Source organism: Streptomyces sp. NPDC001393 (assembly GCF_053597455.1).
This window is the reverse complement of the sequence record NZ_JBSFIH010000003.1, coordinates 1-56,587: the sequence shown is the minus strand read 5'-3', so window position 1 is coordinate 56,587 and position 56,587 is coordinate 1. Positions and strand designations below refer to the sequence as shown.

At 72.2% G+C, this 56,587-nt stretch carries 51 protein-coding genes, 1 rRNA gene and 1 pseudogene (1 of these 53 cut by a window edge); 13 read left to right on the top strand and 40 right to left on the bottom strand.

Features of this window, described 5'->3' with window-relative positions; all coding sequences use genetic code 11:
- The 6 genes from ACWC2T_RS05320 to ACWC2T_RS05295 all read right to left on the bottom strand — a co-directional run.
- Positions 1–788 carry the 5' portion of a S1 family peptidase gene (locus tag ACWC2T_RS05320; RefSeq protein ID WP_450669120.1) on the bottom strand. It extends 112 nt beyond the left edge of the window, so the window shows 788 of its 900 coding nt (coding positions 1–788); its start codon is at positions 786–788; its stop codon lies off the left edge, out of view.
- A gap of 221 nt (positions 789–1,009) precedes the next feature.
- Complete coding sequence (locus tag ACWC2T_RS05315; protein WP_450669119.1) at positions 1,010–1,792, bottom strand: DUF1684 domain-containing protein; 783 nt, start codon at positions 1,790–1,792, stop codon at positions 1,010–1,012.
- A 133-nt stretch (positions 1,793–1,925) separates the two neighbouring features.
- Complete coding sequence (locus ACWC2T_RS05310; protein WP_450669118.1) at positions 1,926–3,026, bottom strand: LLM class flavin-dependent oxidoreductase; 1,101 nt, start codon at positions 3,024–3,026, stop codon at positions 1,926–1,928.
- Positions 3,027–3,039: 13 nt separating this feature from the next.
- Positions 3,040–3,801, bottom strand: coding sequence for an amino acid ABC transporter ATP-binding protein (locus ACWC2T_RS05305; RefSeq protein ID WP_450669117.1), 762 nt, complete (start codon positions 3,799–3,801; stop codon positions 3,040–3,042).
- Positions 3,798–5,558, bottom strand: coding sequence for an FAD/NAD(P)-binding protein (locus ACWC2T_RS05300; RefSeq protein WP_450669116.1), 1,761 nt, complete (start codon positions 5,556–5,558; stop codon positions 3,798–3,800). Before ACWC2T_RS05300 ends, ACWC2T_RS05305 begins: the two co-directional genes overlap by 4 nt.
- Positions 5,555–6,412 carry an amino acid ABC transporter permease gene (locus ACWC2T_RS05295; protein ID WP_450669115.1) on the bottom strand — a complete coding sequence of 286 codons (858 nt, stop codon included), beginning with the start codon at positions 6,410–6,412 and terminating at the stop codon, positions 5,555–5,557. The genes ACWC2T_RS05300 and ACWC2T_RS05295 overlap by 4 nt, the downstream gene beginning before the upstream one ends.
- A 374-nt stretch (positions 6,413–6,786) precedes the next feature.
- On the opposite strand from ACWC2T_RS05295, the gene ACWC2T_RS05290 reads away from it, so the two are divergent.
- Entirely contained in the window at positions 6,787–7,710 is a 924-nt protein-coding gene (locus ACWC2T_RS05290) for a transporter substrate-binding domain-containing protein (RefSeq protein WP_450669114.1), read from the top strand.
- Between the two features lie 44 nt (positions 7,711–7,754).
- Here the strand turns inward: ACWC2T_RS05290 and ACWC2T_RS05285 are convergent, their stop codons facing one another.
- Positions 7,755–8,936, bottom strand: coding sequence for a DUF5685 family protein (locus ACWC2T_RS05285; protein ID WP_450669113.1), 1,182 nt, complete (start codon positions 8,934–8,936; stop codon positions 7,755–7,757).
- Positions 8,937–9,204: 268 nt separating this feature from the next.
- On the opposite strand from ACWC2T_RS05285, the gene ACWC2T_RS05280 reads away from it, so the two are divergent.
- The gene (locus tag ACWC2T_RS05280) at positions 9,205–9,642 is read left to right on the top strand and encodes a cell division protein SepF (protein WP_055710258.1); all 438 of its coding nucleotides are present in this window, start codon (positions 9,205–9,207) and stop codon (positions 9,640–9,642) included.
- Positions 9,643–9,679: 37 nt separating this feature from the next.
- Here the strand turns inward: ACWC2T_RS05280 and ACWC2T_RS05275 are convergent, their stop codons facing one another.
- Entirely contained in the window at positions 9,680–10,870 is a 1,191-nt protein-coding gene (locus ACWC2T_RS05275) for an acyl-CoA dehydrogenase family protein (RefSeq protein ID WP_450669112.1), read from the bottom strand.
- A 98-nt stretch (positions 10,871–10,968) separates the two neighbouring features.
- The gene (locus tag ACWC2T_RS05270) at positions 10,969–12,585 is read right to left on the bottom strand and encodes an MFS transporter (protein ID WP_450669111.1); all 1,617 of its coding nucleotides are present in this window, start codon (positions 12,583–12,585) and stop codon (positions 10,969–10,971) included.
- 259 nt (positions 12,586–12,844) lie between these two features.
- Here ACWC2T_RS05270 and ACWC2T_RS05265 point away from each other — a divergent pair, with 259 nt between their 5' ends.
- Entirely contained in the window at positions 12,845–14,161 is a 1,317-nt protein-coding gene (locus tag ACWC2T_RS05265; protein WP_450669110.1) for a glycosyltransferase family 39 protein, read from the top strand.
- 237 nt (positions 14,162–14,398) lie between these two features.
- Positions 14,399–15,427: a phosphatase PAP2 family protein gene (locus ACWC2T_RS05260; protein ID WP_450669109.1), complete on the top strand. Its 1,029-nt coding sequence runs from the start codon at positions 14,399–14,401 to the stop codon at positions 15,425–15,427.
- 108 nt (positions 15,428–15,535) lie between these two features.
- Here ACWC2T_RS05260 and ACWC2T_RS05255 read toward each other — a convergent pair whose 3' ends face one another.
- Positions 15,536–15,751, bottom strand: a complete 216-nt coding sequence (locus tag ACWC2T_RS05255; protein ID WP_450669108.1) for an I78 family peptidase inhibitor — start codon at positions 15,749–15,751, stop codon at positions 15,536–15,538.
- Between the two features lie 472 nt (positions 15,752–16,223).
- Positions 16,224–16,895: a transglycosylase family protein gene (locus ACWC2T_RS05250; protein ID WP_450669107.1), complete on the bottom strand. Its 672-nt coding sequence runs from the start codon at positions 16,893–16,895 to the stop codon at positions 16,224–16,226.
- A 539-nt stretch (positions 16,896–17,434) separates the two neighbouring features.
- Between ACWC2T_RS05250 and ACWC2T_RS05245 the strand changes: the two genes are divergently transcribed.
- Together ACWC2T_RS05245 and ACWC2T_RS05240 are read left to right on the top strand one after the other, a co-directional pair.
- The gene (locus ACWC2T_RS05245) at positions 17,435–18,220 is read left to right on the top strand and encodes a hypothetical protein (RefSeq protein WP_450669106.1); all 786 of its coding nucleotides are present in this window, start codon (positions 17,435–17,437) and stop codon (positions 18,218–18,220) included.
- A gap of 89 nt (positions 18,221–18,309) precedes the next feature.
- Entirely contained in the window at positions 18,310–18,708 is a 399-nt protein-coding gene (locus tag ACWC2T_RS05240) for a hypothetical protein (protein ID WP_450669105.1), read from the top strand.
- 65 nt (positions 18,709–18,773) lie between these two features.
- Here ACWC2T_RS05240 and der read toward each other — a convergent pair whose 3' ends face one another.
- The 5 genes from der to aroH form a co-directional block, all read right to left on the bottom strand.
- A complete protein-coding gene (gene der, locus ACWC2T_RS05235; RefSeq protein ID WP_450669104.1) occupies positions 18,774–20,258 on the bottom strand; it encodes a ribosome biogenesis GTPase Der in 1,485 nt (494 codons plus the stop codon).
- A 92-nt stretch (positions 20,259–20,350) separates the two neighbouring features.
- The gene (locus ACWC2T_RS05230) at positions 20,351–21,079 is read right to left on the bottom strand and encodes a lysophospholipid acyltransferase family protein (protein WP_450669103.1); all 729 of its coding nucleotides are present in this window, start codon (positions 21,077–21,079) and stop codon (positions 20,351–20,353) included.
- On the bottom strand, positions 21,037–21,732 hold the full coding sequence (gene cmk / locus ACWC2T_RS05225; protein ID WP_450669102.1) for a (d)CMP kinase: 696 nt from the start codon (positions 21,730–21,732) through the stop codon (positions 21,037–21,039). Before cmk ends, ACWC2T_RS05230 begins: the two co-directional genes overlap by 43 nt.
- 105 nt (positions 21,733–21,837) lie before the next feature.
- Positions 21,838–22,923 carry a prephenate dehydrogenase gene (locus tag ACWC2T_RS05220; RefSeq protein ID WP_450669101.1) on the bottom strand — a complete coding sequence of 362 codons (1,086 nt, stop codon included), beginning with the start codon at positions 22,921–22,923 and terminating at the stop codon, positions 21,838–21,840.
- The gene (gene aroH, locus ACWC2T_RS05215; RefSeq protein ID WP_450669100.1) at positions 22,920–23,282 is read right to left on the bottom strand and encodes a chorismate mutase; all 363 of its coding nucleotides are present in this window, start codon (positions 23,280–23,282) and stop codon (positions 22,920–22,922) included. Before aroH ends, ACWC2T_RS05220 begins: the two co-directional genes overlap by 4 nt.
- A gap of 146 nt (positions 23,283–23,428) precedes the next feature.
- On the opposite strand from aroH, the gene ACWC2T_RS05210 reads away from it, so the two are divergent.
- Both ACWC2T_RS05210 and ACWC2T_RS05205 read left to right on the top strand, forming a co-directional pair.
- Positions 23,429–23,815, top strand: a complete 387-nt coding sequence (locus ACWC2T_RS05210) for a Rieske (2Fe-2S) protein (RefSeq protein WP_450669099.1) — start codon at positions 23,429–23,431, stop codon at positions 23,813–23,815.
- A gap of 22 nt (positions 23,816–23,837) precedes the next feature.
- The gene (locus ACWC2T_RS05205; protein ID WP_450669098.1) at positions 23,838–24,581 is read left to right on the top strand and encodes a nucleotidyltransferase domain-containing protein; all 744 of its coding nucleotides are present in this window, start codon (positions 23,838–23,840) and stop codon (positions 24,579–24,581) included.
- Here the strand turns inward: ACWC2T_RS05205 and ACWC2T_RS05200 are convergent.
- From ACWC2T_RS05200 to ACWC2T_RS05150, 11 genes are all read right to left on the bottom strand, one after another.
- Positions 24,507–25,256 (bottom strand): nucleotidyltransferase domain-containing protein, encoded by a 750-nt coding sequence (locus ACWC2T_RS05200; RefSeq protein ID WP_450669097.1) that lies wholly within the window; start codon positions 25,254–25,256, stop codon positions 24,507–24,509. The two genes, ACWC2T_RS05205 and ACWC2T_RS05200, sit on opposite strands and share 75 nt — an antisense overlap.
- Before the next feature lie 4 nt (positions 25,257–25,260).
- The gene (locus tag ACWC2T_RS05195; protein WP_450669096.1) at positions 25,261–26,268 is read right to left on the bottom strand and encodes an ADP-ribosylglycohydrolase family protein; all 1,008 of its coding nucleotides are present in this window, start codon (positions 26,266–26,268) and stop codon (positions 25,261–25,263) included.
- A 93-nt stretch (positions 26,269–26,361) separates the two neighbouring features.
- Complete coding sequence (locus ACWC2T_RS05190) at positions 26,362–27,423, bottom strand: pseudouridine synthase (protein ID WP_450669095.1); 1,062 nt, start codon at positions 27,421–27,423, stop codon at positions 26,362–26,364.
- Between the two features lie 12 nt (positions 27,424–27,435).
- Positions 27,436–28,083, bottom strand: coding sequence for an SMC-Scp complex subunit ScpB (gene scpB / locus ACWC2T_RS05185; RefSeq protein ID WP_450669094.1), 648 nt, complete (start codon positions 28,081–28,083; stop codon positions 27,436–27,438).
- Positions 28,080–29,207, bottom strand: a complete 1,128-nt coding sequence (locus tag ACWC2T_RS05180; RefSeq protein ID WP_450669093.1) for a segregation and condensation protein A — start codon at positions 29,205–29,207, stop codon at positions 28,080–28,082. The genes scpB and ACWC2T_RS05180 overlap by 4 nt, the downstream gene beginning before the upstream one ends.
- Positions 29,208–29,225: 18 nt before the next feature.
- On the bottom strand, positions 29,226–29,786 hold the full coding sequence (locus ACWC2T_RS05175) for a hypothetical protein (protein ID WP_450669092.1): 561 nt from the start codon (positions 29,784–29,786) through the stop codon (positions 29,226–29,228).
- Positions 29,771–30,904 carry a ParA family protein gene (locus ACWC2T_RS05170; RefSeq protein WP_450669091.1) on the bottom strand — a complete coding sequence of 378 codons (1,134 nt, stop codon included), beginning with the start codon at positions 30,902–30,904 and terminating at the stop codon, positions 29,771–29,773. Before ACWC2T_RS05170 ends, ACWC2T_RS05175 begins: the two co-directional genes overlap by 16 nt.
- A 379-nt stretch (positions 30,905–31,283) precedes the next feature.
- A complete protein-coding gene (ald, locus tag ACWC2T_RS05165) occupies positions 31,284–32,399 on the bottom strand; it encodes an alanine dehydrogenase (RefSeq protein ID WP_450669347.1) in 1,116 nt (371 codons plus the stop codon).
- A 148-nt stretch (positions 32,400–32,547) separates the two neighbouring features.
- A complete protein-coding gene (locus ACWC2T_RS05160) occupies positions 32,548–34,623 on the bottom strand; it encodes a tetratricopeptide repeat protein (protein WP_450669090.1) in 2,076 nt (691 codons plus the stop codon).
- Positions 34,624–34,804: 181 nt separating this feature from the next.
- A complete protein-coding gene (locus ACWC2T_RS05155; protein ID WP_450669089.1) occupies positions 34,805–35,431 on the bottom strand; it encodes an NUDIX domain-containing protein in 627 nt (208 codons plus the stop codon).
- 84 nt (positions 35,432–35,515) lie between these two features.
- Positions 35,516–37,165, bottom strand: a complete 1,650-nt coding sequence (locus tag ACWC2T_RS05150; protein WP_450669088.1) for a CTP synthase — start codon at positions 37,163–37,165, stop codon at positions 35,516–35,518.
- 584 nt (positions 37,166–37,749) lie between these two features.
- Here ACWC2T_RS05150 and ACWC2T_RS05145 point away from each other — a divergent pair.
- From ACWC2T_RS05145 to ACWC2T_RS05135, 3 genes are read left to right on the top strand one after another with little or no spacing between them, the layout of a single operon-like run.
- The gene (locus tag ACWC2T_RS05145; protein WP_450669346.1) at positions 37,750–39,552 is read left to right on the top strand and encodes a glycoside hydrolase family 15 protein; all 1,803 of its coding nucleotides are present in this window, start codon (positions 37,750–37,752) and stop codon (positions 39,550–39,552) included.
- Between the two features lie 49 nt (positions 39,553–39,601).
- Positions 39,602–40,933, top strand: coding sequence for an FAD-binding oxidoreductase (locus ACWC2T_RS05140; RefSeq protein ID WP_450669087.1), 1,332 nt, complete (start codon positions 39,602–39,604; stop codon positions 40,931–40,933).
- Positions 40,934–40,978: 45 nt separating this feature from the next.
- Entirely contained in the window at positions 40,979–42,625 is a 1,647-nt protein-coding gene (locus ACWC2T_RS05135) for a PucR family transcriptional regulator (RefSeq protein ID WP_450669086.1), read from the top strand.
- Between the two features lie 11 nt (positions 42,626–42,636).
- Here ACWC2T_RS05135 and ACWC2T_RS05130 read toward each other — a convergent pair whose 3' ends face one another.
- From ACWC2T_RS05130 to ACWC2T_RS05105, 6 genes are all read right to left on the bottom strand, one after another.
- The gene (locus ACWC2T_RS05130; protein WP_450669085.1) at positions 42,637–43,773 is read right to left on the bottom strand and encodes a glycosyltransferase family 4 protein; all 1,137 of its coding nucleotides are present in this window, start codon (positions 43,771–43,773) and stop codon (positions 42,637–42,639) included.
- Positions 43,774–44,043: 270 nt separating this feature from the next.
- Positions 44,044–44,790: a hypothetical protein gene (locus ACWC2T_RS05125; protein ID WP_450669084.1), complete on the bottom strand. Its 747-nt coding sequence runs from the start codon at positions 44,788–44,790 to the stop codon at positions 44,044–44,046.
- Between the two features lie 204 nt (positions 44,791–44,994).
- Positions 44,995–46,737 (bottom strand): DNA repair protein RecN, encoded by a 1,743-nt coding sequence (recN, locus tag ACWC2T_RS05120; protein ID WP_450669083.1) that lies wholly within the window; start codon positions 46,735–46,737, stop codon positions 44,995–44,997.
- A 39-nt stretch (positions 46,738–46,776) separates the two neighbouring features.
- Entirely contained in the window at positions 46,777–47,682 is a 906-nt protein-coding gene (locus ACWC2T_RS05115) for an NAD kinase (RefSeq protein WP_351206919.1), read from the bottom strand.
- The gene (locus ACWC2T_RS05110; protein WP_450669082.1) at positions 47,679–48,494 is read right to left on the bottom strand and encodes a TlyA family RNA methyltransferase; all 816 of its coding nucleotides are present in this window, start codon (positions 48,492–48,494) and stop codon (positions 47,679–47,681) included. Before ACWC2T_RS05110 ends, ACWC2T_RS05115 begins: the two co-directional genes overlap by 4 nt.
- A gap of 7 nt (positions 48,495–48,501) precedes the next feature.
- A complete protein-coding gene (locus ACWC2T_RS05105; RefSeq protein ID WP_450669081.1) occupies positions 48,502–48,804 on the bottom strand; it encodes a hypothetical protein in 303 nt (100 codons plus the stop codon).
- A gap of 42 nt (positions 48,805–48,846) precedes the next feature.
- On the opposite strand from ACWC2T_RS05105, the gene ACWC2T_RS05100 reads away from it, so the two are divergent.
- Positions 48,847–49,194, top strand: a complete 348-nt coding sequence (locus ACWC2T_RS05100) for a sterol-binding protein (RefSeq protein WP_450669080.1) — start codon at positions 48,847–48,849, stop codon at positions 49,192–49,194.
- Here the strand turns inward: ACWC2T_RS05100 and ACWC2T_RS05095 are convergent.
- From ACWC2T_RS05095 to ACWC2T_RS05080, 4 genes are all read right to left on the bottom strand, one after another.
- Positions 49,178–50,020, bottom strand: coding sequence for an ABC transporter ATP-binding protein (locus tag ACWC2T_RS05095; protein WP_450669079.1), 843 nt, complete (start codon positions 50,018–50,020; stop codon positions 49,178–49,180). The two genes, ACWC2T_RS05100 and ACWC2T_RS05095, sit on opposite strands and share 17 nt — an antisense overlap.
- A complete protein-coding gene (locus ACWC2T_RS05090) occupies positions 50,017–51,048 on the bottom strand; it encodes a FecCD family ABC transporter permease (RefSeq protein WP_450669078.1) in 1,032 nt (343 codons plus the stop codon). The genes ACWC2T_RS05095 and ACWC2T_RS05090 overlap by 4 nt, the downstream gene beginning before the upstream one ends.
- 11 nt (positions 51,049–51,059) lie before the next feature.
- Positions 51,060–52,103, bottom strand: a complete 1,044-nt coding sequence (locus tag ACWC2T_RS05085; protein ID WP_450669077.1) for a FecCD family ABC transporter permease — start codon at positions 52,101–52,103, stop codon at positions 51,060–51,062.
- Positions 52,104–52,176: 73 nt separating this feature from the next.
- On the bottom strand, positions 52,177–53,205 hold the full coding sequence (locus tag ACWC2T_RS05080) for an HAD-IIA family hydrolase (protein WP_450669076.1): 1,029 nt from the start codon (positions 53,203–53,205) through the stop codon (positions 52,177–52,179).
- Positions 53,206–53,298: 93 nt separating this feature from the next.
- Between ACWC2T_RS05080 and ACWC2T_RS05075 the strand changes: the two genes are divergently transcribed.
- Positions 53,299–54,582 carry a DUF1015 domain-containing protein gene (locus ACWC2T_RS05075; RefSeq protein ID WP_450669075.1) on the top strand — a complete coding sequence of 428 codons (1,284 nt, stop codon included), beginning with the start codon at positions 53,299–53,301 and terminating at the stop codon, positions 54,580–54,582.
- Between the two features lie 64 nt (positions 54,583–54,646).
- On the opposite strand, the gene ACWC2T_RS05070 is transcribed toward ACWC2T_RS05075, so the two are convergent.
- The 3 genes and pseudogenes from ACWC2T_RS05070 to rrf form a co-directional block, all read right to left on the bottom strand.
- A complete protein-coding gene (locus tag ACWC2T_RS05070; protein WP_450669345.1) occupies positions 54,647–55,378 on the bottom strand; it encodes a hypothetical protein in 732 nt (243 codons plus the stop codon).
- A gap of 249 nt (positions 55,379–55,627) precedes the next feature.
- Positions 55,628–56,254: pseudogene (locus tag ACWC2T_RS05065) on the bottom strand (tetratricopeptide repeat protein); the annotation flags it as partial.
- Positions 56,255–56,492: 238 nt separating this feature from the next.
- Positions 56,493–56,587: ribosomal RNA gene (gene rrf, locus ACWC2T_RS05060) — 5S ribosomal RNA — on the bottom strand; the annotation flags it as partial.

Genomic DNA, 56,587 nt, shown 5'->3' with positions numbered 1-56,587 from the left:
GAACCCGCGTACAGCGGACCACCGCTGTCGCCGCCCTCGGCGCACACAGTGGTCTGGATCAGCCCGTAGACGATGTCACCGCTGCCGTAGTTGACGGTGGCGTTCAGCGCGGTGACCCGGCCGCTGTGCGTACCGGTGGTGGAGCCACGCCGGTACACGGTCTTGCCCACGGACGGCGTGGCCGCGCTGGTGATGGACTGGCTGCCCACGGCACTCGGGTGCGAGACCGAGGAGTTGGTGTACCGGACCAGGGCGAAGTCGTTGCCCGGGAAGCTGTAGCCGACGTTGGTGCCGAGCACGGTGGTGTGGCTGGAGTTGCTGTACCAGGTGGAGGCCACCTGGCCGCAGTGACCGGCGGTGAGGAAGTAGTACGTACTGCCGCTGTGCACGTTGAAGCCGAGCGAGCAGCGGTACTGGCCGCCGTAGATGGCGTCGCCGCCGCTGATCAGCTTGTTGAACTTACCCGGGGTGTGCTTGATGGTGAGCGCGTCCGCGTTGGTGCCGGCCTGCCGCTTGATCCTGGCGATCTCGGCCTTGGACACGGTGCTGTCGACGGTGAGGAGGACGCGGTCGGTCTTGCTGTCCACCGCCCAGGCCGTACCGGGTACGTCGGCCTTGAGGACGGCGTCGTTGGCCCTGCTGAGCTGGGCTGCGCTGAACGTGTGGTCGTCGCTGGCGTTCGCGGTGGGGGCGGCGAACGCGGCCGCGGCCAGGAGTCCGGCGGCCAGGGCGGTCAGCCGGCTCCGTCTCGCGGTGCCGATGTGGGGAGTGGTGCGCTTGATCCTCACTTTTCGTTCCCTCCCAGGGGAAGTCGGGGGCCCGCGTGGGGTCGGGGCCCGTGAGGCGCAGCCAGGGGGCGCGCCGGGTTGCGAACATGCATGCCCCCTGACAAGCGCTGAGGGGGAGTATTCGGCCGAATGACCGGTCGGCACAAGGGTGCCTTTCGGCCGTTGGCTTTTAAACCACCTTTACGTGGCCTCCCCTGACACCGGATCAGCGCAGGACGGGATCAGCTCACCGCACGCTCCCCCGCCTCGATCGCCACGTCCAGGGTGTTGCCGGGCGGCGGGAACGGGCAGAGGAAGTGGTCGGCGAAGGCGCACGGCGGGAGCTGGACGCGGTTGAAGTCGACGGTGGTACGCCCCTCGGCGTCCGGCGCGGCCGGGTGGAGGAAGCGGAACCGGAAGGTGGTGTCGCCGCTGGTGGTGTCGGCGAACACCGCCCACAGCGCCCCGTCGCCCTGCTGCGCGACCTGCAGCGTCAGCTGCTGCCCGGCCAGAGCGAAGGCGAGCTCCCCGGCGAGGGCGAGCCCGCGCTCACGCCCGTCCGCGTTGCCGACCCGCACGGTGCGGGTGTCGCCGTACGGCGTGAACCGACCCGGCACCGACCAGCGGGCGTCGTACGGGGTGGCCTCGATGCCCCGGAAGGCGCGCCGGGCCGCGGAGTCGGGGTCGTAGACCCGTACCCCCCACACCCCCTCGCGCACCAGTACGACCAGCCGCCTGTCCCCCAGCGCGACCCGCGCCTCCGCCTCCGGACCGCGGTCGGCGTCGAGCCGGACCTCACCGGCGAACGGCCGCCCGTCCACGCTCAGGCCGTCGGCCTCACCGGCGGTGAGCACCACGCCCTCCCCCACGGCCGCCCAGGTCCCGGGGATCTCCGGAAGTCGCCCGTCCGGATAGTCCTCCACCCAGTACGTTCCGGTCAGCGCGAGCGGCCCGAACGGCGCCGAGACCCTCTCGACCCGCGTCTCGTGCCACTGCTTCCACGCATCGGCTGCGTCCGTCGTCATGTCCTCTTCCCTTTCATCCGTGCTCGGCCTTCCTCTGCCGGCTTCCTCTGCCGGGTGCTCCAGCCCGTCACCGGTCGACGGGAGGCGGACCGCCAGGTGCATCCGCGGTCGTACGGTCATGACGTTCCCCCGGTCATGACGTTCCGCCGCCCAGTCCGGCGTACCGGTTGGCGGGCAGGGCCAGGCCCAGGTGCTCGCGCAGGGTGCTGCCCGGGTAGAAGGTGCGGAACAGGCCGCGGTGCTGGAGCAGCGCCACCGTGCCGTTGACCAGCCGCTCCAGGTCACGGCGCGGCTCGACGGGCACGAGGTGGAAGCCGTCGGTGACCCCGTCGGCGTACCAGCCGGCGACCAGTTCGGCCAGGTCGACGGGGCCGCCCCGGTACAGCGGCCCCCGCACGGTCGCCCGCGGACCCCCACCTCCGTGTCCCGGCTCGGCCGCGTGCTCGCCGTCGCCGAGGTCGACCAGCAGGCTCACCAGCACCCGCAGGGTGTCCGGGTGCCGCCCGAACCCGGCGGCACCGGCGCGCAGTTCCTCGCGTACGGCGGCGGCCTGCGCCGGGGTCACGGCGCGGACCAGGGCGACGTCGGCGTGGCGGGCGGCGACGGTACGGGCCTCGCGCTCGGTGGCGTCGACCAGACGGACGGGGTGGCCCTGCGGCGGCCGGGCCACGGTCGAGGGGCCCCGGACCGGGAAGGCGGTGCCGGTGACGTCGACGTGGTGCGGCTTGTCCCGGCCCGGGAAACGGCCGGTCGACGCGTCCCGGACCTCGGCGCCGTCCTCCCGGCTGTCCCACAACCTGGCCACCGCGTCGGCGACTTCGCCCGCCTCGTCCCACAGCTGCCGGACCGACGGCGCGGGCCGGCGGCCGAAGAGCCGGTCCTCGCCCGCACCGGTCGACACCTCGATGCGCCAGCCGGCCCGCCCACCGCTGACCCGGTCCAGCGTCGCCACGGCGGCCTGCACCACCAAGGGCTCGGTGTGGGTGGTGGTGACGGTCGGGACCAGACCGATGCGCCGGGTCGCGGGCGCCGCCCGGGACAGCACGGCGAGCGCGTCGGGCCCGGGCCGGGCGAAGGAGTCGTCCAGCGTCACGAAGTCCAGCCCACCGCGCTCGGCGAGCCGGACCAGCTCGACGTGCGGTTCGGCACCGGAACACTCCGGCAGATCGACGGCGGCGGCGAGATGCAGCAGCCCACGGCCGTACCGCGCGCTCACCTCGGTGTCTCCTGCCATCGCGTGCCCACCCTCACAGCACCTTCGCCAGGAACGCCCGGGTCCGCTCGTGCCGCGGCCGGTCCAGCACCTCACCCGGCGGCCCCTGTTCGACGATCCTGCCGTCGGCCATGAACACCACCGTGTCGGCGACCTCACGGGCGAAGGCGATCTCGTGGGTGACGACGATCATCGTCGTGCCCTGGGCCGCCAGGCCCCGGATGACGTCGAGGACCTCGCCGACCAGTTCGGGATCGAGCGCCGAGGTCGGCTCGTCGAACAGCAGCAGCTTCGGCTCCAGCGCGAGCGCCCGCGCGATGGCCACCCGCTGCTGCTGCCCGCCGGACAGCTGCCGTGGATAGGCGTCGGCCTTGTCGCCGAGCCCCACCCGCTCGAGCAGCCGGCGCGCGCCCTCCACCGCCTCCCTCCGGGGCCGTTTCAGGGCGGACACCGGGGCCTCGACGACGTTGTCGAGGACCGTGAGGTGGGGAAAGAGGTTGAAGTTCTGGAAGACGAACCCGATCCGGGTGCGCTGCCGCAGCACCTCCCGCTCGGGCAGCTCGTACAGCTTGTCCCCGGCGCGCCGGTACCCCATCAGCGAGCCGTCGACGCTGATCTCCCCCCGGTCCACCTTCTCCAGGTGGTTGATGGTGCGCAGCAGCGTGGACTTGCCCGAGCCGGAGGGGCCGAGCACGACGGTCACCTCACCGGCGCGCACCTGCAGATCGATGCCCTTGAGGACGTCGAGCGAGCCGAAGCTCTTGTGCACCGACCTGATGTCGACCATGACGCTCATCGTGCGGGTTCCCTTCTCCGTGAGGTGCTCAGGAAGGCCAGCGCCGCGCGGGCGGTGGCGTCGTTCTGCCGGAACGCGGCCCCTCCGGTGCGCGGCCGGGTGAAGGCGCCGGGGGTGCGGGCGTCGGTGTACGGGCCGAGCGCGAAGCGCCGGGGATGCGGCCGCCCCGCGCCGTCGAGGATCCGGCCGTCGCCGGGGTCGACCCGGAGCAGTCCGTCCGGTGTCTCGGCGGCGCCGTCGATGTGCAGTTGGCGCAGCAGGCGGTCGCGGGCCCGGCCGACGGTGGGCTCGGGCAGCCGGGCCTCGACCAGGGCCCGGGCCTCGACGGAGAAGCCCGGCACGGTGGGACTCGCGGCCCGGAACACCCCGTCCTCGGCGGTGACGGTCATGTCGGCGCCGACGAACCTGAGCAGGCCGGCCCGGGACAGCGCGAGCATCTGCCGCAGCCGGGGTCCGGGCGGCCCGGAGGCCAGGTAGCTGAAGAAGCCGTGCCACCAGGGGCCGGTGTTCCCGAGGCGGACGAGCTGCCCGTAGACGGAGAGCAGCCCGAGGAAGACACCCAGGTCCGCGCTGTGGGAGGGGTCATGACGGCGGTTCAGGTCGGCCTCCACATACCGCCGCATGCCCTCCTGGAAGTCCTCGTGGGAGGCGTACCGCACCCCGTCCAGCGGATGGTCGAGCGCGGTGAGGTCGAGGCGGTCGGCCGGATCCGGCACGGCGGCGGCGACCAGCGCCCGCACCTCGGCGACGTCGCTCGCGGCCGCGTACTTCTCCTCGAAGTCGGCCCAGGCCATGGCCGTGCGCTCGGCGTGGGCGGTGAAGAGGCGGTGGTAGTGGGCGAAGCCCAGCTCCTTCTCCACCAGCGGCCACACATCGCGCCGGAAGTCGAAGCCTCCCGGCCGGGCCAGCAGGGCCTCGACCTCGGCCGGCCCCAGGAAGCGGGGCAGCGGGGGCCGGTCGCCGGTCCAGTCGTAGCCGATCTTGGCGTGGTACGGCACTCCGCGCCGCGAGCCCACGTGGAGCACCGGCTCCCGCCCGGAGGGGAGGTAGGTGTCGCCCTCGTACCGCCCGCCGCGCCCCTCGGTGAGCAGCACCATCAGGTCGACGAAGGCCAGCCCGAAGCCGCGCACGAGCACGGGTTCGCCGGGCAGCAGCGGGGACAGGTCGCTGTCGGCGGTGAAGTCGGGCGGCAGGTGCACCAGTCCGTGCTCGCGGGCGTAGGCGGCCAACTCTTCCTGGTTGTCGTCGAGTTCGGCGTCGAGGTGACCGATCGCGAGGATCACCAGGTCGGCCAGGAGGGGATGCGGCCGGCCCTCCAGCCAGACCCGCTGGCGGCCCTCGCGCGGGCCGCCGATCCGCAGGGCCCGCCGGGGATGGTGGTGGACGGTGACGCCCTCGGGCAGCTCGGCCCGTGCGCGCTCGTACACCCAGCGCAGATAGCGGCCCTGGAGCTGCCGGTCGGCGAAGGTGCCGCCGTCGAGGCCCGCCCACTCGTGCAGCGTGGGGCCCTCGCGCACCGGGCCGTCCATGGTCACCGTCTCGTCGGTGAACATGGTGACGTCCTCGGCGTGGGAGTTCATCCACAGCAGCGGTGACTGCTTCTCGCGCCAGATGCGTCCGCCGCCCGGCGGATACGGGTCGACCAGGTGGATATCGAGTCCCGAACCGGCGTACAGCTCGGGGGCGTTGGCGGCAATACGTTCCAGCAGTCCGGTCCCCCGCGGCCCGGCTCCCACGATCACCAGCTGCGGCCTCATCGGGCGTGCTCCGTGCCGCGCGCGTAGTACTTCTCGATGTAGTGCTGGCCGAGGCCGAGGGCCGAGGTGACGACCGCGTACCAGAGGGTCGCGACCATGAGCAGCGGGATCACCTGATAGGTCTGGTGGTAGATCAGCTGGGCAGAGAACAGCAGGTCGTTGACGGCGATGACACTGACGATCGAGGTGCCCTTGAGGGTGCCGATGAGCATGTTGCCGGCGGGCGGCACGATGGAGCGCATGGCCTGCGGCAGCACGATCCGCCACCAGCGCCGCGACCGGCTCAGGCCGAGCGCCTGGGCGGCCTCGATCTGCCCGCGGTCGACGGAGAGGATGCCGGCCCGGACGACCTCGGCGGCGAAGGCGGCCTCGTGCAGGGTGAGTCCGACGATCGCGACGGCGACCGGGGTGAGCAGGTTGACGGTCCGCACGCCGAGCACCTGCGGGTACAGCGCCCCGATGTTGAACCACAGCAGCAGCTGCACCAGGATCGGGATCGACCGGAACAGCCACACATAGCCCCAACTGACCGCTCGCAGCACGGGGTTGGCGGAGAGCCGGAAGGCGGCGAGCAGGGTGCCGAGGGCGAAGCCGAGGACCATCACGACCGCGGTCAGCCACAGCGTGAGCCAGAGCCCGCGCAGGATGGAGCCGGAGGTGAAGTTGTCGGCGACGACGTCCCACTGGAACGCCTTGTTGCGCAGGACGGAGGTGACGGCGAACCCGAGCAGCACGAGCACGACGACGGCTGCCGTCCACTGGCCGTACCGGCGCTGCGGGACGATCCGCGGGGCGTGGCCGGGCTCGGGTGTCCCGGCCGCGGTGGGGATTTTGGCGAGGGTGTCGGATGACATGCGAAGGCTCCGTGACACGAAAGAGTCGGGTGGCGCCTTCACACGGCCGAGCCCCTCAGCAGGGCCGTCCACCGAGAGTACGTGGGCGTTTCCCGCCGCTGTCAAGGCTGTCCGAACTGTGAGCCGTACGTCTCAAGTCAGTTGACGCGGAACCGGATGCCTGTTCCACTTGGCCCATGCATCCACAGCAGTGGCTGGTCACCCGCTCCCACATCGACTTCGGTCGCGTGTGGTCCTCTTCCTGTTGAGCTGACCCCCTGCATGCGCCTGCCCTCCGGGCGGGCGCACTCGCGTTCTCCCTCTCCCTCGCCTTCACGCGCACTCCCCTCCCCTCGCGCTCCGCCACCCTGTCTGCTCCCAGGAGACCGCACCCGATGCGTACGCGCCTTGTTGTACCTTTTATTGGCATTACGGCCGCCACTCTGCTGCTCACCGCCTGCGGTTCGGGCGGGACAGGCACGTCCGCGGTGGCCGCCAAGTCCGGCCAGGTGCCCACCACCGATGTCGTCTCCGCCGAGAAGAAGGACGACGCGGCGGCGAAGCTGCTGCCCGCCGGCACCACCCGCCTCACCGTCGCCATCAGCGTCGGCGGCACACCGCCCGGCACCACCTATCTGTCCGACGGCAGGACGCTGACCGGCCAGGACGTCGACTTCACCAAGGCGGTCGCCAAGGTGCTCGGCATCGAGCTGAAGGTGGAGCAGGCGGGTTTCGAGGCGATCCTGCCCGCGCTGGACAGCGGCAAGTACGACTTCGGCGCGTCCAACTTCGGCGTCACCGACGAGCGCCGCAGGACCATCGACTTCGTCACCTACGTCAACGACGGCCAGGGCTTCGCCGCCCGCACGGACAGCAAGCTGACGAAGATCACCGATCTGAGGCAGCTCTGCGGGCTGAACGTGGCGACCGGCGCCGGCACGACCTTCGAGGCCACGCTGCAGCAGAGCAGGCACGTCTGCACCGACGCCGGCAAGAAGCCGTACCAGGTGCAGACGTACTCCGAGTCGAGCGCGATCTGGTCCTCCGTCCAGCAGGGCCGCAGCGATGTGGTGATGTCCACCATCAACGGCCTGCGCTACGCCGTGGCCCACCAGCAGGGCCTGAAGTTCCTGAACGAGTACCACCGCCTGGACGTGGGCTTCGCCTTCAAGAAGGGCACCGGGCTGGCGCCCGCCTTCCAGGCGGCGGTGAACAGGCTGATCGCCGACGGCACGTACGAGAAGATCCTCAGGAAGTGGGGCACGACGGGCTCGGCCATCACCAGGTCGCGGATCAGCCCGCCGGAACTGAAGAACTGAGCGGAACGGTTCGGGCGGTCACAACCCGCGGTCACAACCGGCGATCACAACCCGCAGTCACAACCCGAGCAGCACTCACAACACTCACAGCACTCGCAGCACTCGCAGCACGACAGGTCGCAGTCACAGTCGCAGTCGTTGCAGCAGCCCTCGCGCTTCTTCCGCGACCAGGGACCCTCGAACTCGTCGGCGCAGCACACCTTGCAGGTGCAGCACAGGCCGAGGGCGGCCGCGCAGCCGGCCCAGAAGCCGCGCTTGTCCGGGTGCGGCGGCTGGCCGCCGAAGGGGTTGCCGTACGGGTGGCCCGGTGTGTTCGGTGCGTGGTGACCGGGCGGCGGTCCGAAGGAGGCCTCGGGCGCGTGTCCGCACGAGCGGGTGCCGAACGCGCGGTCCACGGAACGCTCCAGCTCGTGCACGAGCAGCCGGTGGACCAGCCTGCCGTCGGCGAACTCGGCCTCCCGCAGGGCGAGCCGGATGCCGTGCACGGCGTCGTCGGCGAGCCGGCGGGCCTCGGTGCGGGAGGTGCCCGTGGCGGTGAGCGGGTTCCAGGCGCCCGACGCGGCGTCGGCCTGCTGGTCCTCCACGGCGTCCAGCAGATGTGCGAGCCGGCCGAAGAGCCGGCCCGCCTCGGCGAGCGGAGTCGCGTTGCCCGGCCGTCCGGCCAGCACCGCGGTGTGGGCGAAGGCGGCGGCGGTCGCGCTCTCGGTCGGCTCGGTGACGGTCAGGACCGGGGTGCCGTACCCGGCGAGGGTCTCCAGGCCCAGCTGCCGGTCGACGGCCTCGACGAGGACGCCGGTGTCGAAGCCGACCGCGGCGCCGCTGTGGGCGCCGGCCCGGCCCCAGCCCGCGGCGACCCGGCGCGCGGCGGCGGCCATGGGCCGGCGGGCCAGCAGCCCGTCCCGGTCGGCGACATGGTCGCGCACCTTCGCCGCGGCGAGCACCAGGGAGACGGCGGCGGCGAGCCGGGCGCCCTCGCCCCGGGCGACGGACGCGGTGCGCATCCCGCGCAGCGCGCAGGGACCGGCCGTGCGGCGGCCGTCGGCGGTCCGTCCCGCCTGAGCCTCCGTCAGGACCGAGACGAGAAGGCCGTCATAGTTTGTCACAATGCGCGCGAGTTGCCCGTGATCGCGGCGCAGGGCGAGACACAGCCCGCACAAGTGCGCCATCCACTCGGCCTTGAGATGCTCACCGAGCCGATGAGAGCACGGTCTGACGATTCCGAACACGACGATCCCCCGTGATGTGGTACGACGTTGACGTTCACCCGGACGCACCGATCATCACCCATCCGCCGACGACTATCATATTTCACTCTCAGTCAGCAGCCGTATGAGTCACGACCCTTGGGGCACAAGGACTCTCGACGGATCGGCTGTGCACCAGTACCGTCACAAACCCCCCGCGCGGCGCCTATCCACTTGGCGCGCCGTCCGCATCATGGATGACCATAGGGACGCGGAAAGCAGAAAAAGACCGCTGTGAGAGGAGGCGTCCATGGGATCGGTACGCAAGGCGAGTGCGTGGCTCGGCCTCGTCGACGACAACGATGACGAGCGTTACTACGACGACGAGTACTCCGAGGGCACCGAGTCCGAGGGCGCCTGGGTCACCGACCCCCGCGTGAAGGTGGCCTCGGACACGGCCGAGGAGAAGGGCCGCCGGATCGGCACGGTCACCCCGGACAGCTTCCGGGACGCCCGCGCCATCGGTGAGCTCTTCCGGGACGGGGTCCCGGTCATCATGAACCTCACCAACATGGAGCCGGGCGACGCCAAGCGGGTCGTGGACTTCGCGGCGGGGCTCATCTTCGGTCTGCGCGGCTCGATCGACCGCGTGTCCAACCGGGTGTTCCTGCTCACGCCGGCCGACACCCAGATCATCAGCGGCGAGGCGTCCGCCCACCGCGAGGACGGCTTCTTCAACCAGAGCTGAGGCAGGGCCGCTCACCGGCCCTGCCTGCCGACTCCGGTCAGCGGAAGGCGTCGAGCCCGGTGAGCGCCTTGCCCAGCACGAGCTGGTGCATCTCGACGGTGCCCTCGTAGGTGAGCACCGACTCGAGGTTGGTCGCGTGCCGCATCACGGGGTATTCCAGGGAGATCCCGTTGGCACCGAGGATCGTCCGCGCCGTACGGCAGATCTCGATCGCCTCGCGGACGTTGTTGAGCTTGCCGAAGCTGACCTGCTCCGGGCGCAGGCGGCCGGCGTCCATCCGCCGCCCCAGATGATGGGCGAGCAGGATCCCCTTGTGCAGTTCCACCGCCATGTCGGCGAGCTTGGCCTGGGTGAGCTGGAAGCCGCCGATGGGCCGCCCGAACTGCTCCCGCGTCTTCGCGTAGTCGACCGCCGCCTCGAAACTGCTGCGCGCCGCGCCCATCGCACCCCAGACGATGCCGTACCGGGCGTGGGACAGACAGCTGAGCGGTCCGCGCAGTCCGGTGACCTCCGGGAGTACGGCGTCCGCGGGCAGCCGTACGTCGTCCATCACCAGTTCGCTGGTGACGGAGGCGCGCAGGGACCACTTGTGCTTGATCTCCGGCGCAGAGAAGCCCGGGGTGCCGGTGGGGACCACGAAACCGCGGATGCCGTCCTCGGTCTGCGCCCAGACGACGGCCACCCCGGCGACCGATCCGTTGGTGATCCACATCTTGCGGCCGCTGAGCACCCAGTCGTCGCCGTCACGCTTGGCGTGGGTGCGCATGGAGGCGGGGTCGGAGCCGTGGTCGGGCTCGGTCAGCCCGAAGCAGCCGATCACCTCGCCGGCCGCCATGCGGGGCAGCCACTCAAGCTTCTGCTCCTCGCTGCCGAAGCGGTGGATCGCGTACATGGCGAGCGAGCCCTGCACGGAGACGAGGGACCGGATGCCGGAGTCGGCGGCCTCCAGCTCCAGGCAGGCCAGGCCGTACTGCACGGCCGTCGCCCCCGCACAGCCGTATCCGGTCAGGGACATGCCCAGGGCACCGAGGGAGCCGAGTTCGCGCGCGAGTTCACGGATGCCGGGCAGCTCGCCCTTCTCGTACCACTCGGCGACGTACGGCAGCACCCGGTCCGCCGCCCAGGCCCGCACGGTGTCCCGCACGGCCAGGTCCTCCGGTTCCAGCAGGTCGTCGATCCCGAGCGGGTCGGCGGGATCGAACGGGGGCAACTTCGCGGACGCGGACATGGGACACCCTCCGGCACACAGAAAACTAGCACCGCTAATTACTTATGTGCCGCCGACGTTACGGCGCGGTGTCCTGCACGTCCAGTACACCAAACACCTCAGGCCGAGACGCGGGACTCCACCACGTCCCGCTGCGCGGGCAGCTCCACCGCCTCCACCGCCGCCTCGGGCTGCGCGCACTGCATGATCCGCGGCAGTCGCAGCGCCATCACCGCGCCCAGCAGCAACAGGCCGGCGCTCACCAGCAGCGTCACATGCAGCCCGTGCACGAAGGACTCCCGCGCGGCCCGGCGCAGCGCCGCCCCGGTGGGGCCGCCCAGCCGTCCGGCGACCTCGTAGGCCTCGCCGAGCGAGTGGCGCGCCCGCGCCGACGCGTGGTGCGGAACGCCCGGCACCGAGCGCAGATGCGGGGCGTAGGCCGCGTTCATCACGCTGCCCAGCAGGGCGATGCCGATGCCGGCGCCGAGCTGGTACGACGTCTCGCCGATGGCGGCCGCCCCGCCGGCCTGGTCCGCCTGGGCCTCGCTGAGCATCGACTCGTACGCCCCGAAGAGCGTGGTCTCCAGACCGAAGCCGAGCAGCACGAAACCGGCGAGCAGCAGCGGTGCGTTGTCGGTGCCGCCCATCGCGGTGAGCGTCAGGACCGCGACGGCGGTGAGGCAGAAGCCGAAGCAGACCATCCGGCGCGGCCCGAAGCGGCGCAGCATCCGCGCGCCCGCCAGCCCGGCCGCCATCGCCGCGACGGTCAGGGGCAGCAGCCTGAGGCCGGTCTGCAGCGGGGAGAGCCCGAGCACCAGTTGCAGGTACTGGGCGGCGATCAGCTCCAGGCCGACCAGCGCGAGCATCGCCAGCACGATGCAGCCCACCGAGGTGCTGAACGCGGGCCGGCGGAACATCCGCAGGTCCACCAGCGGATGCGCAAGCCTGCGCTGCCGCCGTACGAAGAGCACGAGGAGGGCCGCGCCGACCAGCAGCGGCAGCACGGTGAAGGGACTCGCCGGCGCCTCGCCACCGCCCAGCCGCTTCACGCCGAGGACGACGCCGAAGAGACCGCCGGCCGCCATCAGGGCGCCGACGACGTCCCACGGGCCGCTGCGGTCGCCACGGGACTCGGGCAGCAGGATCCGGCCGACCGGAAGGCTGACCAGCATCAGCGGGATGTTGACGAGGAAGGCCGCGCCCCACCAGAAGTGCTCCAGCAGGAAGCCGCCGAGCAGCGGACCGACGGCCGCGCCGACGGCGGCCACCGCGCTCCAGATGCCGATCGCGAGCGCGCGCTCGCGCCGGTCCGGGAAGACCTGACGCAGGATCGACAGGGTCGCCGGCATGATCATGGCGCCGCCGACGCCGAGCAGCGCGCGGGCCAGGATCAGCATCTCGGCCGTCTGCGCGAGGGCGGCCACGGCGGAGGCGACGCCGAACAGGCCGTAGCCGAGCAGCAGGACGCGTCTGCGGCCGACCCGGTCGCCGAGGGTGCCGAAGAGGATCAGCAGCGAGGCGCAGACCAGCGGATAGACGTCGACGATCCAGAGCAGCTCTATGGCGCTGGGCTTGAGGTCCTGGGTGACGGCGGGGACCGCCACGTGCAGCACGGTCGCGTCGAGGGCGACGAGCAGCAGGCTGACGCAGAGGACGACGAGGACGACCCAGCGGCTCGCACCGGCCCCGGCCGGCCGACGGCTCGGGGCCACGGCAGCCGTGGTCGTCCCGGACATGTACGTACCTCCCAGATGTGCCGCGCGCGGGGCGGACCGACGGGGTGGGGACTCCCTGTCGTACGGCCGGAGAGGAGCGGGGTCTCCGGCCCGCGCAAACCCACGCGGGTGACTCGTCAGCGTACGCGAGTCCGCCACGGTGACACGTGGCGGACCTCTCACACGCGCGACGGAACCCGTGTGGCGTACGCCACGTCGCCCCCTCTTGACCACGCCCCGGCGGCCGGTGCGGTTCCGCCGCCTGTCGATAATCGGGTCCGTGACCGATCTTGACACGCGCGTGGACCCCCGCCACGCCCCACTCCTGCGCCGGGCGGTACCGGCCCTCCTGGGCTATGCGGCGGTGCGCGCCCTGGGGCTGGTGGTGCTGGCCGGGTGGGGCGCCGCGCGCGGCAAGAGTGCGTACACCCTGTTGACGGCACGCTGGGACGCGCTGTGGTACACGCGGGTCGCCGAGCTGGGGTACGGCTACGAGGTGCGGCTGCCGAACGGCGACGTGCACTCCAACCTGGCGTTCTTCCCGCTGCTGCCGTGGCTGGAGCGGCTGGGGCACGCGGCCCTGCCGCTGTCGTACGCGGACGCCGGTTTCGTCGTCAGCCTGCTCGCCTCGCTCGCCGCGGCCTGCGGGATCTTCGCCGTCGCCGAGCGGCTGCACGGCCCGCGGGTGGGCGTCTGCGCCGTGCTGCTGTGGGCGGTGCTGCCGGTCGGGATCGTGCAGTCGATGGCGTACAGCGAGTCACTGTTCACGGCGCTGGCGGCGTGGTCGCTGTACGCGTTGCTGACGGGACGGTGGATCACCGCGGGCACCCTGGCGGGGCTGGCGGGGCTGACCCGGCCGGTGGGGGCCGCGGTGGTCGCGGCGGTGTGGGTGGCGGGCGTGATCTCGTTCGTGCGGGACCGGAGCGTGATGCGCCCGCCCGGCGCGTACGACAACGAGCACGCCCCGGCGCACACATCCGGCGCGTCCAGCGGCACACACGCCCCAGCTCGCACACCCGGCACACCCCTCACCTCGCACAACCCACAAACACCTGAGCCCCCTAACGTCACTCATGCCCCCGGCACCCCACATGCCCCCCTGTGGCGTCGCGTGCTCGGCATGGTGATCGCTCCGCTCGGCGCCGCCGGTTACGTGCTCTGGGTCGGGCAGCGGACCGGGAAGGGAGTGTTCGGGTATCTGGACGTTCAGGCCGGATGGCGCAACGGGTTCGACGGCGGCTATGCCTTCGGGCGCTTCGTGGCCGACAAGTTCACGTCATTTCCGACCGCGTTCGCGGGCGCCGGCCTGATCATCGGGGTGGCCCTGCTGCTCTGGCTGTACGCGACCGGCGTCCGAAGGCGTCAGCCGGTCGAACTGCTGGTGTACACGGGTGTCGTGCTCGCCCTCGCCCTGTGCGCGTCGAGCTACTTCGGCTCCAAGCCGCGGCTGCTGATGCCCGCCTTCCCCGTGCTGCTGCCGCTCGCCTGCGCCCTCGCCCGGCTGCGCACGTCCCGATCCGCGCTGGTCACGACCGGACTGGCCCTCGTCACGGCGGTCTATGGGGCGTTCTGGCTGAACGGCTCCGGTCCCCCGTGATCGACTTCTCCCGGCGGTGACGCCCCGGAAAATTCCGCGCCAGGACCGGGTTAACGCATTCACAAGCGCCATATAAACAACACCCGGCATGATCAAAGGAATTGCAGGAAAGGGCCTCACAGGATTGCGGAATCCCTGGAATTCGGGCCGCCCTTGAGAGGTTTCCCACATCACATCGTCATCACAAACCCGCTGTTTCGACCGGGCACACACCTCACTCGCTGTAACGTCGATTGGGTGCGTACCGAACGAAACCTCACCCGGCGTCTGGACCGGGTGTTCGCCAGACTCGACCGTGAGCCGGAACGACCGGCCCACATCGATGTGCCAAGGATGAGCCGGCACCGGGTCGTTCTGTTCACGGCGACCCTGGCTTTCTACCTGGCCATCGTGTGGGCCGTGGTGATCACGTCCTGGCTGGTCCGGCTCGACTGGCAGGTCATGTTCTTCCGGCCGTACCAGCAGTGGCCGCAGATCCACGCCTTCCTCGACTACTACGTGGTGCTCGGCCAGCGCGGCCCCACCGCGGTGATGGTCGCGGCCTGGCTCGGCTGGCGCTCCTGGCGCCAGCACACCCTCCGCCCGCTGCTCACCCTCGCCACCTCGCTGCTGCTGCTGAACATCACGGTCGGCGCCGCCAAGTACGGCATGGGGCGCCTCGGTCCGCACTACGCGACCGTGATCGGCTCGAACGAGATGATGCGGGGCGGCGATATATTTCCCAGCGGCCACACCGCCAACGCGGTCGTGACCTGGGGCATCCTGGCCTATCTGGCCTCCACCCCGAGAGCGCGCCGCTGGCTGTCGGCACTGTCCGCGATCACCTCGCTGGGCGTCGGCCTCACCACCGTCTACCTCGGTACGCACTGGCTGAGCGACGTCCTGCTGGGCTGGGCCGCGGGCCTGCTGATCCTGCTCGCCCTGCCGTGGTTCGAGCCGCTGATCGCCAAGTCCGAGACCGCGCTGTTCGACCTGCGCGACCGCTGGCGTGCCCGCCGCGGCCGGCCCGTGCCGGAACCGCTCGTCCCGGTCGCGCCGGTGGTGCTCAGGCCGCGCGGCGCACCGGTGGAGCAGCCGGCCCCGGCGCGCGAGCCGGTCGCCTCGACCCGTGCCTCCAGAGGGCCGGCGCATCTGGCCCCGGGACCGCACACGGCCCGCTCGGAACGCACCCCGGTCACCCCGGTGGGCAGCCGCCGCCCGCCGCACACCGACCACCGCATCCCGCGCGGCACCACCCAGCCGGCCCGCCCGCTGACGGGCGGCTGACCACGGGGCCCGGTACGCACAACCGCCCCGCGCACACACGTCGTAGGCCCCGCTTCCCCGAGGAGGGAAACGGGGCCTACGTCGTGCAGGTGTACGTAGCGGTGGTCCTCAGCCCTTCCAGGCGCGGACCACCCGCCCGTCGCGCACCTCGAAGTTCAGCCGGCCCACCCGGTACTCCATGGTGATGATCGCGTCCGGCGGCAGCGACCGCACGGTCGACCACCCCCGCTCCCGAGCGAGCCGCTCGGCGTCCGCGGCATCGAGGCCGACATACCCTTCGGGACTGTCCTGGGGCTCCGCTGGCGGAGAGGGATTCGGTGCCATGCCGCCACGCTACCGCGCAGCGCAGGGTAAGAGTTGTATCAGTCTCCCGTCACACTTCTGTCACAGCCGCAGGGCTGCGTATCCCTCGCCGCGTCATTAGCCGCTGCCGCGGCGGGCGTCACACGTACGAGGGTTTCCGCGGAGCCCGCCGGGGCAATCGAACAGAATTCACGCGCCCTGATCAGCGCGTCGAATTACCCGGTGGAAAGTTCCCCCGCCGGGATCACGACAGCGTCCGGAGATGTCATTCCCCGGGCAATCGGGCAGCGGGGCCACGGCAGCTGACGCCGCATAGGAATTTCACGACTTCAGCACATAACCACCGTACGCACCCTGCCGGAGCGGGCGGCACCGCGAGCGTCATGGCGCCGGTCCGTGGGTACCCCGCGCCGGAGCCGCATCGAGCTGTCAGGGAACGCGGACAGCCGCTGTCCTCGACGGGCAGCGGCTGTTCGGCAAGGATGCTCGGCGGTCAGAGCGCGAGGCGCTGGCCGGGCACGATCAGGTTCGGGTCGTCGCCGATGACCTTCTTGTTGGCGGCGTAGATCCGCTGCCAGGTGGTCCCGTGCCGCGCGGCGATGGCGCTCAGGGTGTCGCCCTCGCGGACGGTGTAGTCACCCGTGCCACGGGACTCACTGCGGTTGGTGTGGCCGCTCGGGCGCTCCGGCGTCTTCGCCGGGGCGGACTCCGTCGTCACGCTGCTCTCCGGGGCCGCCGTACCGGAGGAACCGGTGTGGGCCGCCGCGGGAGCGGCGCCATAGGCTCCGGCGCGGGCGGAGCAGACCGGCCAGGCGCCCCAGCCCTGGGCCTGCTGGACCTTGGTGGCGACGGCGATCTGGGCGCTCCTGGAGGCCTGGTCGGCCGTCGGGGCGTAGGCGGTGCCGCCGTACGCGCTCCAGGTGCCGGCGGAGAACTGCAGCCCGCCGTAGTAGCCGTTGCCGGTGTTGATGTGCCAGTTGCCGCCGCTCTCGCACTGGGCGATGCGGTCCCACACTCCGCTGTCCGCCGCGGCGGCGTTGCCGGTGGCGGCCAGCAGTCCCAGCGGGGCCAGCAGCGCGGCTCCGGCCAGCGCGGCCGCCGTACGGCCCTTGCGGGCACCCTCGGGACGGGCGGTGTTGCGGGTGGTATCGGCACACTCGGACATGTAATTCCCTCTCCACGAACCCGGGCTCCCCCGGGCGGAGCACGCCTCGCCGCGCAGGACCGCGGTTGCTCGTGCCCGCCCCGTCCGGGTGACCGGTACCGGCGTTCGTGCTCTGCCGGTGCCGGGCGTCGGACGTACCCGAGCGGTGCTCGTTGCACACGGCGGAGGAATGTAGGGAGGACGAGCGGGCGGAATCAACCAACTCCCTGTCATTCCAGGCCAGTTGCTGGTTACCGCGAGTATCGGCGATTTTCGGCCACCCACTACATTCGCTGATTTCCTGATTTGTCGACCAGTGACCGAGGCGGTCTGTGACCCACTTCACCCCTTCAAGTTCCTTGACGTGGCGATGAGTTGACCGGGAGTAGCGCATTCCGGACTGTTGGTGACCGTGTGCGCTGGTTGGTTCGAACCGGTTGTCGTCGGGGCGTGACTCCCACCACAGGACGCCCGTTGTCTTCTTCATGAGCCCGGAACCCCGGAACTCAGCGGCCGGGAGCCACCCGGCCGACCCCAGCACGCATCCCGAGGGAGCCACCGTGCCGCGCATGCTCGACGTCAGTGACGCCGTACGCGCCGAGATCGGCGACGAAGAAGCCGACCGGCTGCTCGCCGGAGAGAACGCCCCGGGCAGTTACGACTGCACGTCCTGCCGCACCCCGGGCGACTCCGAGCAGGAGCGCACCAGCACCGTTCTGTTCGTCGGCGACGAGACCGCCGTCCTCGCCTTCGCCCACGCCAGCTGCCTGCCCTCACAGGTCGTCCAGGTCACCGAGGAGCAGCTGCAGGGCGCCGTCCGGTCCATCGGCGGCATCGCCGCCTCGGCGGGCGAACCGCGACAGGCCGCGCCCGAGCAGGCGGTCCTCGGCGTGACCAGCGGACTCGTCCTGATCGAGGGCGAACTGCATCCCGCGCTCGTGGTCGAGCCGACCTCGCCGATCGTGCGTCCGGGCTCCACCGGGGCCGGTGACGACTTCCTTCCGCTGCTCATCGAGCAGGGGTTCATGCCGCTCACCGAGCTGGCGTCCGTGCCGCCGGTGCTGCACGGCTGGTCGGTGCTGCTCGCCGTGGGCCAGCTGCACGCGGTGCTGCAGCCCTCGGCGCACGGCGGGCAGCCGGTCGCCTGGTGGCAGGCGCATCAGCCGCTGCAGGTGACGGACAGCTGGCGGGCGGCTGCCAACAAGCACCAGCAGGTGCTGATGTTCGCGGCGCCGGTGGGGTCCATCGGCCGGCAGCCGCGGGAGGACCTGCTGCGGGAGTCCCTCGACAAGGCGGCGGCGCAGGGGAAGCTGGTCGCCGCGGCGCTTCCTCTCGCGGGTACGTGACGGTTCTCCGCGCCCCCCAAGGCATGCGGCGCCCCCAAAGGCATGCCGCACAACCGCATCTCTTTGGGGATGCGGTCGTTTGGACATACGTGCACGCATACGACACTCCCCCTCCCCGCCGGTCCGCCTTCGTCTCTGTTCCGTCTGCCCGGTTGGCGCAGGACGGGGGCGGTGCTGCCTCGGCCACGCCGATCTACGACTCGCTCTACGCGGAGTGGGTCAAGACCTTCCGTACGCTGCCGGGCGACCGGAGCGGGGAGGAAGGGCTGAGGTTCTGCCCCTTCGGGAGTCTTCCGGACCGTACGGGCTCCTACGGGGGCCACCGCGCGGGGTCGTTCAGCAGCTCGTACAGCGCCTACAGCGCGGGCGCGTACAGCGCGCGGCAGCAGTCGCAGTGGCAGCGGGTGAGCTCGCTGGGGCGGCCGCAGGACACCGGGATGCAGCACGTTCCGGCGGCCCTGCCGCCGGGGCCGCGCCGGGGCATGTGACCGGCGGTACGGCACGAAGGGCGGCCCCTGGAGATCCAGGGGCCGCCCTTCGTGCCGTACCGGCGTTACTTCTTCTTCGTGCCGCGCTTCTCGCGCACCCGCACCGAGATGTGGATCGGGGTGCCCTCGAAGCCGAACTCCTCGCGCAGGCGGCGCTCGATGAAGCGCCGGTAGCCCGCCTCGATGAAGCCGGAGGCGAAGAGGACGAACCGCGGGGGCTTGGTGCCGGCCTGGGTGCCGAACAGGATGCGCGGCTGCTTGCCGCCCCGGATCGGGTGCGGGTGGGCCGAGACCAGCTCGCCCAGGAAGGCGTTCAGGCGGCCGGTGGGCACCCGGGTCTCCCAGCCGGCCAGGGCGGTCTCGATGGCCGGGACCAGCTTCTCCATGTGGCGGCCGGTGCGCGCCGAGACGTTCACGCGGGGCGCCCAGGCGACCTGGCCCAGCTCGGTCTCGATCTCCCGCTCCAGGTAGTAGCGGCGCTCCTCGTCGAGGGTGTCCCACTTGTTGTAGGCGATGACCATCGCGCGGCCCGCCTCGACGGCCATGGTGACGATCCGCTGGTCCTGCACGGAGATGTTCTCGGAGGCGTCGATCAGGATGACGGCGACCTCCGCCTTCTCCACCGCGGCCGCGGTGCGCAGGGAGGCGTAGTAGTCGGCGCCCTGCTGGAGGTGGACGCGCTTGCGGATGCCCGCCGTGTCGACGAACTTCCAGGTCACGCCGCCCAGTTCGATCAGCTCGTCGACCGGGTCGCGGGTGGTGCCGGCCAGTTCGTTGACGACGACGCGCTCCTCGCCGGCCACCTTGTTCAGCAGGGAGGACTTGCCGACGTTCGGGCGGCCGATCAGGGCGATCCGGCGCGGGCCGCCGATGCCGGTGCCGCCGAAGGTCTCGCGCGGCGCGTCCGGCAGGACCTCCAGGACCGCGTCCAGCATGTCGCCGGTGCCGCGGCCGTGCAGCGCCGAGACGGGGTGCGGCTCACCGAGGCCAAGGCTCCACAGGTAGGCCGCGTCGGCCTCGCCGCTCGGGCCGTCGACCTTGTTGGCGCACAGCACGACCGGCTTGCCGGCCTTGCGCAGCAGCCGGACCACCGCCTCGTCGGTGTCCGTCGCGCCGACCTTGGCGTCCACGACGAAGACGACTGCGTCGGCCGCCTCGATCGCGTACTCGGCCTGGGCGGCCACGGAGGCGTCGATGCCGAGGACGTCCTGCTCCCAGCCGCCGGTGTCGACGACCTTGAAGCGGCGGCCGGCCCACTCGGCCTCGTAGGTGACGCGGTCGCGGGTGACGCCCGGCTTGTCCTCGACGACCGCCTCGCGGCGGCCGATGATCCGGTTGACCAGGGTCGACTTGCCGACATTGGGGCGGCCGACGACGGCGAGCACGGGCAGCGGACCGTGGCCCGCCGCCTCGATGGCGCCCTCGACGTCCTCGATGTCGAAGCCCTCTTCCGCGGCGAGCTCCATGAACTCCGCGTACTCGGCGTCGCCGAGAGCCCCGTGGTCGTACTCGTGCTCAGCCGAGTCGCCGGGCTGGATGTCGTCGTTCATGTAGTCCGTACCTCGTCGTTCATCGTGGTGATCGGTGGAACAGGTCCCGACGGGGTGCACCCTCGCGGGCTGATCCACTACTCAAGTGTCGCCTAGCGCCCGGTCAGGCGCCTGGCGTTTTCCAGGTGGCTGGTGAGCTGCTTCTGGATGCGCTCGGTCGCCTCGTCCAGCGCCCTGCGCGTACGCCGCCCGCTGCCGCCCGCCCGTCGCCCACCACCACCCGTGTAGGAGCTTCGCACTCCTTCGATGGCCTCGAAGGGGTCGCCGAAGACGACGTCGATGCGGGAACGCAGGGGCGGGAGTCCCTTTATCAACCGTCCGCGCCGGCCGGAACTTCCCAGTACGGCGACGGGCACGATCGGCGCCCCGCTGCGTACGGCGAAGTAGGCGAGCCCGGCGCGCAGCGAGGCGAAGTCGCCCTCGCCCCGGGTGCCCTCCGGGAAGATGCCCAGCACTCCCCCGGCCTCCAGCACGCCGAGGGCCTGGGTGATCGCGGTGCGGTCGGCGGCGGCGCGGTCCACCTTCAGCTGGCCGATGCCGGTCAGGAAGGGGTCCAGCGGGCCGACGAACGCCTCCTTCTTGATCAGGAAGTGCGTCGGCCGGGGTGCCACACCCATGACCATCGGGCCGTCGATGTTGTGGGAGTGGTTCACGGCGAAAATCACCGGGCCGCTCGCGGGCACCTTCCAGGCGCCGAGCACACGCGGCCTGAACAGCCCGTGCATCAGGCCGACGCCGATGCGCCGCCCGACCTCGGCGCCCCTCTCGGAAGGCAGGTTCACTTGCCGGCCCGCTTCTCCTCGACCAGGGTGACGACGCACTCGATGACCTGGGAGAGGGTGAGCTCGGTGGTGTCCACCTCGACCGCGTCATCGGCCTTGGCGAGCGGCGAGGTCGTGCGGGAGGAGTCGGCCGCGTCCCGCTTGATCAGGGCCTCCCGGGTGGCGTGGATGTCGGCGCCCTTCAGCTCGCCGCTGCGGCGGGCCGCGCGGGCCTCCGGGGAGGCGGTGAGGAAGATCTTCAGGCCGGCGTCCGGGAGGACGGTCGTACCGATGTCACGGCCCTCGACCACGATGCCGTTCTCCGCGCCGGAGGCGATCGAGCGCTGCAGCTCGGTGATCCGGGAGCGCACCTCGGGCACCGCGCTGACCGCGCTGACCTTGGAGGTGACCTCCTGGGTGCGGATCGGACCGGACACGTCGACGCCGTCGACCGTGATGGTCGGGGCGGCCGGGTCGGTGCCGGAGACGATCTCCGGCTTGCCCGCGACGGCGGCGATGGCGGTCGGGTCCTCCAGGTCGATGCCGTTGTTCACCATCCACCAGGTGATCGCCCGGTACTGGGCGCCGGTGTCCAGGTAGCTCAGGCCGAGCTGGGCGGCGACGGCCTTCGACGTGCTCGACTTGCCCGTGCCGGAGGGGCCGTCGATCGCGACGATCACGGGCTTGGCGGTCGGGGCGGCGCCGTTTTCCACGGAGGGACACCTTCCTGGTGCGGTGTGGGCGGGGTGCGGGGAGCGAGAGCGCCCTGCACAAGGTTACCGGGCGCGGGTCACTCGTCCGGACGCCTGTGGACCGCCCTACTGCCGCAGCGCCCAGCCCCGCTCCCGCAGCGCCTCCTTCAGCACCGCCACCGCCTTCGGCTCGACCATGAGCTGCACCAGGCCCGCCTGCTGTCCGGTCGCGTGCTCGATCCGTACGTCCTCGATGTTGACCCCGGCCCGTCCGGCGTCGGCGAAGATGCGGGCCAGCTGCCCGGGCTGGTCGTCGATGAGCACGGCCACGACCTCGTAGACCCGCGGCGCGGACCCGTGCTTGCCCGGCACCCGCACCTGGCCCGCGTTCCCGCGGCGCAGCACGTCCTCGATGCCGGCGGTGCCCTCGCGCCGCTTGGCCTCGTCGGAGGACTGCAGGGCGCGCAGCGCCTCGACGGTCTCGCCCAGGTCGGCGGCGACGTCGGAGAGCAGGTCGGCGACCGGGCCGGGGTTCGCGGAGAGGATGTCGATCCACATGCGCGGGTCGGAGGCGGCGATCCGGGTCACGTCCCGGATGCCCTGCCCGCACAGCCGTACGGCGGCCTCCTCGGCGTTCTCCAGGCGCGCGGCGACCATGCTGGAGACCAGGTGGGGCATGTGGGAGACGAGGGCCACGGCGCGGTCGTGGGCGTCGGCGTCCATGACGACCGGTACCGCCCGGCAGTGCGAGACCAGCTCCAGGGCGAGGTTCAGCACCTCGGTGTCGGTGTCCCGGGTCGGGGTGAGCACCCAGGGCCGGCCCTCGAAGAGGTCGCCGGTCGCGGCCAGCGGGCCGGACTTCTCCCGGCCGGACATGGGGTGCGTGCCGATGTACGCCGACAGGTCCAGGCCGAGCGCCTGAAGCTCGCGGCGCGGGCCGCCCTTGACGCTGGCCACGTCGACATAGCCGCGGGCCACGCCCCGGCGCATGGCGTCGGCGACGACACCGGCCACATGGGCGGGCGGGGCGGCCACGATCGCCAGGTCGACCGGGCCCTCGGGGGCCTCGTCGGTGCCGGCGCCCAGCGCGGCGGCCGTACGGGCCTGCTCGGGGTCGTGGTCGGCGAGGTGGACGGTGACGCCGCGCTGGACCAGGGCCAGGGCGGCGGAGGTGCCGATGAGGCCGGTGCCGATGACGAGTGCGGTTCTCACTGGGCGATGTCCTTGCGCAGGGCGGCCGCGGCGCCGAGGTAGACGTGGTTGATCTCGGAGCGGTGCCTGTCCGACTCGATGTGCGCGAGCAGCCGTACGACCCGGGGCATGGCGCCCTCGATGGCCAGTTCCTGGGCGCAGATCAGGGGTACGTCGACGATGCCGAGCTTGCGGGCCGCGGCGGCCGGGAAGTCGCTGTGCAGGTCGGGCGTCGCCGTGAACCAGATGCTGATCAGGTCGTCGGCCGTCAGCCCGTTCCGCTCCAGGACCGCGGTGAGCAGGGCTCCGACCTGCTCGTCCATGTGCCCGGCCTCGTCCCGCTCGAGTTGGACGGCCCCCCGGACCGCTCGTACCGCCACGGCGCTGCTCCCTGCTGACATGCGGATCTTTTCTTGGTCCGTCCAGCGTAGTCAGCACGCGCGGACCAAGCGCACGGCGCCCGGACGCTGAGACGATGCAGTGCATCGGGTGTTCACCGATTTCTACGTGTTGTACGGAGGCCGGCATGACTGAGGGCGCGACGCGGCGCACGGTTCTGGCGACGGGCGCGGCGGCGGTCGTCGCACCCGTCGCGGCATGCGGCGGCAACGCCGACGGCGAGAGCGGCGGGGATCTCGGCAAGACCAAGGACATCCCCGAGGGCGGCGGCAAGATCTTCAAGGACCAGAAGGTGGTGGTCACCCAGCCGAAGAAGGGCGACTTCAAGGCCTTCTCGGCGATCTGCACGCACCTGGGCTGCACGGTGAGCAGGGTCGCGAACGGCACGATCGACTGTCCCTGTCACGGCAGCAAGTTCCACATCGCCGACGGTTCGGTGGCGCACGGCCCCGCGACCAGGCCCCTGCCCGCGAAGTCGATCAAGGTGCAGGGAAATTCGATCAAACTGGTGTGAGGGGTCGGCGTACGCTCCGGGCATGCAGCCCGAGACCCTGGTCCGCGACCACACCGTCTACGCCTGTGTCATGGGGTCCCGGGCCTTCGGTCTGGCGACGGACACGAGCGACACCGACCGGCGGGGTGTGTTCCTCGCCCCCACCCCTCTGTTCTGGCGGTTCGAAAAGCCGCCGACGCATGTGGAGGGGCCGGGCGAGGAACAGTTCTCCTGGGAGCTGGAGCGGTTCTGCGAGCTGGCGCTGGGCGGCAACCCGAACATCCTGGAGTGCCTGCACTCCCCGCTGGTGGAGCAGCTGGACGACACCGGCCGGGAGCTGCTGTCCCTGCGCGGGGCCTTCCTCTCCCGCCGCGCCTACGACACCTTCACGCGCTACACCCTCGGCCAGCGCAAGAAGCTCGACGCCGACGTCCGCACGACGGGCGCCCCGCGCTGGAAGCACGCCATGCACCTGCTGCGCCTGCTGATGAGCGCCCGGGACCTGCTGCGCACCGGCGAGCTGCGGATCGACGTCGGCGACCAGCGGGAGCCGCTGCTCGCGGTGAAGCGGGGCGAGATGCCGTGGCCGGCCGTCGAGGCGTGGATGGTCCGGCTGGCGGACGAGGCCGAGGAGGCCCTTCGGGGCACCCCGCTGCCGCCGGAGCCGGACCACGCGCGCGTGGCCGACTTCCTGTTCCGGGCGCGCCGGGACTCAGCCCTGCAGGCGCACGCGGACCACGAGGTCGTGCAGGGCGTCGTGGGCGCTGGGCGCGTCGGGCAGGGCTGAGGCGGCCTGCGTCTCGTCGAGGACGGCGTGCAGCCGCTCCACGTCGGCCTCCACGCGCGCGTGGTCGACGCTCGCCGTCCCGTGCTCCTGCTCCGCCTTGGCCGCTATCAGCTCGGGCACATAGGCGGGAGCGTCCACCAGGTCCAGCAGGGTGGGCAGATGGGCCTGCACCTCTCCGCTGCGCATGAGGTGGATGCCGGTGAGCAGCACCCGGAACGTGTAGAGCAGCGGCTTGAGTTCGCCGGTCTTCTCGAACAGCCGCCACTGGGTCACCGCGAACCCCCGGTAGTGGTGGGCGTGGTGGCTGGTGAGGACACCGGGGGCCAGCGCGGCCAGCTCGCGGTGCGCGTCCCCGGTGTGCACGACCAGCGGCGAGAGCAGCTGCTCCAGCACATAGCCGTTGCGGCGCAGCATCAACCGTACGAACTTGCGCAGATCGTGGGTGACCAGGTCCAGTTCGACGCCGTAGCGCACCCAGGCCCGGGAGCGGGTCTCCTCCGGCTCGCGCAGCCCGACCAGGTCGGCCGCCGGGAGCAGATGGACACCCCGCAGGTCCACGTCCGAGTCCTGCGAGGGGAACCCGTACAGGTGGGCTCCGGAGACGGTCGCGAACAGCAGGGGGTCGGGCTGTTCCGCGACCACGGGCTTCAGGTCGATGTCGAGGTCGTCGATCATGGGCCTAAGCGTCCCAGAGTGCTCCCAGGGCCAACAGGTCGCCCCGGTACTCGATCCGCTCGGCCCAGTCGGCCGGCCAGGCCTCCGCGCCGAGCCAGGCGCCCGCGAAGGCGCCGGTGAGGCAGGCGATGGAGTCGGAGTCGCCGGAGGTGCAGGCGGCCCGGCGCAGGGCGGTGACGGGCTCGTCGGGGAAGAGCAGGAAGCACAGCAGCCCGGTGGCGAGGGCCTCCTCGGCGATCCAGCCCTCGCCGGTGGCCAGGCACGGGTCGGTCTCCGGGGAGACGGTCCGCACGGCCTCCTGGAGCCGGTCGAGGATTGCCAGGCACTCGTCCCAGCCGCGCGCGATGAAGTGCTCGGGGGTGGGGTCCTGGGAGCGGGTCCACAGGTCGCCGAGCCAGGTGTGGTCGTAGTGCGTGCGGTGGTCGAGGGCGTACGAGCGCAGCTGTCCGACCAGTCCGGTCGGGTCGGTGCCCCGGGCGAGCAGGTGGACGGCGCGGGCGGTGAGGTCGGAGGCGGCGAGCGCGGTGGGGTGGCCGTGGGTGAGCGCGGACTGCAACTGGGCGGCGCCGGCGCGCTGTTCGTCGCTCAGACCGGGGGCGAGGCCGACGGGGGCGACCCTCATGTTGGCGCCGCAGCCCTTGGAGTCGATCTGGCTGGCGTGCTGCCAGACGCGGCCCTCCTCCTTCAGCAGGCCGCACGCGGTCAGGCAGGTGTTGCCCGGGGCGCGGTTGTTCTCCGGCGAGTGGTACCAGTCCACGAACTCCTCGCGCAGCGGCCGCTCCAGCCGCAGCGGGGCGAGGTACCCGCGCTCCATGGCCGTCCTGAGCCCGCGCCCGACGGCGAGGGTCATCTGCGTGTCGTCGGACACCCGGGCGCGCTGCGGCAGTTCCATCCGGCGCCAAGGCCCGAACATCGTGTGGATCAGTGGCACGGTCTTGAACTCGGTCGGGAAGCCCAGGGCGTCCCCGAGGGCGAGGCCCAGGAGTGCCCCGGTGGCGGCGTGCTTGGACATAGGATCACCATCCCCCTTTATCGTCACCTTGACAATAAAGGGGGATGGTGATCACCGCAAGTCGTTCTGGAGATCGACGTTCGGGAGATCGACTCAGAGGTCGACTTCCTTCATCAGCATCCCGACCTCGGTGTTGGACAGACGCCGCAGCCAGCCCGACTTCTGGTCGCCGAGGGTGATCGGGCCGAAGGAGGTCCGCACCAGCTTCTCCACGGGGAAGCCGGCCTCGGCCAGCATGCGCCGCACGATGTGCTTGCGGCCCTCGTGCAGGGTCACCTCGACCAGGTAGTTCTTGCCGGTCTGCTCCACGACCCGGAAGTGGTCCGCGCGCGCGTAGCCGTCCTCCAGCTGGATGCCGTCCTTCAGGCGCTTGCCCAGGTCGCGCGGGATCGGGCCGACGATCGCCGCGAGATAGGTCTTCTTCACGCCGTACTTGGGGTGGGTCAGGCGGTGCGCCAGCTCACCGTGGTTGGTGAGCAGGATGACGCCCTCGGTCTCGGTGTCCAGCCGGCCGACGTGGAACAGCCGCGTCTCGCGGTTGGTGACGTAGTCCCCGAGGCACTGCCGCCCCTCCGGGTCCTCCATGGTGGACACCACGCCCGCCGGCTTGTTCAGCGAGAAGAACTGGTACGACTGCGTCGCGACCGTCAGGCCGTCGACCTTGACCTCGTCCTTCTCCGGGTCGACCCGGCGGCCCTGCTCCAGGACGATCTCGCCGTTGACCTCCACCCGCGCCTGCTCGATCAGCTCCTCGCAGGCCCGCCGCGAGCCGTAGCCGGCGCGCGCGAGGACCTTCTGCAGCCGCTCGCCCTCCAGCTCGGCGCCCGGGAAGGTCTTGGGCAGCTTGATGTCCTTCTTCCCGGCGTAGCGCTCCCGGTTGCGCTCCTCCACCCGCGTCTCGTACTCACGCGAGCGCGCGGGGGCCGTGCGGCCGCCCTGCTGGGGCTTCTTCGGGCCGCCCTTGGCTCCCCCGCGGGCGGCACCGCCGCGTCCGGACTTCGGGCCGTCCTGGGAGGCGCCGGGACCCACGTCGTAGCGGCGCTCCTCGGGGCGGGGCTTGCGGGGACGGCCCTGCCCCTGCTTCTGGTCCCTGTTGTTGCCGGCACCGCGGTAGTTACCGCGCCCGCCGCTCTTGCCGCTGCCGCTGCTTCGCATCAAAGTTCCGTCTTAGTCGTCTGCGTCCTGACCGCCGGGCGCGTCGGGCGCGTCCGGGTCGAACGACGGGACCCCCTCCTGGGTCTCGGCCTCGATCGCCTCCGCCTCCGGGAGGAAGGGCGCGAGCTCCGGAAGCTCGTCCAGGCCACGCAGGCCCATCCGCTCCAGGAAGTAGTTCGTCGTCCTGTACAGGATCGCACCTATTTCGGGTTCCGTGCCCGCCTCCTCGACCAGACCCCGCTGCAGAAGGGTGCGCATCACACCGTCGCAGTTGACCCCGCGTACGGCGGAGACGCGGCTGCGGCTGACCGGCTGGCGGTAGGCGACGACCGCGAGGGTCTCCAGCGCGGCCTGGGTGAGCCGGGCGGTCTGGCCGTCCAGGACGAGGCGCTCGACGGCCGGGGCGTAGTCGGCGCGGGTGTAGAAGCGCCAGCCGCCCGCGACGAACCGCAGCTCGAAGCCGCGGCCCTGCACGGTGTACTCGTCGGCCAGCTCCCGCAGCGCGTCCGCGACCTGCCGTTTCGGCCGCTCCAGCAGCTTGGCCAGGTGCTCCTCGGTCGCGGGCTCGTCCACGACCATGAGCATCGCCTCCAGGGCGGGCTTGAGGTCGAGGTCGGCGACGCCGCGCAGCCCCGGGGGGAGCTCGGTGGTCTCGCTCATGCCTTCTTCTCCTCCTCGGGCTGCTCGGGCGGCCGGTCGAACTCGTCGGTGACCGTCGGCGCCGCGTCGGTGTCCCCGCCGGTCCAGCGCACGAGCAGCTCCCCGAGCGCGGCCTCCTGCTCCAGGGCGACGGCCTTCTCGCGGTACAGCTCCAGCAGGGCGAGGAACCGGGCCACGACGGTGAGCGTGTCGTCGGTGTCCTCGACCAGCGCCCGGAAGCTGGCCTCGCCCAGCTCCCTCAGCCGCGCGACCACGATCCCGGCCTGCTCCTGCACGCTGACCAGGGGTGCGTGGATGTGGTCGACGTACACCTGCGGTTTGGGCTTGGGCTGCATCGCCTTGACCGCGAGCCGGGCGAACCCATCGGGACCGATGCTGATGACGACCTCGGGCAGCAGCTCGGCGTGGTGCGGTTCCAGGCCCACGGTACGGGGCCAGCGCCGAGCCTCGTCGTCGAGCCGCCGGTTGAAGATGTCCGCGATCTGTTTGTACGCCCGGTACTGCAGCAGCCGCGCGAACAGCAGGTCCCGCGCCTCCAGCAGCGCCAGGTCGGCCTCGTCCTCGACCTCGGCGGCGGGCAGCAGCCGGGCCGCCTTCAGGTCGAGCAGCGTGGCGGCCACGACGAGGAACTCGGTCGTCTGGTCCAGGTCCCAGTCGGGTCCCATGGCCCGGATGTGCGCCATGAACTCGTCGGTGACCTTGGACAGGGCCACTTCGGTGACGTCCAGCTTGTGCTTGGAGATCAGCTGGAGGAGCAGGTCGAAGGGCCCCTCGAAGTTGGCGAGCCGAACCTTGAAGACGCCGTCACGGGGCTCTTCGGGCGCGGGGGGCGCGCCGGACTCCGGATGCGGTACCGGAACGGGCTCGGGAACCGGCTCAGGCTCGGGAGCGGGCCCAGGTTCGGCAGTGGGCTCAGGAGCGGGCTCGGCTTCGGGAGCGGGCATGGGCTCGGGAACCGGCTCAGGCTCGGCAATGGGCCCAGGTTGGGGGGCCGGCTCGGCTTCGGGAGCGGGCTCCGGTGGTTCGGGCTGCGCGGCAGGTACGACCCCCGGTCCCCGCCCCAGCGCACGCCGGCGGCCGGCGGCGGGGCCGGAGGCAGGGGCGGGAACGTCGGACGAGGTCATGGCCCCCGCAGGCTACCGCTACCGCCCCCGCAGCCGGCGTACGAGGATGCTCGCGTCCCCGCGGGACTCCAGATCGGCCAGGACCACGGCCACCGCCTCGCGGACGATCCGCCCCCGGTCGACCGCGAGCCCGTGCTCACCGCGGAGCACCAGACGGGCGTGCTCGAGGTCCATCAGCTCCTCGGCCGACACATACACGGTGATCTTCTCGTCGTGGCGCTCGCGCCCACTGGGCCGCCGCGCCGCCGACCGCCCCCGCTTCCGCGGCGGCGCGGCCGCGTCGGGTCCGCCGGAGCCTTCCTGCGCCGCCTGGCGGCGCGGCGGGCGGCTGCGGGACTCGCCGGTCCCGTCCGGCTCGGCCTCCGCCGCGACATGCTCCGCGCCCTCGCCGTCACCGCCCTGGACCGGCACCGCCTGCGGTGCGTCCTCGGCGGCGGCCACGTCGTCGCGCTCCCCTGCGGGAGCCGGCACGCGGGCCTCACCGTTGGCCGCGCGCCGGGGAGTCGACGGCTGCAGCGCCGTCCCTCCTGTCGTACGGAAGAGTTCGTCGGCCCCGGGCAGACTCACTCGGCGTGACACCGGGCGAGCACCTCCCTGGCGAGCTGGCGGTAGGCGGCGGCACCGACGGAGTTGGAGGCGTACGTGGTGATGGGCTCACCGGCGACCGTGGTCTCCGGGAACCGGACCGTGCGGCCGATGACCGTGTGGTAGACGTGGTCGTCGAACGCCTCGACCACGCGGGCCAGGACCTCACGGCTGTGCACCGTGCGCGAGTCGTACATCGTGGCGAGGATGCCGTCCAGTTCGAGCTCGGGGTTGAGCCGCTCCTGGACCTTCTCGATGGTCTCGGTCAGCAGGGCCACACCGCGCAGCGCGAAGAACTCGCACTCCAGCGGCACGATCACCTTGTGAGCGGCCGTCAGGGCGTTGACGGTGAGCAGGCCGAGCGAGGGCTGACAGTCGATCACGATGTAGTCGTAGTCGGGCATCAGCGGTTTCAGGGCGCGCTGCAGCGTCGACTCGCGGGCCACCTCGGAGACCAGCTGGACCTCGGCGGCCGACAGGTCGATGTTGGACGGCAGCAGGTCCATGTTGGGGACCGCCGTCTTCAGCAGGACCTCGTCCGCGGACATGCCCCGCTCCATGAGCAGGTTGTAGACCGTCAGGTCGAGTTCCATCGGGTTGACACCGAGACCCACCGACAGCGCGCCCTGCGGGTCGAAGTCCACGAGCAGCACGCGCCGCCCGTACTCCGCGAGCGCGGCACCCAGGTTGATGGTCGACGTCGTCTTGCCGACGCCGCCCTTCTGGTTGCACATCGCGATGATCTTCGCGGGGCCGTGGTCGGTCAGCGGGCCCGGGATCGGGAAGTACGGCAGCGGGCGTCCGGTCGGACCGACGCGCTCGCGGCGCTGGCGGGCCGCGTCGGGCGCGAGCGTGGCCGCGTACTCCGGATCGGGCTCGTACTCGGCGTCGGGGTCGTAGAAGTGCCCCTCGGGCAGTTCGTCGTAGTCGGCGAATTGGTTGTGGGGCGCGCCACTTCCGTCGCCGGCCATGGCGTTCACGTGATGGCCATCCATGCTCTGGTGTGCTGTCCCGGCCACCTGCGGACCGGAACTCTGGTGGGCTGCGAAGGTGCGCACAGCTACGGAGCCGACAGCCTCGAATCCCGCGGGGCCCTGGCCCCGTGCGGGCATTCCTGGTTGACCACCCCCGGGAGAAAATGTCGACTCATTCACAAGTCGTCTTACCTCCTTGGTGACCAGGAAACTTCTAGACAAGGTCAGCGTGGCACCATGCCGACGGTTGGCGACTCTATGGCGTGTCGGCGGTCCGCAGCAACACAATCCGCCGGACCCGGCAGGATGTGTCGGCAATGAAACATCTCGCTGTCAAGGGCGTACGGCCGTCGCACAGCAGGTTTCACCGGTGTACGAATCGGTCGAAGGGTTGCGTTCGAGGCGAGTTGGCCAAGAGTCGCCAAGTGACCATACACACATCCGGCCGGACCTTGTCGGGCAAGGTCCGGCCGGGCGCGCGCTGTTGACGAGTCGTGTTGACGAATCGCCTTTTGGGTCAGCCGAGCAGGGCCTCCAGCTCCACGTGCTCCAGGCCGTGCGCCTCGGCGACCTCCTTGTAAACGACCTTGCCGTCATGGGTGTTGAGACCCTTGGCGAGCGCGGCGTCGCGGCGCAGCGCCTCGACCCAGCCGTTGTTGGCGAGGGAGACGATGTACGGCAGCGTCGCGTTGGTGAGGGCGTTGGTGGAGGTGTTGGGCACCGCGCCGGGCATGTTGGCGACGCAGTAGAAGACCGAGTTGTGCACCGGGAAGGTCGGCTCGGCGTGCGTCGTCGGGCGGGAGTCCTCGAAGCAGCCGCCCTGGTCGATCGCGATGTCGACAAGGACACTTCCGGGCTTCATGCGGGCCACCAGCTCGTTGGTGACCAGCTTCGGGGCCTTGGCACCCGGGATGAGGACCGCGCCGATGACGAGGTCGGCGTCGAGGACGGCCTTCTCCAGCTCGAAGGAGTTGGACATGATCGCCTTGACCTTCGTACCGAAGATCTTGTCGGCCTCGCGCAGCTTGTTGATGTCGCGGTCGAGCAGGGTCACGTCGAAGCCCATGCCGACGGCGACCTGGGTGGCGTTCCAGCCGGAGACACCGCCGCCGATGACGACGGCCTTGGCCGGGGTCACGCCCGGGACGCCGCCGGGCAGCACGCCACGGCCGCCGGCCGCGCGCATCAGGTGGTAGGCGCCGACCTGCGGGGCGAGCCGGCCCGCGACCTCGGACATCGGGGCGAGCAGCGGCAGTGCGCGGTTCGGCAGCTCGACGGTCTCGTAGGCGATGGCCGTGGTGCCGGACTCGATGAGCGCGTCCGTGCACTCCTTGGAGGCGGCCAGGTGCAGGTAGGTGAAGAGGATCTGGTCCTTGCGGAGACGGTGGTACTCCTCCGCGATGGGCTCCTTGACCTTCAGCAGCAGGTCGGCGGTGGCCCAGACCTCGTCGGCGGTGTCGAGGATCGCGGCGCCGGCGGAGACGTACTCCTCGTCCGTGATGGAGGAGCCGAGGCCGGCGCCCCGCTCGATGACGACCTGGTGCCCGTTGCGCACCAGCTCGTGCACACCGGCGGGGGTGATGGCCACCCGGAACTCGTTGTTCTTGACCTCGCGGGGGATGCCGACCTTCACGTCGATCACGGTCCTTGGCTCAGAGGGTATGGGGGGTGCATTACATGACATACCCGGGCACGCAAGGGCACACCGGGAGACACCGCAGGAGAATGTGCGGCAGAGCCAGTCTAATGAAGGTGTTCCGCGTGTCTAGCCTTTCATTGCATCAATCTTCGCTGGATGCACTACGGATTTCGCAGGCGTTCGTGTCCTGTTCCGCCCTTGTCTCGCCCTCCTGGCCCGCCTGGCCCTCCTCGTCCAGCATGCGCGCGGCCGCCGTGCGGTGCAGACGGGCGGCGGCCGCGTCGCCCAGGTGCTCCAGCGTGTCGGCGAGCCGGAGCTGCAGGGCGGCCTGCAGCCGGACGTCGTCGGCGCGCCGAGCCCACTCCACCGCCTCGTGGCAGGTGCGCAGGGACTCCTCGAACCGCCCCGCGTACTCCTGCACCCGGGCCACCTCGCTCAACGCCCGCGCGTGGGCGGCGACATCGCCGGCCTTGCGGTAGCCGGCGACGGCGGCCCGCCAGTTCCGCAGGGCCTCGCCGTAGCGGCCCGCGTAGGTGTGGGCGGTGGCGATCCGGCCGTACAGCCGGGCGGCGTGCTCACGCTCGCCGCGGGCCAGCCGCTCGGCGAGGGCACGGCCGAACCAGTCCGCGGCCCGGTCGTGGTCCGCGAGCTCCTGGTAGGCACCACCTACGGATTCCATTGCGCGACCGGTCGCGTACGGGTCATTTGCTCGGCGTCCGGCGTCCAATGCCGACCGATACCGTGCCAGCGCGTCCCGGGTACGGCCGGTCTGCGCGTCCACGTCACCCAGGTTCAGCAGGGCCGCGGCCTGCTCCCGGGCCAGCCCGCGGCGCTCGGCGACATCGAGGACCAGGCTGTGCATCTCGTACAGGTCGGCGGCGGCGGCCTGCGTGCCGACGTGCGCCACCAAGGCCCTGACCAGCTGGGACGTCAGTCGCCGGGCGAGGGTGTCCAGCTCGCCGTCGGCCACCGCCAGACGCGCGCACGCCAGCAGCGCGGGGCGCCGGATGCGCAGCCAGTCGGCGGCCGCCCTGGGGTTCGGGAAACGCACCTCCGGGGCCATCGCGTTCAGCTTCTCCCGGGCCTGCGGGCTGTCCGTCTCGGTGATCGCCCGGCACGACTGCAGCAGCCGCACGGTCCGCTCCAGCATCCGCGCCCGGGCCAGCTGCAGCTCCGCGGGCCGCTCCTGGCCCTGGGCGCAGGCGTGCAGCAGCGGATGCAGGCAGCCGGGGACCTCGTACTGGGGCAGCGGGGAGTCCACCGGGCGCAGCAGGCCGAGGGCGACGAGGTCGTCCAGGGTCGCGCGGGCGGCACTCACCGAGCAGCCGGCCAGAGCCGAGGCGGTGTGCGGGTCGATCAGCCCGGTCGGGGCGAGGGAGAGCAGGCGCAGTATCCGGGCGGCCGGGCCGGGCAACTCGCCGAGGACGTGCCGGAAGACACGGGCCAGCGGGGAGACGTCCGGGCCGTCGTCGGCTGCCGTGTGCAGCCGTTTGGCGAGGTCGGAGACGGCGGCCTTGGGGCGGGCGGCGAGCCAGCCGCCTGCCAGGACCAGCGCGGCCGGATGGCCCTGGCAGGCCTCGACCAGGCTCTCGGCGGAGCGCGGGTCGACCGTGATGCGGACGGTGCCGGTGTAGCGGGTGAGGAGTGCCACCGCCGACTTGGTGTCCAGGCCGCCCAGGGTGCAGGGGCGGACGTCCGCGATGCCGGTGAGGGGGCCGGAGGAGACTGCCACCACCAGGCAGTCCGGGGCCTCGGGGAGCAGCGCGTCGACCTGCTCGGCGCCGGCCGCGTCATCCAGCAGCAGCAGGGTGCGCCGGCCGGCGAGGGCGGTGCGCAGTGCCTCGGTGAGGTCGTCCTCGGCGGCGCCGGCCGGGGCCGGCAGCTCCAGCGCGGCGAGCAGGTCACGGGCGGCGCGCCCGACGGGGACGGGGGTGCCGTCGGGCTCACTGAGCCGGGCCCGCAGCACCCCGTCGGGGTAACGGTCGGCAACCTGGCGTACGAGTTCCCCGGCGAGGGCGGTGCGGCCGGAGCCGGGGCGGCCCGCGATCAGGAGCACGCGCGCGCGTGGCGCCTTGCGGCCGGAGAGGGTGTCCAGACCCGCGCGCTCGATGTCGGCGCGCAGCTCCTTCAACTCCCGTGTACGGCCCAGGAAATGGCTCTCCGCGCTCTCGTGACCCGAGAGCCGCACGCCGCCTGTGTCCACGACCTGATCCGTCACGGGCCACACTCCCGTCCCACCGCACGCGCAAGCCCGCCGGATGGTCCACTGCGGGCGAGAAGAGCCTAGTTCACGCTCTTGCGGGTGCCGTGAGGAGCGCGACGACCAGGTCCCCCGATCGGATCAGGCGATCGTCACACCACTGCGCCTTACGAGTGGGGCACGGGGCGGCGCGTGTGGCTCAGGACGGGAAGGGGCGGGCCGGCCACGGGGCGTCGGCCGGGCGGAGCGCGTCGAGGCCGTCGCCGCCGCGCGCGGCGACCAGGGAGAGGACGCCGACGACCAGGCAGTTGTTGTGCACGTCGCCGGCCAGCACGCGGCGCACCAGTTCCTCGACCGGCACGCGCGCGTGCTCCATGTCGGTCTCCTCGTGCTCCGCCTCGAACCGCTCGCCCTCGGCCGCGGACAGATCGCGGGCGAGGAAGATCCGTACGGCCTCGTCGCAGCCGCCGGGCGTGGTGTAGACGTCGGTCAGCACCCGCCAGTCCTCGGCCTTGACGTGCGCCTCCTCGTACAGCTCGCGCTGGGCGGCGTGCAGCGGGTTCTCGCCGGGCACGTCGAGCAGGCCGGCCGGGATCTCCCACAGCTTGTGCCGCACCGGGTGGCGGTACTGGTTGATCAGCAGCACCCGGTCCTCCTCGTCGAGGGCGAGGACGGCGACCGAGCCGGGGTGGACCTGGTAGTCGCGGCGGGCCACCGAGCCGTCGGGCATGACCACGTCGTCCGTGCGGACGGAGGTCTTGTTGCCCGTGAAGGGGGTCTCCGTCGCCCGGATCTCCCACTCCTCCGCGGTGTCCTTGATCGTCATGCCCTGTCCTTCCCCGAAAACGCCCAGCGGCCGGGGCGCGATCGTTTTGAATGCGCGCGCCCCGGCCACCGTACAACCCTTGTGTTACTTCGAGATCTTCCGCTCGACCGCGGCCTTCACCAGCCCGGCGAACAGCGGGTGCGGACGCGTCGGCCGCGAGCGCAGCTCGGGGTGCGCCTGCGTGGCCACGAGGTAGGGGTGGACGTCACGCGGGTACTCCACGTACTCCACGAGCTTGCCGTCCGGCGAGGTGCCCGAGAAGAGGATGCCGGCCTTCTTCTCCAGCTCCGCGCGGTAGGCGTTGTTGACCTCGTAGCGGTGCCGGTGCCGCTCCTCCACGTACTCCTTGCCGTCGTACACCTCGCGCACGATCGAGCCCTCGGCGAGCTTCGCAGGGTACATGCCGAGCCGCATGGTGCCGCCCATGTCGCCCTCACCGGCGACGATGTCCAGCTGCTCGGCCATGGTGGAGATGACCGGGTGGCCGGTGGCCGGGTCGAACTCGGTGGAGTTGGCGTCCGGGATGTCCGCGAGGTTGCGCGCGGCCTCGATCACGATGCACTGCAGGCCCAGGCAGAGGCCGAGCAGCGGGATCTTGTTCTCGCGGGCGAAGCGGATCGCGCCGACCTTGCCGAGCACACCGCGGTCGCCGAAGCCGCCCGGGATGCAGATGCCGTCGACGTCGCCGAGCTGGGCCTTGGCGCCGGCCGGGGTCTTGCAGTCGTCCGAGGTCACCCACTTGATCTTCACGCGGGCGCGGTTGGCGAAGCCGCCGGCGCGCAGCGCCTCGGTGACCGAGAGGTAGGCGTCGGGCAGGTCGATGTACTTGCCGACCAGCGCGAGGGTGATCTCGTGGTCGGGGTTGTGGACGCGGTCCAGCAGGTCGTCCCAGGTGGTCCAGTCGACGTCGCGGAACGGCAGGTCGAGCTTGCGCACGACGTAGGCGTCCAGGCCCTCGGAGTGCACGACCTTCGGGATGTCGTAGATCGAGCGGGCGTCGGGGCAGGCGACCACGGCGGCCTCGTCGACGTCGCACATCAGCGAGATCTTGCGCTTGATGGCGGTCGGTACCTCGCGGTCGCAGCGCAGCACGATCGCGTCGGGCTGGATACCGATGTTGCGCAGCGCGGCGACGGAGTGCTGGGTCGGCTTGGTCTTCAGCTCGCCGGAGGGGCCGATGTACGGCAGCAGGGAGATGTGGACGACGAAGACGTTGTCCCGGCCGACCTCGTGGCGGACCTGGCGTACCGTCTCAAGGAAGGGGAGCGACTCGATGTCGCCGACCGTGCCGCCGACCTCGGTGATGACGACGTCCACCTCGTCGGTGGCCATGCGCCGGATGCGGTGCTTGATCTCGTTCGTAATGTGCGGGATGACCTGCACCGTGTCGCCCAGGTACTCGCCGCGCCGCTCCTTGGCGATCACCGTCGAGTACACCTGGCCTGTAGTGACATTGGCGGTGCCGTCCAGGTCACGGTCGAGGAAGCGCTCGTAGTGTCCGATGTCCAGGTCGGTCTCGGCACCGTCGTTGGTGACGAACACCTCACCGTGCTGGAAGGGGTTCATCGTGCCCGGGTCCACGTTCAGGTACGGGTCGAGCTTCTGCATCACGACGCGCAGGCCGCGGGCCTTGAGCAGCATGCCCAGGCTGGAGGCGGTGAGGCCCTTGCCGAGCGAGGAGGCGACACCCCCGGTGACGAAGATGTGCTTGGTCGTCGTAGATTTCGGCGGCATGGCCAAGAGGGGGCTCCCGTGGTCGCTGTCTGTGATGCGGTGCGGCTGCCGTCCGGAGCCTTCCGGGGGTGCCGTCGCTGCGGTTCGGGGGACCCCTTTCTTCTCCTCTGGGGCCCACCGGTCCACGGGCTACCAGGGTATCAGCGCCTGGGACGGATGGCTTCCGGCCACGCTCCGCGCTCGCCCGGGTACCGGGCGGCTCGCTCGGCCCGGTGCGGGGCCGACGGGACGGTGCAGGTCGCCACACATGTCAGCACAGGCACGCACACGTCACACGGCTATCACCGGCTGCTCACCCGTTCGGCCCACACGGGTTGCCCGGAGCGGGACGCAGATCATCTACGTGCGTCGTATCCTGCTCGGACACTCGCTGCCGAGCCCGGCCGGAACGACGGCACACCCCCGCCAGCATCACCCGGAACACCTTGAGCGCGGCAGTTCGTTGAGCAAAGACTGTCGTATTGCCTCAGGGCGCGGCGGGCTGCTTTGCTTCACCGCTCAACGACGCATAACAACGACCCCTTGACCGCACTAGCGACAGCCCCCTGCGCGGGGGTGACGTGGCCGTTCGACTGGAGTTGCACGTGGCCGGGCGCATCGAAGACTACGCACTCATCGGAGACATGCAGACCGCAGCCCTGGTCTGCCGGGATGGCACGGTGGACTGGCTGTGCCTGCCCCGCTTCGACTCGCATGCCATCTTCGCCGGCCTGCTGGGCACCGAGGAGCACGGCTTCTGGCGGCTCGGCCCGGCCCACGCCGCCGACGCCCAGCCGCCCACGGCCGCCCGGCGGAGCTACCGCGGCGACTCGCTGATCCTGGAGTCGGAGTGGGACACCCCGCGCGGCACGGTCCGGGTGACCGACTTCATGCCCCCGCGCGAGGGCGCGCCCCAGCTGATCCGGATCGTGGAGGGCGTCACCGGCCGGGTGCCGATGCGCTCGGCCCTCAGGATGCGGTTCTCCTACGGCCGGGTCATCCCCTGGGTGCACAAGCACGAGGGCCGTACGGTGGCGGTCGCCGGGCCGGACTCGGTGTGGTTCGACACGGAGGCCGAGACCTACGGGAAGTCGCTGACCACGTACGCCGACTTCACGGTCGCCCCGGGTGACCGGATCGCGTTCACCATCTCGTGGCAGCCCTCGCACAAGGAGCCGCCGCCGCTGCCGGAGCCGGAGGCCTCGCTGGAGGCGACCGAGGAGTTCTGGCGCGAGTGGGTCGAGCACTGCACGTACCACGGGCCGTACCGCGAGGCGGTGGTCCGCTCCCTGATCACCCTCAAGGCCCTGACGTACGCCCCCACGGGCGGCATCGTCGCGGCCCCGACGACCTCGCTCCCGGAGGACATCGGCGGGGTCCGCAACTGGGACTACCGCTACACCTGGCTGCGCGACGCGGCGATCACCCTGTCCTCCCTGCTGCGCACCGGCTACCGCGAGGAGGCCCGCGCCTGGCGCGAGTGGCTGCTGCGCGCGGTCGCCGGCGACCCGGACAACCTGCAGATCATGTACGGCATCGCCGGCGAGCGCGAGCTGGGCGAGGCCGAGCTGGACTGGCTGCCGGGCTACGAGGCCTCGGCCCCGGTCCGGGTGGGCAACGGCGCCGCGCACCAGCTCCAGCTGGACGTGTACGGCGAGGTCACCGAGGCCCTGCACCTGGCGCACATGACGGGCCTGGCCCGCAACGACTACGCCTCCCTGCTCCAGCTGAAGCTGATCCGCTACCTCGAGGACCACTGGCAGGAGCCGGACGAGGGCATCTGGGAGGTGCGCGGCCCGCGCCGGCACTTCGTGCACTCCAAGGTGATGGCCTGGGTCGCGGTGGACCGCACCATCAAGCTGATCGAGTCCGGGGACGCGGACGGCCCGCTGGAGCGCTGGAAGGAGCTGCGCGACGACATCCACCGGGACGTGTGCGAGAAGGGCTACGACAAGGAGCGCAACACCTTCACGCAGTCCTACGGCTCCCAGGAGCTGGACGCCTCGCTGCTGCTGATCCCGCAGATGGGCTTCCTGCCGCCGGACGACAAGCGGGTGATCGGCACGATCGAGGCGATCCAGCGCGAGCTGTCCACCCCGGACGGGTTCATCCTGCGCTACCCGACGGAGGGCGCCCACGCGGGCGTCGACGGCCTGCCCGGCGACGAGGGCGCCTTCCTGGCCTGCTCGTTCTGGATGGCGGACGACCTGGCGATGATCGGCCGGGTCGACGAGGCCCGCAAGCTGTTCGAGAAGCTCCTCGCCCTGCGCAACGACCTTGGCCTGCTGGCGGAGGAGTGGGACCCGCGCCTGCAGCGTCAGGTGGGCAACTTCCCGCAGGCGTTCAGCCACGTGCCACTGATCGACACCGCACTGCGGCTGACGGCGTCCGGGGCGTACGGGGGTTAGCGGGCCCCTAGGCTGGAAGGTGACCCCTCCTGGAAGGGGGCTTTCGGCCATGGCCACCCGTTCCACGGCGCACACGGCCCTCGCCGCGCTCCGTGAGGATCTGACGGGCGAGGTTTTCGCCCCAGGGGACCCGGGCTACGACGAGGCCCGGGTCGTCTTCAACGCGATGATCGACCCGCGCCCGGCCGTCATCGCCCAGTGCCTGCACCCGGCCGACGTGGCGCGAGCCGTCCGTTTCGCGCGCGAGCTGGACCTGCACATCGCGGTGCGCGGCGGCGGGCGCGGCCTGGCGGGGGCCCGGGTCGACGGCGCGCTCGTGGTGGACCTGCGCCGGATGCACTCGGTCACCGTCGACCCGGCGGCCGAGGCGGTCCGGGTCGAGGGCGGCGCCACGATGGGCGACCTGGACCGGGCGACCCGGCCGTACGGCCTCGCGACCGCCGGCGCCCCTGCTTCGGCCACCGGTGTCGGCGGCTTCGTGCTCGGCGGCGGCACCGGCCGGCTGGACCGTGCCTTCGGCCTCGCCGTGGACGACCTGATCGGGGTCGAGCTGGTCACCGCCGACGCCGAGCGGGTGCACGCCAACGCCGATGAGAACCCCGAGCTGTTCTGGGCACTGCACGGCGGGGGCGGCAACTTCGGCGTCGCGACGGCGCTCACCCTGGAGCTGCACGAGCTGCCGGAGTTGTCCCAGGTGCTGCTGCTGTGCCTGCCGGAGTCCGGCCCGGACGTGGTCCGCGCCTTCCGTGAGCTCGTCCGCACCGGTCCGGACGAGGTGAGCGGCGCCGTGATGTATCTGGCCCCGGACAGGGTGCTGTGCGGCACGCTGCTGACCTACGCCGGTGGCGAGGCGGAGCTGCGCGAACTCGCCGAACCGCTGCTGGCGCTGCCGCACACGGCCGAGCTGACCGGTGCCGAGGCCGGGCGCCTGCTGTGCTCCCCGGCCGGGCGGGCCCACTGGTCGGCGGAGTGCCTGACGGGCCTGCCGGACGAGCTGGTGGACGTCTTCTGTGCGCGGGCGCAGGCCGTACCGGCGCCGGGCGGCTTCCGTCCCGTGCTCCTCCCGCTGGGCGGTGCGGCCGTCACCGGCCCGGCCGCGTACCCGGTGCCGTACCGGGACGCGCCCTGGCTGCTGCACCCCTTCGCCCGCTGGACGGACCCGGCCGATGACGAGCGTGCCCTCGCCTGGGTGCGGGAGGTGTGCGCCGACGTCCGGCCGTGGCGCACCGGTGCCGTCCCGCTCGACCTCATCGGCGACGAGGGGCCCGAGCGGGTGCGGGCGGGCCTGGGCGCCGGGAACCTGCTGCGTCTGGAGAAGGTCAAGCGGCGCTGGGACCCCGACAACGTCTTCCGGTTCAACCACAACATCGCGCCCGTGTAGCCCGGAGCTGTCCTGAAGGGTGTTTACGCAGGTAGCGTCCGCTGCATGGACAGCCGTACGGACAGCCGATTCGACACCCAGGGCGCCGGGATCACCGTTCAGCGCGCGCTGGAACTGCCCGGTCTGCGCAGCGGGCTGCCGGAGATCCTGGCGGGTGCCGACCGGCTGGGCCGCACGGTGCGCTGGGTGCACGCGGGCGAGGTGCCCAACATCGCCTCGCTGCTCAAGGGCGGCGAGCTGCTCCTGACCACCGGCTACGGCCTCGGTACCCGCCCGGCCGAACAGCGGGCGTTCGTGCGCACCCTCGCCGAGCGCGGGATCGCCGCGCTGGTGGTGGAGCTGGGCCCGCGCTTCAGCCGGCTGCCCTCGGCTCTGGTGGACACCGCCCGCGCCGCCGGGCTGCCGCTGGTCCAGCTGCACCGCGAGGTGCCGTTCGTGACGGTGACCGAGGAGATCCACACCGAGATCGTCAACGGCCACTACGCCCTGCTGCAGCGGGCCGAGGAGGTGCACCGGCGGTGCACCGAGGCGCTGCTGGGCGGCGGCGGGGTGCCGCAGGTGCTGGGCATCCTGGCGGACTTCAGCGGCAACCCGGTGTTCTTGGAGACGGCCGACGGCCGCCTGCTGTACGCCGCCGGGGAGGGGCCCGAGGGCGCGGACCCGCTGCAGGTGTGGGAGGGGTTGCGCGGCCCGCACAAGGGCGCGCCGCCGCCCGCGGGTTCGGTGCTGGTGGACGTGCCCGGCGGCGGGCCCGGTACGGCCGGTTCCGTGCGGGCCCGCCTGGTCCTGCTGCCGGTCCGCGCCCCGCTGGCCCCGGTGCACCGGATCGCCGCCGAGCGGGCCGCGGGCATCCTGGCCGTGGTGCTGATGCAGGCCCGGCAGGAGGAGGAGCTGGCGGCGCGCGGGCGCGGTGACTTCCTCACGGATCTCGCCGAGGGCCGGATCACCGCGGAGGACGCCCCGGCGCAGGCCCGGGTCCTCGGCTTCAAGCCGGGCGACAGCCCGCTGCTGCCGGTGGTGATGCGGATCGGTGACTCCCTTGCGCCCGGCGGGGGTTGGGCGGTGCTGGCGCGGGCGGTCTCCGAGGAGCTGGCCGCCGTGGGCGTGCCGGTGCTGCTGGGTGTTCGGCCGGTGGAGGGCCGGGTGCTGGTGCTGCTGGGCCTGCGCGCGGAGGCGGAGCGCTCGGCGGTCGCCGACCGGGTGGCGGCGGCGCTGCGGGCGGGCGTGGAGCGGGCGGGGATGCGCCGGCCCGGCTCGCCGCCGCCGGTCGTGGTGGTCGGCGTGGCCGGCGGCTGGGCGGCCGCCTCCGCGGGGCTGCGGCATGCGGCGGAGACCGCGACCGCGGCCCAGGGCCTGACCGACCGGCCCTGGTACGACGCCCGCCGCCTCGACATCGACCTGCTGCTGTGGCGGCTGCGCGACCATCCGGACCTCGCCGCGTTCGTGGACCGGGCGATCGGCCCGCTGCGCGAGCACGACAACCGGTCCAAGCCGCCGCTGCTGCCGACCCTGCAGACCTATCTGGCGCACGCCGGCCGCAAGGCGGAGACGGCCCGCGAGCTCCACCTCAACCGGCAGACCCTCTACAACCGGCTCGCCCGCATCGGGGAGTTGCTGGGCACCGACCTCGACGACCCGCAGACGGTCCTGGCGTTGAGCCTGGCCCTGCGGGCCCGTCGGCACGTGCCCTGAGCTCACGCTTCCTAAGCGAGTGGCCGCGGCTGGGTCAACTCGTCGTAGATGCTGAGCACTTGGGCGACCGTCTCGTCCTCGGTCGGCCAGCCGGCCGCCTGCCGGACCCCGCGTTCGCGCAGTTCCTCCCGGCGCTCCGGGTCCGCGAGGAGCCGTACGACGGTGGCCGCGAGCGCCTCCGGGTCGCCGTACGGGACGAGTTCGGCCGCGTCGCCGACGAGGTCGGGGATGCCGCCGACCCGGGTCGCGACGAGGGGCACGCGCGCGTAGAGGGCCTCCTGGGCGAGGACGGACCTCGACTCCCACCTGCTCGTGAGCAGCGCGAGATCGGCGGCGGCGAGCAGATCGGGCACGTCCTCACGGCGCCCGACGAGCCGTACGGGCAGTTCCTCGTCCTCGATCCGCCGCTGCAGCGCCGCCCGCAGCGGCCCCTCGCCGGCGATGACGACCAGCGGCACCGGGTCCATCTCCCGCCAGGCGCGGGCCGCGTCGAGCAGGTGGTCGTAGCCGCGCTGCCCGTCGAGGGCACCGACCGCGATGAGCAACGGGCGGCCGATGGCACCGAGTTCCGCCCGGACCTTGGGACGCAGCCGGTCGGGGTCGTCGAGGACGACGGGCCGCCGCTGCCCCGGCAGGCCGACGGCGGCGAGCCGGGCGTCCCGCGCCCCCGTGTCCCGGGCCCGGTCCACCAGGTCGGAGCTGGTGCCGAGGACCACGGCCGCCGTGCGCACCACCCGCCGCTCCAGCAGCCGCAGCAGATGCGCCCGCGGGCCCTCCGCCTGGGCCCGGTTGTGCCAGGTCACCACCAGCGGGGTGCTGCGGCCGCTGAGCGCGAGGACGGCCCGGAAGGAGGCGTGCAGTCCGTGCGCGTGCACCAGGTCGGCGTGGGCGCAGGCCGTCCGCAGCGCGGCCACGGAGACGGGGTCGCTGCTGCGCGGCACGTGCACATGGTCGGCGCCGGTACCGGTGAAGTCGTAGGCGCGGTCGGCCTCGACGGGGGCGCACACCGTGACCCGCACGCCCCTCGCCACGAGCCCCTCGGTCAGCGAGCGCACGTGCGCGCTGCTGCCGGCGTTGCCCCCGCCCAGCACCTGCACGGTGCGCAGCGGCGACTGGCCGTGCGGTGCGTTGCTGCTCAGGGGGCTCACGGGGCCGGGGCTCCTGGTTCGGCGTGGGCGGTCACGAGGAAACGTACAGAAGGTAGCGGGCTCAAGGGGGCGGAAGGACGTACCCCGCGCGCCCTCCCGCGCGGACCGTGTGCCTTCAAGCATGCCAGGGGACACGGCCGTTACGGGAAATCCTTCAGGGCGCACTGTGCGGCGGGCCGGGGCAATGCGCCGGAGCACGTCACCCACACGGGTGAAGAAAAGCTCGGCGCGGGCAAACGCTGTGCGATTGCGTCCGGCGAGGTCAGACGCTCACAGCGCCCGCGCCCACGCACTCACCCGGTCCCCGTGGACGGCGGCGGCCACGACCGCGACGGCGTGCGCGAGCAGTCCCGCGCGCCGGTTGCCCGCCACGACGGCCGCCCCCAGCGCGGCGCCGAGCGCGTGCGCCCCCGTGTCCCCGATCATCACGCGCTCCCCGAGGTCGTCGGGCAGGACGGCCGCGGCGCCGCCCGTCGCGACGGCCGACAGTTCGCTCCCCCGCCCCTTGCGCAGCAGCCCCGGCGCCCCGAGCGCGAGCACCGCCCCCGCGGCCCGCCCGGGCCGTACGTCGACGAGGTTCACGAAGTGTGCGGTGCCGGCGATCACGATCCCGGCGAGCAGCTTGTCCAGCGGCCGCTCCTTCATCAGCGCCCCCGCGACCAGCCCGGCGGCCGAGATCCCGAACAACTTCACGGCCCCGCTGGTGACTTCCCCGTCCCGCAAAGCCCGCAGATGCGCCCGGAACCCCCGCCGGTCGTCCCCGGCGACATCGTCGTACGCCCCGCAGACCCCGGCGGCGAGCACGGCGAACCCGGCCACGGGACGCACCCGCGCGGCGGCGACGGCCGCACCGATCGCCGAGGCGGGCCCGGCGTAGAGCCCGACCGTGCGCCCGGCGTGGTTCCTCCGTTCCCAGCGCTCCCGTCCGCCGGGCGGATCGCTGCGCAGGAGGGCCTGGCCGGCCCGGGTGAGCGCGGCGGACAGCAGGAAGGAGCGGGACTCACGCTTGACGATCATCCCGCCACCCTAGGTCCTGTCGTCAAACTCCCGTCGTCGCCCGAAGGGCGGCCCTGCGCCCGCCGCGGAGCGGCTCATGAATGCCGTAGGTGCGTGCTCTGGGGGTCCCCCCGGCCGAAGGCTGGGGGAGTGCCGGGCGAGAGTGCGTGCATGGCGTCGCGGGGCAGACGGGAGTTTGACGACAGGGCCTAGGAGCCGGGCCGCCTACAGGTCCGCCCGGGCCGTCGCCAGCAGTTCCTCGGCGTGGGCGCGGGCCGTCTCGGAGTCCTCCTGGCCGGCCAGCATCCGGGACAGCTCGCGGATTCGCTCCTCGCCCTCCAGGACCTTCACGCCGGAGCGGGTCACCGAGCCGTCGTTGGTCTTCTCCACCAGCAACTGCCGGTCGGCGAAGGCGGCGACCTGCGGCAGGTGGGTGACGACCACGACCTGCGCGGTCCTGGCGAGCTTCGCCAGCCGGCGCCCGATCTCGACCGCGGCCTTGCCGCCGACTCCGGCGTCGACCTCGTCGAAGAGGTACGTCGGCACCGGGTCGGTGCCCGCGAACACGACCTCCACGGCAAGCATCACCCGGGACAGCTCACCACCGGACGCGCCCTTGGCGATGGGCCGCGGCGGGGCACCCGGGTGCGGGGCGAGCAACAGCTCGACCTCGTCCACGCCGGACGGCCCGTAGGCGACCGTACGCCCGCCGACCTCGACGCCCTCCGGGTCCTCGGTCTGCCGGATGTCGAACGACACGCGCGCGTGGGGCATCGCCAGCGAGGCCAGCTCGGCCGTCACGGCGGCGGCGAACCGTTCGGCGGCATCGGCCCGCGCGTCCGTCAACGCCTGGGCCAGACCGCCCAGTTCGGCACGGAGCGCATCCCGCTCGGCGGTCAGCTCCGCGATCCGTTCGTCGTCGCCGTCCAGGTCGGTGAGCCGGGCGGCGCTCTGCTCGGCCCAGGTGAGGACGGCGTTCACGTCCTCGCCGTACTTCCGCGTCAACGCGGTCAGCGCCGCCCGCCGCTCCTCCACCGCGGCCAGCCGCAGCGGATCGGCGTCCAGGTCGTCGGCGTACCCCGCCAGCTCCCCGGCGACATCGCCGAGCAGGATCCCGATCTCCCCGATCCGGTCGGCGAGGGAGGCCAGCGCCGGGTCGTGCGAGCGCACGGCCTCCAGCGCGCGATGGGCGCCCGCGACGAGGGCCTGGGCGTCGATCCCCTCGGGGTCCTCGGGATTGCCCGCGAGAGCGGCGTGCGCGGCCGTCGCGGCGGACGACAGCGCCTCGGCGTGCCCGAGCCGCTCGGCCTCCTCGGACAGCTCGGCGTCCTCCCCGGCGCGCGGCTCCACGGCGGCGATCTCCTCGAGGCCGTACCGCAGCATGTCGGCTTCCTGCGCCCGCTCACGCGCGCGCGTGGTGATCTCCTCCAGCTCGGCGGCGACGGCCCGCAGCCGCCGGTAGGCCTCGGTGTACTTGGCGAGCGGTACGGCGACGGCGTCGCCCGCGTACCGGTCCAGCGCCTGCCGCTGCCGGGACAGCTTCAGCAGCCCCTGCTGGTCGGTCTGCCCGTGCACGGCCACCAGGTCGTCGGCCAGCTCGGCGAGCAGCCCCACGGGCACGCTGCGCCCGCCCAGATGAGCCCGGGAACGTCCCTCGGCGGAAACGGTACGGCTGATCAGCAGGGCCCCGTCGTCCAGCTCGGCCCCGGCCTCCTCCGCGCGTACGACGGCGGCGGTGCCGGCGGGAACGGTGACCCGCCCCTCCACGACCGCCTTCTCGGCCCCGATCCGCACCAGCGCCGGGTCCGCCCGCCCACCGAGCAGCAGCCCCAGGCTGGTGACCACCATGGTCTTGCCCGCACCCGTCTCACCGGTGACGGCGGTGAACCCGGGCGACAGCTCGACGACGGCATCGTCGATGACCCCGAGCGACCGTATCCGCATCTCCTCCAACACGGAACAGACCATACGAGGTCCGGGGCGGGGAGTGCACACAGGCCGCTCTTTCTAGTGAGGCGCCCCCCGCCACCCGGTCGTCGGCAACGCGAACTTCGCCACCAACCTATCCGTGAACGAAGAGTGATGAAGCCGAGCAAGCCGCACCGGCACCGCCCCCCGCCGCACCTCCACCCGCGCCCCCGGCGGCAACTCGACCGTCCGCCGCCCGTCGCACCACAGCACCCCGGACGGGACGTGCGGCAGCACCTCCACCGCGAGCACCGAGTCCGGCGAGGTCACCAGTGGCTTCGCGAACAGCGCGTGCGCGCTGATCGGCACCATCAGCAGCGCCTCCACCTCGGGCCACACCACGGGCCCGCCGGCAGAGAACGCGTATGCCGTGGAGCCGGTCGGCGTGGAGAGCACGACGCCGTCGCACCCGAACCCCGTCACCGGGCGCCCGTCGATCTCCAGCACGACTTCCAGCAGCTTCTCGGCGCCGGCCTTCTGCACGGCCGCCTCGTTCAGCGCCCAGTCCGTGTGCACGATGTCCCCGTTGCGGTGCACGACGACGTCGACGGTCATCCGCTCCTCGACCTCGTACGACCGTGCCACCACCCGGTCGACCACCCGATCGAGGTCGTCCCGCTCGGCCTCCGCGAGGAACCCCACCCGCCCGAGGTTGACGCCGAGCATCGGCACCCCGGAGGCGCGGGCGAACTCGGCGCCCCGCAGCAGCGTGCCGTCGCCGCCGAGCACGATCAGCAGCTCGCACCCGTCGAGGCACTGCGGAGTGGCCTCCTTGACCAGCTGCACCTCGTCCGGCAGCGGCAGGTCGCGCGCCTCCTCCTCCAGCACCCGCACCCCGATGCCGTGCCGCAGCAGGCCCTTGACGACGAGTTCCGCACTGCGGATCGCCGCGGGCCGCCCGGTGTGGGCGAGCAGGAAAACAGTACGCACCAGGTTCTGTGTCAACGCGGCCCCTCCGCCACTGCACGGTCGACGTCGGCCGGGTCCACCTCGGGTGCCCCCGCCCGCAGCCAGAGAAAGTACTCGACGTTCCCCGAGGGGCCGGGCAGCGGACTGGCGGTGACTGACTGCACCCCGAGCCCCAGCTCCCAGGCCTTCCCGGCCACTTTCCGCACGGCCTCCGCCCGCAACTGCGGACTCCGTACGACACCCCCGCTGCCGAGCCGCTCCTTGCCGACCTCGAACTGCGGCTTGACCATCATCACCAGGTCGGCGTCCGGCTTCACGCACCGCTTCAGGGCCGGCAGCACCAACCCGAGCGGGATGAAGGACAGATCGCCCACGACAAGATCCACAGGTTCCCCATCGATCGCCTCGAGCGTCAACTCGCGTACGTTCGTACGGTCCTTGACGGTGACGCGTTCATCGTTCTGGAGAGACCAGGCGAGCTGTCCGTAGCCGACGTCCACGGCGACCACGTGCGCGGCGCCCGCGCGCAGCAGGACGTCGGTGAAGCCGCCGGTGGACGCGCCGGCGTCCAGCGCGCGCCGGCCCTCGACCACGAGGCCCTGCGGCACGAAGACCTCCAGCGCGCCGGCGAGCTTGTGCCCGCCGCGGGAGACGTACTCGGGGTCGCTGTCGTCGGCCTGGACCACGATGGCCGCGGCGGTCTCCACCTGGGTGGCCGGCTTGGTCGCCACGGTCTTGCCGACGGTGACCCGCCCGGCGGCGATCAGCTGGCTGGCGTGCTCGCGCGAGCGCGCGAGCTTCCGGCGGACCAGCTCCGCGTCCAGACGGCGGCGTGCGACTCCTGCCACGTTCGGTTCAGCTCCTGCTCTGGTGGTACGGGGGTGACTGGGGGGCCGGAGGTCCCGGGCGGGCGTCGAGCGCGGTGAGCGCGTCGCGCAGCCCCCCGTGTACATCCTCGTACACCTCGATGTGGCCGTCGGTGGCGAGGTGGTCGGCGTCGGCCAGCCGCTCCAGCTGGGCGTCGACCTCGGCACTGCCCGTGGGGGTGCGCGGGACGTTCAGAGGGGCGGGCGCGGCGGGGTCGTACGCCTGAAGTGCCTCCGCCGCCTCCCGCACCGCATCCTGCGGGTTCTCCGTCTCCGGAACCGAGTCGCTCATGCCCCGACGCTACCGCGAACCGCTGGGGTACCGTCGTGGGCGATGGCCACGATCGAGGAGTGCCGCGCCGCACTGGGAAAGCTTTCGGACAACATGCAGGGCGCCGAGGGCGACGTCGGGGCGGCCGCCGCCCTGGACCGCTCGGTGAGCTGTCACATCACCGACCTGGACGTCACCTTCGTCGGCCGGATGACGGGCGGGCGGATCGAGGTGGACCAGACCCACCCCGGCCCGCCGCGGGAGAAGGCGCAGCTCAGGCTCGCCATGGCCGGGGACGACCTGGTGGCCCTGGTGGACGGCGAGCTGAACTTCGCGACCGCCTGGGGCAGGGGCCGGGTGCGGCTGGAGGCGAACCTGCTGGATCTGTTCCGGCTCAGGAAGCTGCTGTGAGCCGCGCCTTCCTCGCTGCGGGCACCACCAACGGCGTCCCGGTCTCCGGATCGTCGATCACCTGACACCGCAGCCCGAACACCCGCTCCACCAGCTCGGCCGTGACGATGTCGTTCGGGGCGCCCTCGGCGATCACCTCGCCGCCGCGCAGGGCGATGAGGTGGGTGGCGTAGCGGGCCGCGTGGTTGAGGTCGTGCAGGACGGCGACCAGGGTGCGGCGCTGGGTCTCGTGCAGCTCCGCGCAGAGGTCAAGGACGTCGATCTGGTGCTGGATGTCCAGGTAGGTGGTCGGCTCGTCCAGAAGCAGCAGCGGGGTCTGCTGGGCGAGCGCCATGGCGATCCACACCCGCTGCCGCTGCCCGCCGGACAGCTCGTCGACGTACCGGTCGGCCAGCTCGGCGACCCCCGTCTGCCGCATCGACTCACTCACGACCCGCTCGTCCTCGGCCGACCACTGGCGCAGCAGGCCCTGGTGCGGGTAGCGGCCCCGGCCGACGAGGTCGGCGACGGTGATGCCGTCGGGCGCGATGGACGACTGGGGCAGCAGGCCGAGGGTGCGGGCGACCTTCTTGGCGGGCATCGACTGGATGACCTGCCCGTCGAGCAGCACCCGGCCCTGGCTGGGCCTGAGCATCCGCGACAGCGCCCGCAGCAGCGTCGACTTGCCGCACGCGTTCGGACCGACGATCACCGTGAAGGAGTTGTCCGGGATCTCCACGGACAGCTGCTCGGCGATGACGCACTGGTCGTAGGCGAGGGTGACGTTCTGGGCGGACAGGCGGTTCACAGTGCTCCTTGGGTTGTTCGGCGCGCCGGTGGCGGTCATATCCGGCCCGCCCTGCGCTCGGTGACCAGCAGCCACAGCAGATAGGCGCCCCCGAGGACGCCGGTGACCACCCCGACGGGCAGCTGGTCGGCGCCGATGGCGCGCTGGGAGGCCCAGTCGGCGGCGACCAGCAGGGCGGCGCCCATGCACAGGGAGGGCACGAGGTTCGGGCCCGGCGAGCGGGTCAGGCGGCGGGCCAGCTGGGGGGCGGTGAGCGCGACGAAGCTGACCGGCCCGGCGGCGGCGGTGGCGGCCGCGGTGAGCAGTACGGCGGAGACCATCAGCACCAGCCGGACGCGCTGCACCCGCACCCCGAGGGCGTTCGCGACGTCGTCGCCCATCTCCAGCATCCGCAGGCCGCGGGCGTTGGCGAGGACCAGCGGGACGAGGACGGCGCACAGGGCGAGCAGCGGCCAGACCTGGTCCCAGTCACGGCCGCCCAGGGAGCCGGTCATCCACACCACCGCGCGGGCCGCGTCGACCAGGTCGGCCTCGGTGAGGAGATAGCCGTTGACCGCGGTGGCGATCGCGGAGACACCGATGCCGACCAGGACGAGCCGGTATCCGTGCACGCCCTGCTTCCAGGCGAGCAGATAGATGGCGAGTCCGGTCACCAGCCCGCCGATCAACGCGCCGACGGTGACCTGGGCGGTGCTGCCGGACAGCAGCACGATGACGACCAGCGCGCCGGCCGTCGAGCCCTGGGAGAGGCCCAGCACGTCCGGGCTGCCGAGCGGGTTGCGGGAGACGGACTGGAACAGCGCGCCGCCGAGGCCCAGCGAGGCGCCGACCAGCAGCCCGACGAGGACGCGCGGCAGCCGCAGCTCGTTCACGATGAAGTCCTGGTAGGCGTTGCCATTCCCGGCGAGGGTCCTGAGCACGTCGGCCGCCGGGATCCTCGCGTCCCCGGTGCCGATCAGCGCGACACCGGCGGCACCGGCGGCGGCCAGCAGCAGGGCGACGACGAGCAGGGCCCGCAGGTCCAGGCGCAGGGACAGCCCGCCGGGAGTGCGGACGGCCCGGTTCATGGTTCGGCTCTTCACAGCTGGGCCGTCCTCCGCCGTCGTACGAGAAAGATGAAGACCGGGCCGCCGATGATCGCGGTGACGATGCCGACCTGGAGTTCCGATGGGCGGGCCACGACCCGGCCGACGACATCCGCGCCGAGCAGCAGCACCGGTGACAGGACCGCGGCGTACGGCAGGATCCAGCGCAGGTCCGGGCCGGTGAAGGAGCGCACGACGTGCGGCACCATCAGGCCGACGAAGACGATCGGGCCGCAGGCGGCGGTCGCGGCACCGCACAGGACGGTGGCGGCGAGCATCGCCAGGGCACGGGTGCGGCCCAGGCCCGCGCCGAGGGCGCGGGCCGTGTCGTCGCCCATCGCCACGGCGTTCAGCGGCCGGGCCAGCGCGAGCGCGAGGACCATGCCGGCCGCGAGGAAGGGCAGCACCTGCACGATGGTCGAGTTCGTGGCCGAGGCGAGCGAACCCACCGTCCAGAAGCGCATCTTGGCCAGCGCCGCGTCGTCCAGGATCATCGCGGCCTGGAGATAGCCGTACAGCGCGGCGCTGATCGCCGTACCCGCGAGCGCGAGCCGCACCGGGGTGGCGCCGCGGCTGCCGCCGAGGAACCACACCAGCGCGCCGACCGCCGCCGCCCCGAGGAAGGCGAACCACACATAGCCGGTGAGGCCGGTGACGCCGAAGTAGGTGATGGCCGTGACGACGGCGGCCGAGGCACCGGCGTTGATCCCGAGCAGTCCGGGATCGGCCAGCGGATTGCGGGTGAGCGCCTGCAGCACCGCGCCCGCGAGGCCGAGCGCGGCACCGGCGAGCAGCCCCAGGGCCGTACGCGCGAGCCGCTCGTCCACGACGACGTCGCCGTAGGTGCCCGTGTCGTGGAACAGGCCGTGCCAGACCTGGTCCACCGACAGCGATTTCGCCCCGATCGCGATGCTCGCCAGGGCGACGAGCACCAGGATCGCGGCGGAGAGCAGGAGCCCAAGGGCCCTTGCCGCCCGGCGGGTTGGGGGCGCGGGGGCGGTTTCCGCGCGCTGTTCCGGAGGACTGTCGACCAACACGAGGTTAGGTTAGCCTACCCTCGCTATCGATCTCGATCCCCGGGGTGCGGACGCGTCTCCCCCTGAACCCTGCTCACAGTCCCAGTCGCGCCAGCGCCTTCCCCCCGTCCAGCCCGCAGGAGCCCTCGCCGGCCGCCGTCCAGGCCGCCGCGCACAGCGCACGCAGCCCGTCCAGCGGCTCCCCGTCACCCTCCAGCTCCAGCCGGTCCGCCCCGGCCGTCGCCGTCCAGCCACCGCACCGGAAACCCTCCGCAAGCGGGGTGACCTCCGGCTGCCCGGTGAGCATCCCGCGCAGATCGGCGTCCACATACGTCGGCCGGTGCTGCGGCGGCGCCGCGAGCAGCCTGGCGGCGTCGGTGACACCGGTCAGCACCAGCAGCGAGTCCACCCCGCCGTTGAACGCGCCCTCGATGTCCGTGTCCAACCGGTCCCCGATCACCAGCGGCCGCTTCGCGCCGGTCCGGATGATCGTCTCGCGGTGCATCGGCGGCAGCGGCTTGCCCGCCACCTGCGGCTCCCTGCCCGTCGCGATCCGTACGACCTCCACCGCCGCCCCGTTGCCCGGCGCGATGCCCCGTCCGCTCGGGATCGTCAGGTCGGTGTTGGACGCGAACCACGGCACCCCGCGCGCGACCGCGTACGACGCCTCCGCGAACCGGCCCCAGGTCAGATCCGGCCCGCCGTAGCCCTGCACGACCGCCGCCGGATCGTCGTCCGCCGACTCCACCGGCGTCAGGCCCCGCTCGCGCAGCGCGACCCGCAGCCCCTCGCCGCCGATCACCAGCACCCGCGCCCCGGCCGGCACCTGCTCGCTGATCAGCCGCGCGACCGCCTGCGCGGAGGTGATGACGTCATCGGCGCCCGCCGGTATGCCCAGCTCCGTCAGGTGCTCGGCCACCGCGTCCGGCGTCCGCAGCGCGTTGTTCGTGACGTACGCCAGATGCATACCGCCCGCGCGCGCCACCGCCAGCGAGTCCACCGCGTGTGCGATCGCGCTCCCGCCGGCATACACCACCCCGTCCAGATCGAGCAGCGCCGTGTCGTACGCCTCGCTCAGGGGCTGCCCACTGCCCTCGGGCCTCGTCCTGACCGCCTGGCTCATTCCACATCGCTCCTCGTCCACCGACGTCCGAAGGCTGTCCGTCGCCTTTCCCCCGATCATCCCGCACGCCACTGACACACGTACGATGCCGGGATGAACACTGCAGGTCACTCGGAAGCAACGACGCGCCAGGGCCTGGAACTCATGCCCTTCCGCGGCCTTCGCTACGACCCCGACCGGGTCGGCAGCCTCGCCTCCGTCACCTCCCCGCCGTACGACGTCGTCGTCCGCCCCGACGGGGTGCACCACCTCCAGTCCGCCGACCCGTACAACATCGTCCGACTGATCCTGCCCCAGGCCGGCACCCCGAGCGCCCGCACCGAGCAGGCGGCCGACACCCTGCGCCGCTGGCTGGACGAGGGCATCCTCACCGCGGACCCCGAACCCGGCCTGTACGTCTACGAGCAGCGCGACGAGAGCGGCATGCTCCAGCGGGGTGTCATCGGCGCCCTGCGGGTCTCGGCGCCGGCCGAGGGCGTGGTGCTGCCGCACGAGGACGTCATGCCGCCCGTGGTCGCCGACCGCGCGGCCCTGATGCGGGCCACGCGCGCGAACCTGGAGCCACTGCTGCTGACCTACCGCGGCGACGGCACGGCGGCCGAGGTCGTCGAGCGCACGGCGGAGAAGCCCCCGCTGCTGGACACGACCACCGAGGACGGCTACCACCACCGCCTCTGGTCCGTCACCGACCCCGCCGACCTGGCCCGCATCCGCTCCGACCTCGCCCACCAGCAGGCCCTGATCGCCGACGGCCACCACCGCTGGGCCACCTACCTGCGGCTGCGCGCCGAGCACCCCTCCCCCAGCCCCTGGGACCACGGCCTGGTCCTGCTCGTCGACACCGCCCGCTATCCGTTGCGCGTCCGCGCCATCCACCGCCTGCTGCACGGCCTGCCGGTCGCGGACGCGCTCGCGGCGGTGCGGGGCCTGTTCCGGGTACGGCGCCTCGACGCGCCGCTCACCGAGGCCCTGGAGGCCCTCGCGGACGCCTCCTGCGCGGGCAACGCCTTCCTGCTGGCCGGCGACGGCGCCTTCCACCTCCTCGACCGCCCGGACCCGGACCTGCTGGCCCGCACGATCCCGGCCGACCGCCCGGCCGCCTGGCGCTCCCTGGACGCCACGGTCCTGCACGCCACGCTCCTCGACCACGTCTGGCACATCCCCGAGGACTCCCCGGCCCACATCGCGTACATCCACGACACGGCCGCGACGGTCGCCAAGGCCGAACGCGACGGCGGTACGGCCGTCCTGATGCACCCGGTCCGCGAGGAGGTCGTACGCGATCTGGCCCGCCAGGGGGTCACGATGCCCCGCAAGTCGACGTCGTTCGGCCCGAAGCCGGCGTCGGGGCTGGTACTGCGGGCACTGGACATCTGAGCGTCCGGAACGCCGAAGAGGGCGGGCTCCCTCGGGGAACCCGCCCTCTTCTCAGTGGCCGTCGTCAGTCCTCGTCGCCGTCTTCCTCCGAGGGCTCGACGGACTCGGCCTCACCCTCGTCCAGGGCGTCGACGAACTCCACGCCGTCCAGCTCGGCGAGCCGGTCGGAGGCGTCCGTGCTGCCGTCCCGGTCGGCCTCCACGGCCTTCGCGAACCACTCCCGCGCCTCGGCTTCCCGGCCGACGGCCAGCAGGGCATCGGCGTAGGCGTACCGCAGGCGCGCGGTCCACGGCTGAACCGAGCTGGAGGCGAGCTCCGGGCTCTGCAGAGTCACGATGGCCGCGTCCAGCTGGCCCATGTCACGCCGGGCACCGGCCGCGACGAGCCGCATCTCGACCTGACCGGCCTTGTCCAGCTTGTGCACCTCCGGGGCACCGGCCATGTCCAGCGCCTTCTCCGGCCGCCCGAGCCCGCGCTCGCAGTCGGCCATCACCGGCCACAGCTCCACGGTTCCGGTCATCCGCCGCGCGGCACGGAACTCGGCGAGGGCCTCGCCGTACTTCTGGTTGGCGTACGCCGCGAATCCGGCGGCCTCGCGCACGGCGGCCACGCGGGACGCCAGCCGCAGGGCCACCTTGGAGTAGCCGTAGGCGCCCTCGGGGTCCTCGTCGATGAGCCGTGCGACCATCACCAGGTTCTTGGCGACGTCCTCCGCGAGCGTCTTGGGCAGGCTCTGGAGCTCCTGCCGGACGTCCTTGTCGATCTCGTCACCCGTGACGTCCTCCGGGATCGGCAGCCGCTTGATCGGCTCGCGGTCCCGGTCACGGTCACGCTCGTCGCGGAACCGGCCACCGCCCCGGCGGTCGTCACGCCGGTCCTCACGTCCTCGGAAGCCACCGGGCCGCCCACCGCGGTCGTCCCGACGGGGCCCACGGCCACCACGGTCGTCCCGGCCGCGGAAGCCTCCGCGCTCGCCCCGGCTGTCGTCACGGCGGTCATCGCGCCGGTCGTCACGCCGGTCGTCACGGCGGAAGCCTCCGCGGTCGCCGCGATGGTCATCGCGCCGGCCGTAACCGCCACGGTCGTCGTCACGGCGGAAGGACGGACGGTCGCCACCCCGGTCGTCGCGGCGCTCATCACGCCGGTCGTCGCGCCGGAAGCCACGGTCGTCGCGGCGGTCGTCCCGGCGGGGACCACGGTCACGGTCGTCCCGCTGGAACGCCGGACGCGCACCCCGATCCCCCTCACGACGATCGTCCCTACGGCCATAACCACCACGGTCGTCCCGGCCGCGGAAGCCTCCGCGCTCGCCCCGGCTGTCGTCACGGCGGTCATCACGCCGGTCGTCACGGCGGAAACCGCCACGGTCGCCACGGTGGTCATCGCGCCGGCCGTAACCGCCACGGTCGTCGTCACGGCGGAAGGACGGACGCTCGTCACGCCGGTCGTCGCGGCGCGGACCGCGGTCACGGTCGTCCCGCTGGAACGCCGGACGCGCGCCCCGGTCCCCCTCACGACGATCGTCCCTACGGCCGTAACCACCACGGTCGTCACGCCGGAACCCACCTCGGTCATCACGACGCTCATCGCGCCGGTCACCACGGTGGTCATCGCGACGGTCGTCACGTCGGTCGTCGCGTCGGAAGCCTCCGCGGTCGCCGCGGTCGCCGCGGTGGTCATCGCGCCGACTGCCGTAACCGCCACGGTCGTTGTCACGGCGGAAGCCGCCACGGTCGCCGCGGTAGCCGCCGCGGTCACCACTGTCCCGTCGCCGCTGGTCGCGCTCCGGTCGGTCGTCGGGAGAGTTGGTGGACATGGTGACTCCTGTCTTCGGTACCGCAAGCATTGTAAAAACGAAAGGACCCCTGGTCCCAGCTGAACGCTGGTGACCAGGGGTCCTCCCAAAGATTGTTCGGCGGCGTCCTACTCTCCCACAGGGTCCCCCCTGCAGTACCATCGGCGCTGTGAGGCTTAGCTTCCGGGTTCGGAATGTAACCGGGCGTTT

What these genes read in the sequence shown, in the direction of transcription:
- ACWC2T_RS05315 (WP_450669119.1), bottom strand. Translation starts at nt 1,792, where the DNA reads ATGACGACGGACGCAGCCGATGCGTGGAAGCAGTGGCACGAGACGCGG.
- ACWC2T_RS05310 (WP_450669118.1), bottom strand. Translation starts at nt 3,026, where the DNA reads ATGGCAGGAGACACCGAGGTGAGCGCGCGGTACGGCCGTGGGCTGCTG.
- ACWC2T_RS05305 (WP_450669117.1), bottom strand. Translation starts at nt 3,801, where the DNA reads ATGAGCGTCATGGTCGACATCAGGTCGGTGCACAAGAGCTTCGGCTCG.
- ACWC2T_RS05300 (WP_450669116.1), bottom strand. Translation starts at nt 5,558, where the DNA reads ATGAGGCCGCAGCTGGTGATCGTGGGAGCCGGGCCGCGGGGGACCGGA.
- ACWC2T_RS05295 (WP_450669115.1), bottom strand. Translation starts at nt 6,412, where the DNA reads ATGTCATCCGACACCCTCGCCAAAATCCCCACCGCGGCCGGGACACCC.
- ACWC2T_RS05290 (WP_450669114.1), top strand. Translation starts at nt 6,787, where the DNA reads ATGCGTACGCGCCTTGTTGTACCTTTTATTGGCATTACGGCCGCCACT.
- ACWC2T_RS05280 (WP_055710258.1), top strand. Translation starts at nt 9,205, where the DNA reads ATGGGATCGGTACGCAAGGCGAGTGCGTGGCTCGGCCTCGTCGACGAC.
- ACWC2T_RS05275 (WP_450669112.1), bottom strand. Translation starts at nt 10,870, where the DNA reads ATGTCCGCGTCCGCGAAGTTGCCCCCGTTCGATCCCGCCGACCCGCTC.
- ACWC2T_RS05270 (WP_450669111.1), bottom strand. Translation starts at nt 12,585, where the DNA reads ATGTCCGGGACGACCACGGCTGCCGTGGCCCCGAGCCGTCGGCCGGCC.
- ACWC2T_RS05255 (WP_450669108.1), bottom strand. Translation starts at nt 15,751, where the DNA reads ATGGCACCGAATCCCTCTCCGCCAGCGGAGCCCCAGGACAGTCCCGAA.
- ACWC2T_RS05250 (WP_450669107.1), bottom strand. Translation starts at nt 16,895, where the DNA reads ATGTCCGAGTGTGCCGATACCACCCGCAACACCGCCCGTCCCGAGGGT.
- der (WP_450669104.1), bottom strand. Translation starts at nt 20,258, where the DNA reads ATGAACGACGACATCCAGCCCGGCGACTCGGCTGAGCACGAGTACGAC.
- ACWC2T_RS05210 (WP_450669099.1), top strand. Translation starts at nt 23,429, where the DNA reads ATGACTGAGGGCGCGACGCGGCGCACGGTTCTGGCGACGGGCGCGGCG.
- ACWC2T_RS05205 (WP_450669098.1), top strand. Translation starts at nt 23,838, where the DNA reads ATGCAGCCCGAGACCCTGGTCCGCGACCACACCGTCTACGCCTGTGTC.
- ACWC2T_RS05200 (WP_450669097.1), bottom strand. Translation starts at nt 25,256, where the DNA reads ATGATCGACGACCTCGACATCGACCTGAAGCCCGTGGTCGCGGAACAG.
- ACWC2T_RS05195 (WP_450669096.1), bottom strand. Translation starts at nt 26,268, where the DNA reads ATGTCCAAGCACGCCGCCACCGGGGCACTCCTGGGCCTCGCCCTCGGG.
- ACWC2T_RS05190 (WP_450669095.1), bottom strand. Translation starts at nt 27,423, where the DNA reads ATGCGAAGCAGCGGCAGCGGCAAGAGCGGCGGGCGCGGTAACTACCGC.
- scpB (WP_450669094.1), bottom strand. Translation starts at nt 28,083, where the DNA reads ATGAGCGAGACCACCGAGCTCCCCCCGGGGCTGCGCGGCGTCGCCGAC.
- ACWC2T_RS05180 (WP_450669093.1), bottom strand. Translation starts at nt 29,207, where the DNA reads ATGACCTCGTCCGACGTTCCCGCCCCTGCCTCCGGCCCCGCCGCCGGC.
- ACWC2T_RS05170 (WP_450669091.1), bottom strand. Translation starts at nt 30,904, where the DNA reads ATGCCCGCACGGGGCCAGGGCCCCGCGGGATTCGAGGCTGTCGGCTCC.
- ACWC2T_RS05155 (WP_450669089.1), bottom strand. Translation starts at nt 35,431, where the DNA reads ATGACGATCAAGGACACCGCGGAGGAGTGGGAGATCCGGGCGACGGAG.
- ACWC2T_RS05150 (WP_450669088.1), bottom strand. Translation starts at nt 37,165, where the DNA reads ATGCCGCCGAAATCTACGACGACCAAGCACATCTTCGTCACCGGGGGT.
- ACWC2T_RS05140 (WP_450669087.1), top strand. Translation starts at nt 39,602, where the DNA reads ATGGCCACCCGTTCCACGGCGCACACGGCCCTCGCCGCGCTCCGTGAG.
- ACWC2T_RS05135 (WP_450669086.1), top strand. Translation starts at nt 40,979, where the DNA reads ATGGACAGCCGTACGGACAGCCGATTCGACACCCAGGGCGCCGGGATC.
- ACWC2T_RS05125 (WP_450669084.1), bottom strand. Translation starts at nt 44,790, where the DNA reads ATGATCGTCAAGCGTGAGTCCCGCTCCTTCCTGCTGTCCGCCGCGCTC.
- recN (WP_450669083.1), bottom strand. Translation starts at nt 46,737, where the DNA reads ATGGTCTGTTCCGTGTTGGAGGAGATGCGGATACGGTCGCTCGGGGTC.
- ACWC2T_RS05105 (WP_450669081.1), bottom strand. Translation starts at nt 48,804, where the DNA reads ATGAGCGACTCGGTTCCGGAGACGGAGAACCCGCAGGATGCGGTGCGG.
- ACWC2T_RS05100 (WP_450669080.1), top strand. Translation starts at nt 48,847, where the DNA reads ATGGCCACGATCGAGGAGTGCCGCGCCGCACTGGGAAAGCTTTCGGAC.
- ACWC2T_RS05095 (WP_450669079.1), bottom strand. Translation starts at nt 50,020, where the DNA reads ATGACCGCCACCGGCGCGCCGAACAACCCAAGGAGCACTGTGAACCGC.
- ACWC2T_RS05090 (WP_450669078.1), bottom strand. Translation starts at nt 51,048, where the DNA reads ATGAACCGGGCCGTCCGCACTCCCGGCGGGCTGTCCCTGCGCCTGGAC.
- ACWC2T_RS05080 (WP_450669076.1), bottom strand. Translation starts at nt 53,205, where the DNA reads ATGAGCCAGGCGGTCAGGACGAGGCCCGAGGGCAGTGGGCAGCCCCTG.
- ACWC2T_RS05075 (WP_450669075.1), top strand. Translation starts at nt 53,299, where the DNA reads ATGAACACTGCAGGTCACTCGGAAGCAACGACGCGCCAGGGCCTGGAA.